General features: G+C 59.6%; 46 protein-coding genes, 8 pseudogenes and 1 riboswitch (1 of these 55 running past the window's edge). Of the genes and pseudogenes, 22 read left to right on the top strand and 32 right to left on the bottom strand.

Annotation, left to right across the window (positions count from 1 at the left end):
• On the top strand, positions 1-18 hold the final stretch of the coding sequence (locus NKH30_RS33245) for a hypothetical protein (RefSeq protein WP_502911519.1). Its footprint begins 168 nt before the window's first position; the window shows 18 of its 186 coding nt (coding positions 169-186); the start codon falls outside the window, past its left edge; the stop codon is at positions 16-18.
• Positions 19-296: 278 nt separating this feature from the next.
• Here the strand turns inward: NKH30_RS33245 and NKH30_RS25625 are convergent, their stop codons facing one another.
• Positions 297-977: an OmpW/AlkL family protein gene (locus NKH30_RS25625; RefSeq protein ID WP_352997477.1), complete on the bottom strand. Its 681-nt coding sequence runs from the start codon at positions 975-977 to the stop codon at positions 297-299.
• A 64-nt stretch (positions 978-1,041) separates the two neighbouring features.
• On the opposite strand from NKH30_RS25625, the gene NKH30_RS25620 reads away from it, so the two are divergent.
• The 6 genes from NKH30_RS25620 to NKH30_RS25595 all read left to right on the top strand — a co-directional run bounded on the left by NKH30_RS25620 (position 1,042) and on the right by NKH30_RS25595 (position 7,509).
• Positions 1,042-1,293, top strand: a complete 252-nt coding sequence (locus NKH30_RS25620; RefSeq protein WP_352997462.1) for a hypothetical protein — start codon at positions 1,042-1,044, stop codon at positions 1,291-1,293.
• An 887-nt stretch (positions 1,294-2,180) separates the two neighbouring features.
• Positions 2,181-2,393 carry an iron-sulfur cluster assembly accessory protein gene (locus tag NKH30_RS25615; RefSeq protein ID WP_352997461.1) on the top strand — a complete coding sequence of 71 codons (213 nt, stop codon included), beginning with the start codon at positions 2,181-2,183 and terminating at the stop codon, positions 2,391-2,393.
• A 123-nt stretch (positions 2,394-2,516) separates the two neighbouring features.
• A complete protein-coding gene (locus NKH30_RS25610; RefSeq protein WP_352997460.1) occupies positions 2,517-3,881 on the top strand; it encodes a lysine N(6)-hydroxylase/L-ornithine N(5)-oxygenase family protein in 1,365 nt (454 codons plus the stop codon).
• Positions 3,788-4,342: an FAD-binding protein gene (locus tag NKH30_RS25605; protein WP_352997459.1), complete on the top strand. Its 555-nt coding sequence runs from the start codon at positions 3,788-3,790 to the stop codon at positions 4,340-4,342. The genes NKH30_RS25610 and NKH30_RS25605 overlap by 94 nt, the downstream gene beginning before the upstream one ends.
• Before the next feature lie 45 nt (positions 4,343-4,387).
• Positions 4,388-5,167 carry a phytanoyl-CoA dioxygenase family protein gene (locus tag NKH30_RS25600; RefSeq protein ID WP_352997458.1) on the top strand — a complete coding sequence of 260 codons (780 nt, stop codon included), beginning with the start codon at positions 4,388-4,390 and terminating at the stop codon, positions 5,165-5,167.
• Positions 5,168-5,454: 287 nt separating this feature from the next.
• Entirely contained in the window at positions 5,455-7,509 is a 2,055-nt protein-coding gene (locus tag NKH30_RS25595) for a class I tRNA ligase family protein (protein ID WP_352997457.1), read from the top strand.
• 831 nt (positions 7,510-8,340) lie between these two features.
• On the opposite strand, the gene NKH30_RS25590 is transcribed toward NKH30_RS25595, so the two are convergent.
• The 3 genes from NKH30_RS25590 to NKH30_RS25580 all read right to left on the bottom strand — a co-directional run bounded on the left by NKH30_RS25590 (position 8,341) and on the right by NKH30_RS25580 (position 12,947).
• Positions 8,341-9,798, bottom strand: a complete 1,458-nt coding sequence (locus tag NKH30_RS25590; protein ID WP_352997476.1) for an NAD-dependent succinate-semialdehyde dehydrogenase — start codon at positions 9,796-9,798, stop codon at positions 8,341-8,343.
• Positions 9,799-10,307: 509 nt separating this feature from the next.
• Positions 10,308-11,651, bottom strand: coding sequence for a M16 family metallopeptidase (locus NKH30_RS25585; RefSeq protein WP_502911521.1), 1,344 nt, complete (start codon positions 11,649-11,651; stop codon positions 10,308-10,310).
• A 1,041-nt stretch (positions 11,652-12,692) separates the two neighbouring features.
• On the bottom strand, positions 12,693-12,947 hold the full coding sequence (locus NKH30_RS25580) for a hypothetical protein (protein ID WP_352997456.1): 255 nt from the start codon (positions 12,945-12,947) through the stop codon (positions 12,693-12,695).
• Between the two features lie 344 nt (positions 12,948-13,291).
• On the opposite strand from NKH30_RS25580, the gene NKH30_RS25575 reads away from it, so the two are divergent.
• Complete coding sequence (locus NKH30_RS25575; protein WP_023679670.1) at positions 13,292-13,504, top strand: cold-shock protein; 213 nt, start codon at positions 13,292-13,294, stop codon at positions 13,502-13,504.
• Between the two features lie 227 nt (positions 13,505-13,731).
• Here the strand turns inward: NKH30_RS25575 and NKH30_RS25570 are convergent, their stop codons facing one another.
• Positions 13,732-14,202: a Ros/MucR family transcriptional regulator gene (locus NKH30_RS25570; RefSeq protein WP_352997455.1), complete on the bottom strand. Its 471-nt coding sequence runs from the start codon at positions 14,200-14,202 to the stop codon at positions 13,732-13,734.
• A 552-nt stretch (positions 14,203-14,754) separates the two neighbouring features.
• On the opposite strand from NKH30_RS25570, the gene NKH30_RS25565 reads away from it, so the two are divergent.
• Positions 14,755-15,057 carry a DUF982 domain-containing protein gene (locus NKH30_RS25565; protein WP_352997454.1) on the top strand — a complete coding sequence of 101 codons (303 nt, stop codon included), beginning with the start codon at positions 14,755-14,757 and terminating at the stop codon, positions 15,055-15,057.
• Positions 15,058-15,850: 793 nt separating this feature from the next.
• On the top strand, positions 15,851-16,906 hold the full coding sequence (locus NKH30_RS25560) for a cytochrome-c peroxidase (RefSeq protein ID WP_352997474.1): 1,056 nt from the start codon (positions 15,851-15,853) through the stop codon (positions 16,904-16,906).
• A 277-nt stretch (positions 16,907-17,183) separates the two neighbouring features.
• On the opposite strand, the gene NKH30_RS25555 is transcribed toward NKH30_RS25560, so the two are convergent.
• From NKH30_RS25555 to pdxR, 4 genes and pseudogenes are all read right to left on the bottom strand, one after another.
• Entirely contained in the window at positions 17,184-17,705 is a 522-nt protein-coding gene (locus NKH30_RS25555) for a helix-turn-helix domain-containing protein (protein ID WP_352468280.1), read from the bottom strand.
• A 564-nt stretch (positions 17,706-18,269) separates the two neighbouring features.
• Entirely contained in the window at positions 18,270-18,761 is a 492-nt protein-coding gene (locus tag NKH30_RS25550; RefSeq protein ID WP_352997453.1) for a B3/B4 domain-containing protein, read from the bottom strand.
• A 117-nt stretch (positions 18,762-18,878) separates the two neighbouring features.
• Positions 18,879-18,956: pseudogene (locus tag NKH30_RS25545) on the bottom strand (MOSC domain-containing protein); the annotation flags it as partial.
• Positions 18,957-19,114: 158 nt separating this feature from the next.
• Positions 19,115-20,611, bottom strand: coding sequence for a MocR-like pyridoxine biosynthesis transcription factor PdxR (pdxR, locus tag NKH30_RS25540; RefSeq protein WP_502911518.1), 1,497 nt, complete (start codon positions 20,609-20,611; stop codon positions 19,115-19,117).
• Between the two features lie 83 nt (positions 20,612-20,694).
• On the opposite strand from pdxR, the gene NKH30_RS25535 reads away from it, so the two are divergent.
• Genes NKH30_RS25535 through NKH30_RS25525 form a run of 3 tightly spaced genes read left to right on the top strand, consistent with a single transcriptional unit; the run spans position 20,695 to position 23,135 of the window.
• Positions 20,695-21,927, top strand: a complete 1,233-nt coding sequence (locus tag NKH30_RS25535; protein WP_352997452.1) for a trans-sulfuration enzyme family protein — start codon at positions 20,695-20,697, stop codon at positions 21,925-21,927.
• A gap of 52 nt (positions 21,928-21,979) precedes the next feature.
• Complete coding sequence (locus NKH30_RS25530) at positions 21,980-22,882, top strand: dihydrodipicolinate synthase family protein (protein WP_352997451.1); 903 nt, start codon at positions 21,980-21,982, stop codon at positions 22,880-22,882.
• Positions 22,883-22,916: 34 nt separating this feature from the next.
• On the top strand, positions 22,917-23,135 hold the full coding sequence (locus NKH30_RS25525; protein WP_352784046.1) for an FMN-binding negative transcriptional regulator: 219 nt from the start codon (positions 22,917-22,919) through the stop codon (positions 23,133-23,135).
• 107 nt (positions 23,136-23,242) lie between these two features.
• Here NKH30_RS25525 and metE read toward each other — a convergent pair whose 3' ends face one another.
• Positions 23,243-25,579, bottom strand: a complete 2,337-nt coding sequence (metE, locus tag NKH30_RS25520) for a 5-methyltetrahydropteroyltriglutamate--homocysteine S-methyltransferase (protein WP_352997450.1) — start codon at positions 25,577-25,579, stop codon at positions 23,243-23,245.
• A 95-nt stretch (positions 25,580-25,674) separates the two neighbouring features.
• A riboswitch (cobalamin riboswitch) is annotated at positions 25,675-25,875 on the bottom strand.
• A 554-nt stretch (positions 25,876-26,429) separates the two neighbouring features.
• Between metE and NKH30_RS25515 the strand changes: the two genes are divergently transcribed.
• On the top strand, positions 26,430-26,684 hold the full coding sequence (locus NKH30_RS25515; RefSeq protein ID WP_352468275.1) for a hypothetical protein: 255 nt from the start codon (positions 26,430-26,432) through the stop codon (positions 26,682-26,684).
• A gap of 317 nt (positions 26,685-27,001) precedes the next feature.
• Here NKH30_RS25515 and NKH30_RS25510 read toward each other — a convergent pair whose 3' ends face one another.
• The 3 genes and pseudogenes from NKH30_RS25510 to tyrS all read right to left on the bottom strand — a co-directional run bounded on the left by NKH30_RS25510 (position 27,002) and on the right by tyrS (position 30,857).
• Complete coding sequence (locus tag NKH30_RS25510) at positions 27,002-27,835, bottom strand: helix-turn-helix transcriptional regulator (protein WP_352566750.1); 834 nt, start codon at positions 27,833-27,835, stop codon at positions 27,002-27,004.
• A 212-nt stretch (positions 27,836-28,047) separates the two neighbouring features.
• Positions 28,048-29,368 (bottom strand): annotated as a pseudogene (locus NKH30_RS25505) (MFS transporter); the annotation flags it as partial.
• 229 nt (positions 29,369-29,597) lie between these two features.
• Positions 29,598-30,857 (bottom strand): tyrosine--tRNA ligase, encoded by a 1,260-nt coding sequence (gene tyrS / locus NKH30_RS25500; RefSeq protein ID WP_352997449.1) that lies wholly within the window; start codon positions 30,855-30,857, stop codon positions 29,598-29,600.
• Positions 30,858-30,933: 76 nt separating this feature from the next.
• Between tyrS and NKH30_RS25495 the strand changes: the two genes are divergently transcribed.
• Positions 30,934-31,326, top strand: coding sequence for a hypothetical protein (locus NKH30_RS25495; RefSeq protein ID WP_352997448.1), 393 nt, complete (start codon positions 30,934-30,936; stop codon positions 31,324-31,326).
• On the opposite strand, the gene NKH30_RS25490 is transcribed toward NKH30_RS25495, so the two are convergent.
• Positions 31,305-31,541, bottom strand: a complete 237-nt coding sequence (locus tag NKH30_RS25490) for a hypothetical protein (RefSeq protein ID WP_352997447.1) — start codon at positions 31,539-31,541, stop codon at positions 31,305-31,307. The two genes, NKH30_RS25495 and NKH30_RS25490, sit on opposite strands and share 22 nt — an antisense overlap.
• A gap of 247 nt (positions 31,542-31,788) precedes the next feature.
• Here NKH30_RS25490 and NKH30_RS25485 point away from each other — a divergent pair.
• Positions 31,789-32,596 (top strand): annotated as a pseudogene (locus NKH30_RS25485) (IS5 family transposase); the annotation flags it as partial.
• Between the two features lie 204 nt (positions 32,597-32,800).
• A complete protein-coding gene (locus NKH30_RS25480) occupies positions 32,801-33,478 on the top strand; it encodes a transposase (protein WP_245274818.1) in 678 nt (225 codons plus the stop codon).
• Between the two features lie 31 nt (positions 33,479-33,509).
• On the opposite strand, the gene NKH30_RS25475 is transcribed toward NKH30_RS25480, so the two are convergent.
• The 10 genes and pseudogenes from NKH30_RS25475 to NKH30_RS25430 all read right to left on the bottom strand — a co-directional run bounded on the left by NKH30_RS25475 (position 33,510) and on the right by NKH30_RS25430 (position 43,887).
• Positions 33,510-34,502 (bottom strand): adenosine kinase, encoded by a 993-nt coding sequence (locus tag NKH30_RS25475; RefSeq protein WP_352997446.1) that lies wholly within the window; start codon positions 34,500-34,502, stop codon positions 33,510-33,512.
• A 109-nt stretch (positions 34,503-34,611) separates the two neighbouring features.
• Positions 34,612-35,787: a methionine adenosyltransferase gene (gene metK, locus NKH30_RS25470; RefSeq protein ID WP_023679684.1), complete on the bottom strand. Its 1,176-nt coding sequence runs from the start codon at positions 35,785-35,787 to the stop codon at positions 34,612-34,614.
• Between the two features lie 54 nt (positions 35,788-35,841).
• Complete coding sequence (glyA, locus tag NKH30_RS25465) at positions 35,842-37,179, bottom strand: serine hydroxymethyltransferase (RefSeq protein WP_352997445.1); 1,338 nt, start codon at positions 37,177-37,179, stop codon at positions 35,842-35,844.
• Between the two features lie 915 nt (positions 37,180-38,094).
• Positions 38,095-38,475, bottom strand: coding sequence for a hypothetical protein (locus NKH30_RS25460; RefSeq protein WP_352997444.1), 381 nt, complete (start codon positions 38,473-38,475; stop codon positions 38,095-38,097).
• Between the two features lie 245 nt (positions 38,476-38,720).
• Positions 38,721-38,894 carry a hypothetical protein gene (locus NKH30_RS25455; RefSeq protein WP_352997443.1) on the bottom strand — a complete coding sequence of 58 codons (174 nt, stop codon included), beginning with the start codon at positions 38,892-38,894 and terminating at the stop codon, positions 38,721-38,723.
• Between the two features lie 229 nt (positions 38,895-39,123).
• A complete protein-coding gene (locus tag NKH30_RS25450; protein ID WP_352997442.1) occupies positions 39,124-39,870 on the bottom strand; it encodes a hypothetical protein in 747 nt (248 codons plus the stop codon).
• Positions 39,871-40,042: 172 nt separating this feature from the next.
• Positions 40,043-41,575 (bottom strand): Fic family protein, encoded by a 1,533-nt coding sequence (locus tag NKH30_RS25445; RefSeq protein ID WP_352997441.1) that lies wholly within the window; start codon positions 41,573-41,575, stop codon positions 40,043-40,045.
• A gap of 403 nt (positions 41,576-41,978) precedes the next feature.
• Positions 41,979-42,188 (bottom strand): annotated as a pseudogene (locus tag NKH30_RS25440) (bifunctional hydroxymethylpyrimidine kinase/phosphomethylpyrimidine kinase); the annotation flags it as partial.
• 14 nt (positions 42,189-42,202) lie between these two features.
• Positions 42,203-43,360: a porin gene (locus NKH30_RS25435; RefSeq protein ID WP_352997440.1), complete on the bottom strand. Its 1,158-nt coding sequence runs from the start codon at positions 43,358-43,360 to the stop codon at positions 42,203-42,205.
• 161 nt (positions 43,361-43,521) lie between these two features.
• Entirely contained in the window at positions 43,522-43,887 is a 366-nt protein-coding gene (locus NKH30_RS25430; RefSeq protein ID WP_352997439.1) for a hypothetical protein, read from the bottom strand.
• Positions 43,888-44,396: 509 nt separating this feature from the next.
• Here NKH30_RS25430 and hemN point away from each other — a divergent pair.
• Together hemN and NKH30_RS25420 are read left to right on the top strand one after the other, a co-directional pair.
• Positions 44,397-45,737, top strand: coding sequence for an oxygen-independent coproporphyrinogen III oxidase (hemN, locus tag NKH30_RS25425; RefSeq protein ID WP_352997438.1), 1,341 nt, complete (start codon positions 44,397-44,399; stop codon positions 45,735-45,737).
• Between the two features lie 841 nt (positions 45,738-46,578).
• The gene (locus NKH30_RS25420) at positions 46,579-47,265 is read left to right on the top strand and encodes an isopentenyl transferase family protein (protein WP_352474847.1); all 687 of its coding nucleotides are present in this window, start codon (positions 46,579-46,581) and stop codon (positions 47,263-47,265) included.
• 166 nt (positions 47,266-47,431) lie between these two features.
• Here the strand turns inward: NKH30_RS25420 and NKH30_RS25415 are convergent, their stop codons facing one another.
• Positions 47,432-47,716, bottom strand: a complete 285-nt coding sequence (locus NKH30_RS25415; RefSeq protein WP_352973285.1) for a hypothetical protein — start codon at positions 47,714-47,716, stop codon at positions 47,432-47,434.
• Positions 47,717-47,835: 119 nt separating this feature from the next.
• Between NKH30_RS25415 and NKH30_RS25410 the strand changes: the two are divergent.
• A pseudogene (locus NKH30_RS25410) lies at positions 47,836-48,204 on the top strand (transposase); the annotation flags it as partial.
• Positions 48,205-48,208: 4 nt separating this feature from the next.
• Here NKH30_RS25410 and NKH30_RS25405 read toward each other — a convergent pair.
• Positions 48,209-49,171, bottom strand: a complete 963-nt coding sequence (locus NKH30_RS25405; protein WP_352469024.1) for an NUDIX hydrolase — start codon at positions 49,169-49,171, stop codon at positions 48,209-48,211.
• Between the two features lie 147 nt (positions 49,172-49,318).
• Here NKH30_RS25405 and NKH30_RS25400 point away from each other — a divergent pair.
• Positions 49,319-49,535: pseudogene (locus NKH30_RS25400) on the top strand (3-methyl-2-oxobutanoate hydroxymethyltransferase); the annotation flags it as partial.
• Between the two features lie 261 nt (positions 49,536-49,796).
• The gene (locus tag NKH30_RS25395) at positions 49,797-50,414 is read left to right on the top strand and encodes a cold-shock protein (protein ID WP_352458545.1); all 618 of its coding nucleotides are present in this window, start codon (positions 49,797-49,799) and stop codon (positions 50,412-50,414) included.
• Here NKH30_RS25395 and NKH30_RS25390 read toward each other — a convergent pair.
• The 6 genes and pseudogenes from NKH30_RS25390 to groEL form a co-directional block, all read right to left on the bottom strand.
• A pseudogene (locus NKH30_RS25390) lies at positions 50,389-50,932 on the bottom strand (ABC transporter transmembrane domain-containing protein); the annotation flags it as partial. The gene NKH30_RS25395 and the pseudogene NKH30_RS25390 sit on opposite strands and share 26 nt — an antisense overlap.
• A 32-nt stretch (positions 50,933-50,964) precedes the next feature.
• Entirely contained in the window at positions 50,965-52,620 is a 1,656-nt protein-coding gene (locus tag NKH30_RS25385) for an MFS transporter (protein WP_352942977.1), read from the bottom strand.
• 1,581 nt (positions 52,621-54,201) lie between these two features.
• A complete protein-coding gene (locus NKH30_RS25380; RefSeq protein WP_352997437.1) occupies positions 54,202-55,284 on the bottom strand; it encodes an HPP family protein in 1,083 nt (360 codons plus the stop codon).
• Between the two features lie 672 nt (positions 55,285-55,956).
• Positions 55,957-56,250 (bottom strand): ABC transporter permease family protein, encoded by a 294-nt coding sequence (locus tag NKH30_RS25375; RefSeq protein WP_352921682.1) that lies wholly within the window; start codon positions 56,248-56,250, stop codon positions 55,957-55,959.
• Positions 56,251-56,256: 6 nt separating this feature from the next.
• Positions 56,257-56,553, bottom strand: a pseudogene (locus NKH30_RS25370) (ABC transporter permease); the annotation flags it as partial.
• Positions 56,554-56,715: 162 nt separating this feature from the next.
• A partial coding sequence (gene groEL / locus NKH30_RS25365; protein WP_352997436.1) for a chaperonin GroEL occupies positions 56,716-57,671 on the bottom strand: 956 nt, incomplete at its 5' end.

Genomic DNA, 57,671 nt, shown 5'->3' with positions numbered 1-57,671 from the left:
CGCATAGCTCTGACATGACGTCCGGGAGACTGATGCTGGGCAAAGACCCTAACTTTGGCATTCCATCAACAATACCCAATAGCCATCCTGGTCCGAAGCGCATCTAAGCACCTCCATTTCAGGCGTTCGTCGAGCCCGCATTGACCACGAGGTACCCTTCTTGGTTCGCTGGAGGAGGGCGGCCGCCCCTCGACAACCGCTTCTTCAGTTGTCGCCCGTTCAGGGCCGACGGAAAAAGGGCGCACAAGGCGCCCTTCATTTCGATCGGCTATCAGCAGGTGCCTTCGCTTTCGTTATCAGAAGCGGTAGGTGACACCTGCGCCTATCAACCAGGGATCGAGCTCCGCCTTCCCCGTCAGCTTCGCGCCGTCGACCGTGACGTCGAAGTCTGGCTTGAGGAAAACCTTCTTCACGTCGAGGTTGACGCCCCAGTGCTGATCCACCATGTAGTCGAACCCGACCTGCAGCGCGGTGCCGAACGTGTTCTTAACATGGAGAGCATCTGCACTGCCGACGTCCTGGTTATAAAAGATCGTGTAGTTCACGCCGGCGCCGACATACGGCTTGAATGCGCCGAAATCGGTAAAATGATACTGCAACGTGAGCGTGGGTGGCAGCAGCCAAACCTTGCCGACATTGCCCAGCGCGCCGATCGCTCCTTGGCCCTCGATATTCGCGTAGGTGGTGCCGAGTATGAGCTCGGCGGCGATGTTGTCCGTGAAGAAATAGGAGATATCGAGTTCCGGCGTCACGGTGTTCGAATACGAAAGATCGGAGCCGGGCACTGCATTGACGTAGCCCGAATCCTCAGTGACGACCCCCAACGCACGCAGGCGGATCTGCCAAGGGCTTGGCGCTTCCGTGACCGAGGCTCCCGCCTGCGGGACGCTCCCCGCTTGCGCAAGGTCCGCCGCGACGGCCTGCTGTCCTATCACAATGAGGACAACGGCCGCTATTACTCCCCGCGCCGCGCGCATTTGGTTTCTCGCCATGATATTCTCTCCTTGCTCTTCAGAAATGTGGACTGAATTACGAAAAATCTTGCTCGAATTGCTTGATATTGGCGGAGCGCTCATGCCCAGTTTGCTTCGCGGCTGCGACCGCAGGTTCGGCGCGCATGATCATGGGATGATTTCTCCTCTTTCCGTGCCGCAGCGCGTTTTGCGGACTGCGCTGCAGGTGTCGTGCCAAATGAGAAAATCATTCCAGAACAATGCGATCACCCTGATGGCGCTGTGTCTCATGTCCGACATCGTCGAAGATCCGACAACGAATGCAGCCGTGACCGCCTGATAGAACCTCCTGTGCGAGCTCGGTGGGCACTGCGGAATAAGCAGTGAAGCTCACCGCGAAACTGGCCGAGCTTCGGACCGATATCGGCGACGGGGCGATCGACGACCATTACGTCGCCGGTGTCGGGCGCGGCACAGCCTGAGGACTCCGCGGCGGCGATTATCGAATAACTGCTCTTCATCCTGGCCCACCGGTGGGCGCGCAAAAAGACTGCTTTGCGGCCTCATCCCTCCGCCTGGATTGAGTCGCAGGGACCGAATGGCGCACCTGCTTTTGGAACCGGCAGAGTGGTCATAACGCAGTTGTCTTCCGGCCATCTTTACAGAGATTCGACAATCCAGTTGGTGAAGGTCCCATATCGCGCAATCATTGATGCGCTTAGGTCTGGGCATGCGCCCATTCGCAACCATCTGATCAAGAGCATCGATCCGACACCAACATAGAGAATTGCTTCCCCATGAGAGAGGCCTCGCGGCGGACATGAGATTGCGTCACCCTTCATGATCGCGGCCTCCGAGGATGTCGGGATCGAGCCAGTGCAACGGCACTATAGGGCGAAGGGTCTGGTAGCTCTTGCAACTGCCGACCTCGATGGACAAGGCATATCGCGATCTGTCCGGCAGAGACACACGGTTCTGCACTGTCCGTTCATGAAGACTTCGTGCTGGTCTCCATAAGAGAAGTATTTTTGGTGCAGAAGGTGCCCGATTAGCTATTCGGAACAAGGCGGCATCGACGTGCAAATCGAGCGCCGCCGTGAGGCGTCCCCCCTCAATGTCGGATTTCGGACAGGATCGCAAATCCGCCAACCCATTGTTTAATAAAATTTCCTTCTCTGGCACGGCCCATGCATGGGGTTCTGCGAACGCATCAGCGAGACGTCCTCCATGATCATGCGCACCGACAATGCCGTCGCCGCAGTGAAAACCGCGCTCTCGCCTGCCATCAAGCCGCCGAAAGGCCGGCGCGCCATGGTTGAGGCGGGCGATTGCGCCGGCTTCAAACACCTGAATGGGCTTGGAAGCGTCTCGCGTGATGGCGACGCGGGCATCGAGACGGGCGGAAAGGACATACGTCGTTGCCCCACGTCGCCGGCATGACCCGTCGATTGTCACCGCGCTGGAATGCTCGGGTCTACATTCGACTACCCGAACGCGCTGGACAAATTCTCGCAAATCTTCGGCACCGGGGCTCGAAAACGCTCGCGAGGGAGCCCAATCGCTGTGGCCGATATTCGCCGCGAGCAACCCGCCTGGTGGGAAGACTCTATAGGAGGAAAGCAAGTGGAGTTATCTTGCGTTGGGGTCGGTGCTGGGCCGTCCAATTTGAGCCTTGCGTGTCAGATACACGAGCAAGTTGGGCAAGGGGCAGTGTTCCTGGATCGGCAAGTCGACTTCCGCTGGCATCCAGGCATCGCTTTCGATTCCTCGGAGCTCCAGGTCAGCCACTTCAAGGATCTGGTCACGCTAGTGAATCCCCGATCAGCCTACACTTTCGTAAACTTCCTGCACGAGAACGGGCGTCTGTATCACTTCCTGAACGCACAGTTCGAAGCCGTGCTCAGAGTTGAGTTCGAGCAATACCTGAACTGGGTGTTCCATAGGAACCCACTTGTGCGTGGCGGCGAGACGGTGCGCGAAATCCGCTTTGACGGCGAGTTTCGGGTCCGGACGGATAAGGCGGTTCTCGGCGCCAGAGACGTCGTGGTCAGCATTGGCAAGCAGGCGCAAATTCCGCCTCAGTTTCAGGGCTGGACCGGACGCAACCTGTTCCACTCATCTGTTTTACTGCACATCCACCCTGAGGTGCGGAGAAAGCATGTCTGCGTGGTCGGCGGAGGCCAGTCGGGAGCCGAGGTGATGTTGCATCTTGTCGGCCTGCCGAAAGAACGGCGGCCTGCCTCGATCACTTGGGTCTCGCAGCGCGAGAACTATCTGCCTCTGGACAACAGCCCGTTCACAAACGAGTTGTTCATGCCCTGCTTTTCGGATCGTTTCGCGGCGATGAGCGAGTCGCAGCGTAAGCTGCTCCTGCGGCGTTTCGTGCTTGCCTCGGACGGCATTTCGGAAAGCACGTTGCGCGCGATCTATCAGGCGCTGTACCGCCACGCATTTTTCGAGCCAAACCGATGCGACATCACACTGCGGCCGGGCTGCACCGTCTCGCACTGCATCAACGCCGGCGCGGGTCACAGGCTGACCCTGCAGCACGGCATGGACGAGGTCGAAGAAGTCATGGCTGACATCGTCATCCTGGCCACCGGTTACGAGAACGCGGTGCCAGACTTCTTGGAACCCATCGCGCACCGGCTGGAGCATATCGACAATGAATTAGCTATTCGCGAGGATTTTTCGGTGAGCTGGGACGGACCGCGTGACAGACGCATCTTCGTACAAAACGCGAGCCTCGGGCAGCGCGGCCTGGCCGATCCGAACCTAAGCCTGCTGGCCTGGCGCGCGCGCCGCATCCTCGATAGCCTTCTTGGGCGCGCGCCATGCGCGAACCCCGAGCATCCTGGCTTCATCAGCCATACCTCGATCGAGAGCTGGCCCGCCCCCGCAGCCGAAGAAATGGGCAGCGGGATATGACTCATAGACTTTTGGTCATCGGCGGTGGCATCCTAGGAATGATGTCCGCCTCCGCTGCGGCGAAGGCCGGAGGCTTCTCCGAAATCATCGTGACCGAACAAGCCTTTGGACCAAGCGGCGCATCGCATTATTCTGGGGGCGTGCATTTCCCCTACGGTCGTCAAGACCGTACCAGGTCGCTCACTCGAAAGAGCGCCGTGGTCTTGGCGGCCATGGCTGGGTCGGCGGTCAGCGGATGGTGCCGGCCTTTAGCGATGCGTGTCGTGGCTGGACCGGGTGAAGCGATTGATCCGGCCCAGTTTACGGAACCCCTGGACCCGGCTGAGCCTGACATAGGCAGTCTCGCGCCGAGCTTCTGCGGACAATATCCGCCGGAGCGGAACGCACTTAGCATCGCCGTCCCACATGACGTGAGTCCGTCTCCGTGGACCCGCAACTTGACTAGCGCCCGACTGCCCTAATTGGGATGTCCGACCAACCAGTCTTTCCAACAGGAGGCTTTTCGCATGTTGACTGATGCACAAAGAGAAAAGTGGCAGAAAGACGGATACGTCAGGCTCGAAAGGTTCTTCTCTCCAGCGGCTCAGGAAGATATCTCTACTTTTGTCGAAGATATGTCACGCTGGGATGTCAGCGATGATAAATGGCTCATGTGGTTCGAGAAGACGACGGACAATCGAAAGATCATCTCCAAGATCGAGAATTTTCTCGACTTCCATGATCCATTGCGTCGTTTGCTCTTAGAAGATCAGCGCATAAAGTCAGCGGTCGAGGATTTGCTTGGCGAAGATTCGCGCAGGCTCAAGGAGTTGCTGATTTTCCACTACCCCGACAGCGGCGGCTATCTCCCGCATCAGGACATTTATCACATTCCACACAAACTCCCCGACCGGATGGTCCATGCGGTGGTTGCCATAGGCATCGACGACTCCGACCCGGAAAACGGCGGGCTTTTCTTCAGCCCCGGCAACCACAAGAAGGGGGCGTTTCCCATGGATGCCGGTGGGGTGATCGATCCTCACGTCGCCGAAATGTTCTCCTGGGAACCCATAGTATGGAAGGCTGGCGACATCTTCATCTTCGACGATTACGCACCGCACTACTCACGACCGAACAAAAGCAATCGTTCGCGGCGGACACTCTACTTGGTGTTCCAGCGTGCTTCAACCGGTGGACCGACCCGCGCTGAATATAACGTGCTTAAGCGCGGCCTTAACCCGCCCGAGGGCAAAGTGGCCGATCTCGACAAACTCAAGCCCCCAAATGGCATTTTCTATCGCGATTGAGCTCACGCAGCCAGGCGGAGGCATGCACACGAAACTGATCGACCGCTCAAAAATGCGCGGAGAGTATGGCGTTCTGATTTGCGGGCTCGCGGAGCATCGACCGCAGCCCGTTACGACGCTTCGGCACGTGGATTGTGGAGGTGGTCGCAGGGCGGTCTTCTATGACGCCTACAGCCCGACTGGCGCCCCCCTCGTCGCCCGCCAGGCGGCCCAGAGCCGCATTATTCTGGCCGAGGCCGCCAACGGGTTGGGCTGCCGCTTCTCTGCGCAACTTGCACAAGAGGCTGTTGCGTTGGCAGCCGAAGATCCCACGGCTTCAACAGCTTAGGTTCGTTGTCATGCGCAAATACACGTTTTCTCGAACGGAGCTGTCGCGGGCGTTCGGTATCGACATGGCCACGCTTGGAACGGGAAGCGTCGGTACGGGTTTTTCGTTCGGTAGGGTGGTACCGGGCGCTACATCCGAGCCCCATCGGCACGACGAAATCGAGGCCTTCGTGATCCTGTCAGGATCGGGCAAGGTCAGGACCGACCTTGGGGAAATCTCGGTCGAGGCGGGCGATGTCGTTCTGTTCCACCCTTTTGAAGCGCATGTGCTGCGCAACGATGGGGACGAAGACCTAAATTTCGTCGATGTCTACTGGCGAGACGGCGAGGCCGCCCTTGATGCTGCTGCAAAGACCACGGCTCCACGCGGGCCGATCTTCGTCTTCTCCACGCCGCCAACGCCAAATGGCGATCTGCATCTGGGACATCTTTCTGGCCCCTATTTCGGCGCCGACGTCTATACTCGTTTCCTGCGCATGAAAGGAGTCGACGCATATCACCTCACTGGAAGCGACGATTACCAGAGCTACGTCACGATACGCGCCGATGCCGATCAATCGACGCCTGCAAACGTGGCGCGCTACTACGCCGACGAGATTTGCGCCACGCTTGCACTTCTCGATTGTGACGTCGACAGCTTCCAACCCACAATGGACGATGACGGTTACGGCGAGTTTCAAGCCGCGTGTTTCCGCAGTCTTCTGAGCAGCACGGCGGTAGATCTGCGCCAGAGCCCTGCGCTTTTCGATGCTGTGACAGGCCACTATCTTTACGAACCGGATGTTAGCGGCCTCTGCCCCGATTGCGGCGGCTCCGCCGGTGGCAACATTTGCGAGGAATGCGGCGCCCCAAACCTTTGCCACGACTTGGGTGCAGCCCGGTCACGGCAGTCTGCCGAGGCGCCGCTGGTCGGCTCCGTCCGCCGCCCGGAACTTGCCTTGGACCGATGCTACGACAATATCGACCGGCATCTAAGGGCGTCGGGCGTCCCGCTACGGATCTTAGATCTCTTCGCGCGCCTACGCCGACGCGGCAACTTTTCAGTGCCCATTACCCACCCCTCGGACTGGGGCCTGCCGGCCGAAGGGTTCCCGGGGCAGGTGATCTGGGTCTGGCCGGAAATGGCCTTCGGTTTTCTTTACAACATCCAGGCGCTCGGCCGCTTGCTGGGTCGCGACTGGAAGGCGGAGATTCCCGGCAACGACTGGCAGATTGTCCATTTCTTCGGCTTCGACAATTCGTTCTACCACGCGCTACTCTACCCCGCTCTTTACGCCGAGGTCTTCTCCCACTGGACGCCACGCATCCACTATCACGTCAACGAGTTCTACCTGCTCGACGGCAAGAAGTTCTCAACCAGCTGCCGCCATGCGGTCTGGGGCAAGGAGGTTCTGAGCCCAAAGACAGTCGACGTCGTGCGCCTCCATTTGGGCCTGACACGCCCGGAAGGTGAGCGCACGGATTTCACGCTGGACGCGCTGCGCCGCACCGAGAACGAGGTGTTCCAAGGGATCTGGCTGAACTGGCTCGATGCGTTGAACCAGGAAATCAAGCAGGATTTTGGCGGCCGTGTACCCGATGCAGGCGACTGGAGCCCGGCCGACCGCGCCTTCTTTGCTCGGATAGATATCTATCGCGCGGCGATGGAACGCGCCTATTCGGACGAAGGCTTCTCGGTCCGGCGCGCGGCCGCTCAGGTCTGCGATTTCGTGCGCGATTGCGTGATCTACCGTCGGGCGCAAGACTATGCGGCGGCGCGACGTTTCTATCCCGCCCGCAATCGGACTTCGCTAGCCCTTCAGACGACGGCCGCTGCGATCCTGGCACCGACACTCGCTCCGCTGATGCCCCGATTCGCCAGAACGCTGGCGCGAGGCATCGATGGCGTCTCAACCGAAACATGGCCCCGGTCCGTCCAGCGCCTTGCGCCCGGGACGCGCTTTGATCTCGGACCCGTGTTGGTGTTCTACGCCAAATCCGGCAATCCTCATCTCGATGACGAGGAAGCACTATGAGCCCAAAGGTGCACCAGTGAGCTATCCCAATCTCGACCAGACCTGCGCGGCAATCAAAGCCGATGATGCCAAATATCTTTACTCGCTGTCACTGGCGACCGAAGCCGCTATCAGACGGTAGAGGCCAGATTGGCGGACCTGAACCAACGCATCGTCGACACCCTGGCCCGCCTTCGAGGACCGCTCGGCCGATCGCTTCCCAGCCCTTGCTGTTTCGTGCCGCAAATGCCATGTGGGGTCGACTGCGCTGACCAACCTCTTCGGCATCGCGGGATTTTCCGTCCTCCAGCCGGTCAAGACTGTCATGCGGTTCGAGGCGCTTGGTCAACCTGGCGCGCCCTGGATCGTGCGCCGATCACCGGAAATGTCGAATGCGAATGCCTGCCTGATGGTATCTTCGATTCTGTCCGAGCCTGTACTGGCGCGGCAGTCGGCCGAAGAACAACTGAGCTACTGACAATCGAAAGGTAGCAGGTTCAAAATTCTGCCCCAGAAACCGAATATTGCGCACAACCAGCGTTCACGATCGCGATGGTGCACAAGCTTCCAACCAGACCCGCGCAAAGACAGCCCGTCGCCTGAAGATAGTCGGCGAGGGCCGCCAAATCCCTCGCAAGCGTATCCTCCGTCACATGCACGCCGTCTTCGCCGACAATGCAGACGCTTGTCTCGTCGAGAGATAAGTCCAGCCAGGGGTGCTCCTTCAGGATTGCGTGTTTGCTCGGGTACGGAGCCGCCCCTCAGTTCCCAATCGAGGAGCGATCCTACAATTCACATATTTGGAGATCGCTCGCTAGGTTACCCGGTCTGTGAACCCTGCAAGCCGAAAATTCAGATGCCGCCCATGCAGAGATATTTCATTTCCAGGTAGTCCTCGAGGCCATGGCGGGATCCCTCCCGCCCGATGCCGGACTGTTTTATCCCACCGAACGGCGCCGCTTCTGAAGACATCCGGCCGGTATTTACCCCGACCATTCCATATTCCAAGGCCTCGGCCACACGCCAGACACGCTTCAGGTTGGAGGCATAAAAGTAGGCCGCGAGGCCGTAGATCGTGTCGTTGGCCTCACGCACGACCTGATCCGCATCTTTGAAGCGAATGATCGGTGCCAGCGGCCCGAATGTCTCCTCTTGCGCGACGGTCATCTCGCTGGAGACACCGGTCAGGACTGTCGGTTGGAAAAACGTGCCATTCGTGCCGATGCGTTTGCCCCCGCATCGAATTGCGCCGCCTTTGGCGACGGCATCGGCAATATGGGATTCGATCTTGGCCAAAGCGTGCTTGTCGATGAGCGGTCCGATGTCCACTCCGGGAGCGAAGCCGTCACCAACTTGAAGTTGGCGAGCCCGTTGCACGAATTTCTCGACGAACTCGTCGTGAACGCCCGACTGGACGTAAAGGCGGTTCGCCGAAACGCAGGTCTGGCCGGCATTGCGGAACTTCGCCTGGATCGCACCGTCAACCGCGGCATCGATATCGGCATCATCGAAGACGATGAAAGGTGCATTGCCGCCGAGCTCAAGGCTGACTTTTTTGATCTGGTCCGAGCACTGGCGCATGAGAAGGCGCCCGATCTCAGTCGACCCGGTGAAGCTGATCTTGCGGACCTTGGGATTGGTACAAAGTTCGCGGCCGACCGCGTCACCTTCGGACGCATAGATTAGGTTGACGACGCCTTCGGGAAAGCCAGCCTGATGGGCGAGGGCGAACATTGCTCCCGCCACGAGCGGCGTCTGTTCAGCGGGCTTGAGGACGATCGTGCAGCCCGCCGCCAAGGCTGGCGAGATTTTGCGCGCCACCATCGAGGCCGGGAAATTCCATGGCGTTATCGTGCCAACAACTCCGATGGGCTGCTTGATTACCAGCATTCGGCGGTCCATCGATGGTGCGGAGATCGTCTCGCCATAGACGCGATTGGCCTCCTCGGCGTACCATTGCAGATACGCCGCAGCATGCGATATCTCCGACTTGGCTTCGGCAAGCGGCTTGCCCATCTCCGCGGTGAGAATCTCGGCGAGATCGTCGGCGTGGTCGATGATCAACTGATGCCATCGCCATAGAACGTCGCTGCGCTCACGTGCGGTCAACCCTGCCCATCCAGGCTGAGCGACATAGGCCTTGTCGATCGCAGCGCATGTCTCCTCGACACCCATGTCGGGTAGTTCTGCCAGCACTTCGCCAGTCGACGGGTTGAGGACCTCGAATGTCCGCTCGCTAGTCCGCGTGCCAAGTGCCGGCAGGCGATCAATGGGTCCAAACAGGTCAGGGGATCTCAGGTGAGGGATCATCGGCAGGCACAAGGGCAATACCGGATTCCTCCTCAACGCAGCAGGTATATATAGCAGGTGCGGTGTGTACTCCGCGAGGTCCGGGTTCCTTATAGGGCCTCGGCCAGAGAGCTGGTAGACCACGGTACCCAACTGGAAAGGGAGAATACCTGAATACGCTAGAAGATGCCTCGCGGTTCTACTAGTCGAACGATTGAACAACGGACATCGGCTTCGCCAGCCGCGCGGAGTGGATGCTGGTGGCCTGCGCCTACAATCTGCGGACCACGAATCGGCGACTCTATCGACTCGAAGAGAGGCTGGCCTGAGGAGGAGCGCACCCCAATAATGACGCCTGAACCGGCAAATGCCTGGCAAGGCCCGCGAAAACCGATCCTCGCGGCTTTAAACAGATCCCGTTTAGCGGGCGAGCGCCCGCAAGATGAGAAAGAGGATGGAGAGGAACAGGGTGGCGAAGGCGCGCCGAGGGAAGACCGGCCGGCGCATTTGCATGGGGATGGAGCTCATGATCAATTCCCCGCCTGTTGCTGCGGCAAAAGATAGCCTGTGGTCGAATGGTCGAGCACCAGATAACGCGCGGCGACGGCCTTGACCTCGTCGATGGTGACCTTGCGGACGCGGTCCGGCCTCTCGAGCACGTCCTTCACATTGCCACCGGTGGTGAGCGTCTTGCCATAAATGTTGGCGATGTGGTCCAGCTCGTCATGCGCAAAAATCACCGAGCGGATATAGCGGTCTTTGGCCTTGTCCAGCTCGTCGCTGGTGACGCCATCCTTGGCGATCCGGGCGACTTCGGCAACGGCCGCCGCTTCGAGATCGACGAGCTTTGCATCGCCGCGCGGCGAGCCGGAGATAGTGAAATTGGTGTCGTCTAGCATGGTGCCTTGGAAGGAGGCGCCGGCCGCCGAGGCTATGCCTTGCTTGACGACAAGCTCCTGATATAGCCGGCTGCGGTTACCGCCGCCGAGGATCTCGGCCAGCAGGTCGAGCGCCTCGGCCTCGCCGGGCTCTGCCGTATGATAGGACGGCACCACCCATTGAGTGGAAAAGCTCGGCACCGAAACGCGCGCATCGGTCATCGTCACTGTGCGCCTGGTGTTCTGCTCCGGCTCGACCGGGCGGTTGCGCGGGGGCAGGTCCGGCCCGCGCACAACCTTGCCATAGGTCTTCTCGGCCAGCGCCTTCACCGTCTCAGGCTCTACGTCGCCGGCTACCACCAGGACGGCGTTGTTCGGTCGGTAGTATTTGTTGTAGATGGTGAATGCGTCGGTGCCGTTCAGCTTCTCCATCTCGTGCATCCAGCCGATGACCGGAATGCGGTAGGGCTGGTTCTGCCGCAACGTCGCGTTGACCTCTTCGTCCAGCAGAGCATGCGGGTTCGTCTCTCTGCGCCAACGGCGCTCCTCCAGGATCACGTCGCGCTCGGTCTTGATATCATCCTCGTTGAGGATGAGGTTGAACATGCGATCGGCCTCGAAGCCCATCATCTCACCCAACGCCGAGGGCGCCACCGTCTCGAGGAAGGTGGTGTAGTCATAGGCGGTGAAGGCGTTATTGTAGCCGCCGATGGCTGAGACGGCTCGGTCGAACTCGCCGGCGGCATGGTTGGTCGTCGCCTTGAACATCAGATGCTTGAGGAAATGGGCAAGGCCTGATTTGCCGGGGGGCTCGTCGGCGCTGCCGATCTTGTACCAGACCATATGAGTGACGATCGGCGCGCGGTGATCGGGGATGACGACCACTTCCATGCCGTTGTCGAGCAGAAAATCCGTCACCTTGCCGCCGGCGGTGGCGGCCAGAGCCGGAGCGGTCGTCACCAGGGCCAGCGCGGTGGCAATGAACGCGTTGCGCAGCCAGGCGGACGATCGATGGCTCCGGTTGTGGTGGCTGGTCGACACGCAAGGTTCGAGGCAAAGTGATTTGTTCCTAATTTTGATGAAGGCGCTGCGTCCCCGTCTCCCCGCGTGGGAGGATCGGCGGGCAGCGCCGAGCCAGATAAATAAGCTCTTCATGGGGCCAAGCCTTACCCGAGCCTCATCTTTGGATGGACCCAGGAGACCTGCGGCAGTATTTCTTGGTGAGGTGATCATGGGACGGATTCTCCTTAGTCCGCGACGCCTTGCGCATGACCAAGCATGCAACGTGCCAGATCAGAAAACCGTTCGAGGCATGTGGACAAATCGGGCTCTGCCATGTTGCGCATCCGACATTGTCGGACGTCGGACAGGGCCGAACGCGACGCGCGCGCGGCTGAGAATATCTTCTTCGTTCGGAAGACGATTGGGCGCGCTGCCGGGGGAGGGGTATAGGATGCGCTCCGAATGGCCGCTGCACTGACGGTGAGAATGGAGATGTTGGTCGCCCCAGCGGAACCCTGTTCTCGACAGCCAGACGGGGTCGATGCTGAAGGGCAGAGGCGCGAGCAGCGTAGCCAACTCGAGCGCGGAGCCTGCTCGCGCGCGAAGACGGATCTGATCAAAAATCGGCGAGTTGGGGGATATCCGCGAGGCGCTGGAAAACGAAGATCATAGGACTCGGGCGGGAAAAAACGATGCGGTTGCGCGCTTCTGGCGTAATGCGCCTGCCGCCAGGCCGTTGAGCTTGATGAGTTGCTGCGGGAAAGGGGAGTGTTTGCGCGGGACGTTGGTCAAACGTAAGAAACAACCGTCGAGCTCACCGTGGATGGGGGGCATGCAGGCACGTTTGTCGCTGGAGGACAGCAGCACGGAAGCTGTCCGCGCTTGCCGTCGTCGCCGGGTACCAAACAGGAGAATTTGGCGGTCGCGATCGAATTCATCTGCGTAAATACCGCCTGGCTGTGCTCGGTTTGCCGGCGAACAGATTTTGCCTTCTTTGCGGCTGCAAACGCATCGCTGGCGGCGTGGTCCCTTAGGTCAAGAGCATCGGGTGAGTAACAGCCTGATCCTGCTCAATCTGATACGCGCCAACCGCCTCGCCGGATTGTGAAACCGCTCGCGCGTAGCTTCTACCACAAACAGCAAGGTCATGAAATCAAGTAGGAAGTCGTCGATCGCTTGGGCGATTGTTTCTGACTTGCCCTTGAACTGGTCCAGCAAAACGCGCGCGTTATCGATCGCTTCCACGCTGGTGGCATCGATTAACCCATCGACCCTCTTGAAACAATCCAATTCGAAACTCCTTCAAGCGCTTGCCAAGCCGTTATGCACGAAGGTAGCTCCGTGAACTACCCGCCTTTGACTTGGCGGCACGAGCAGCGGTCGGCCTTACGTCCCGTGCCTCCAAGCACCAGCCATAGACGTGGCGCTGAGGAGCGTTGGAAGGATCGGGCCCTTCCGGCCATGCTCGAGCGGTAGTGTAGGACACTGCTTGCTGGCGACTACGGCCAAAATGGAGTGCGCCAGCTGATCGGGGCTTAACAATTTTTCGCTTTTTGCTGCGCCCAAGTCTCGGCTATGAGTCGGGCAGGCCTAATGGCCTGCCCACGTTGCAATTGTTAAGGAGGAACACGTATATGCCTACTGGAACGGTAAAGTGGTTCAACAGCACCAAGGGGTTTGGATTTATCCAGCCCGACAATGGCGGTCCGGATGTTTTCGTCCACATTTCCGCTGTCGAACGCGCGGGCCTCTCGACCCTCGCTGACGGCCAGAAGATCAACTATGAGATCGAGCAGGATCGCCGCACCGGCAAATCCTCCGCTGGCAGCCTCAGCAAAGCTGGTTGAAATTTTCTCCTGCGTCCTGGCAAGAGTGGGCGCGTAGGTCCGGAGGTCCTCACGGCCGCTCGATAGGAGCGAGCAAAAACTGAGGGCAGCAGATTGCTGCTGGCGTCGCGAATTCCTCATGAAACAAAGTTGTTTGAAAGGAAGGCGGGGTTGGCCCCGCCTTTTTATATGACGCGCAGATTAAGCCGATGGCTGCAACGCTCCAGAACGAATCTCGATTGCCGAAATCAAGCCGCGACCTTCTTGCGGGTTCGCTTCGTCGGCGCCGGCTCCGGCGCTTCCAGCGCTTTCGGTTTGCGGCCGAGCCCCATTGTCTTGGCCAATGACGAGCGCGCCGCGGCGTAGTTCGGCGCGACCATGGGATAATCCGCCGGCAGGCCCCATTTGGCCCGATATCCATCCGGCGTCAGCCCATAGTGGGTCGACAGATGGCGCTTTAGCGATTTGAATTTCTTCCCGTCCTCAAGGGAGATGATGTAGTCCGGTGTCACCGACTTCCTGATCGGGACTGCAGGCGTAAAGGCAACCGGCTCTTCTGCAGAGACACCTTCCGCCGTCCCTTTCAGAGCCGCGTGCACTTGGCCGATGAGGGCAGGGAGATCCCCCACCGGGATCGGATTGTTGGAGACATAGGCTGAGACGACATCGGCCGTGAGCTCGATGAGGGTGTTGATGTTTTTTTCGGCTTCTTCTGTCATGAAACTCTCCAGGCGGCGTGAAACACAGTCGGCGAAGCGTCGCTTCATAGTGGCGGTCGCCGCTTAAAGCAACAAATGTCTCGACACGATTATTGCGATGCTCGTCCAGCGAGATCTATGGCGCGGTTTCCCGCCGTCGTGACCGTTGATCCGTCCGTTGTTGGCGACCTGCCGCGGTCCTTGCGCATTTTCAGGCGTCTCGACCGTAAGCTTTGCGCCGAAATGACCAGTAATCTCGAAACGAAGCGGGCTATTTCTGTTTCGCCATCCTCTCTTTGGCTGTGAAATCGGTGGCAGAGCAGTGGCCGCTTCCTGGTGGCGCGTGGAGGAACTATCAAGCGTGGATTCGCAATGGTCGAAACGATGTAGATTCATCCGGTGAGCCGCTCTCGCAGCAGGATGTTAGGGATTGGACCGCTGGTAAACCGAGGACATCACGCCGCTGCTTTGCTATTGAACCGCTATCGCTGTGACAACACATTCCGCAATGGTGGGCGGGTGTAGAGGAGGCGCCTTACGCAAACTAGCGGTTCAGCAGGTCGGGAGGAACGCATGAGCTCAGGGACTTTCAGCAGCCCACTTTTCGTAAGGCGTGCAGCGCACATCGTGCAAGAGATTGCCAGTCCTGCGGATGCTATCGATTTTCTCAATGAATGGCCAGAAGATCGCAGAGACCGGATCTACCAAGCCGCCCTCAGGGCGTGCTTTGATGCATACAACGGACGAAAACCTGCGAGCGCAGCGCGCAAGACTTTTTTCCGCTTTGCGAAACAGGTCGTCATATTGGAAGATGCAACCTCCGCGATGCAATGGCTCGCTGCCTGCATGTCGGACAGTGGAAAAGCGCAAGTATAGGCGTCGTCAGTCGGTGTGATGCTGGAGCGGGTACGCCGATGGGGTTATTGTATCGAGATTTCGCCGGCATCTGGAGCGTACTATAGCCTTGCGCGCTATGACGATGTTAATCATCTTGTTGTTATTGTAAATCAGCTTCTCGCGACAGGACTGCAACGCTTCCGGTGTGAAAATCACTGCGTGGGACTTGGTTCTCTCAAATTCATGACGGTAAATTGCCCTGCAATTATCGCAAAGCAGTTGTCCCATGAAGCTGATAAACGAGGCCAAAATTGTGCTCCGTCGTCTGCCAATATTCGCTCGATGGAGGCTATAGGCCTCACAAGCCAATCAAATCAGCTACTTGGGCGCCCTTTGAAATTCGTTAATTTCGCTCAGCCCAAACGGCCCTCCACGTCGAAAGTAAGATTGTCCCGCAAAGCGTGCTACAAGACGCGATCCCGGATCGATTTGGGCCAACGTCGATCTGGCGAAGGCACGCCGGAAATCGAGCCGGACCTGCAGCGGAACAGATAACCCGAACCGAAATCTGAGACAGCTGGCGGACCCGATTTCTTCATGGTAGAAGGCGCAGAGAGAACCGGAGCACGGCTCCGGCGCCGCCGCTTGCCGAGCAGCGATCCTCCGGCTCCCTGAAATCCAATCGAGAAGAGCGTTCACTTCCGAGACGGTCCCATCTCTGCCGCGAAAACAGGTGTCAGACCCCGGTCCTCTCCCGCAGCTGATCTAGCGCAGGGCGTTCATGAGCCGCATATCCCAGAGTGGCTGCGTGCACGATGCAGCGAGATCATTTATGAAAATCCTATTTAGTACGATGGCTGTCCCCTTGCTGGCAGCCACCGCTTTTGCTGCGGATTCGATCCCCGCAGACCTCAGAGAAACGGCACTGGCCACCTTCAGGGCTTTGCCATCCACCACGCCGGCAGTCGCCAACAACCCGATCACCCCGGAAAAGATCGCTCTCGGCAAGGCACTGTTCTTCGATCCACGCGTTTCTGCGTCAGGCGTCTTGTCGTGCAACTCGTGCCACAACCTGGCCACCGGCGGCGACGACAATCACGAAACCTCGATCGGCCATGGTTGGCAGAAGGGACAGCGCAACGCGCCGACTGTACTGAACGCTGTCTTCAACATCGCCCAGTTCTGGGATGGTCGTGCCGAAGACCTGAAGGCTCAGGCGAAGGGACCGGTCCAAGCCGGGATCGAAATGGCCAATACACCGGGCCAAGTCATCACCACGCTCAAGTCCATGCCGCAATATGTCGAGTGGTTCGATGCAGCTTTTCCGGCTGAAGCCGATCGGGTCACCTTCGACAACCTCGCCAAGGCAATCGAAGCCTTCGAGGCGACACTGGTCACGCCGGCCCCCTTCGACAGCTTCCTGAAGGGCGATGACGCCGCCATGACTTCCGAACAGAAACAGGGCCTGGCGCTTTTCATGGACAAAGGCTGCTCGTCCTGCCATGGCGGTATCAACGTTGGTGGGCAAGCCTATTACCCATTCGGCCTCGTGGAACAGCCCAGCGCCGAGGTCCTGCCGGAAAAAGACAAGGGCCGATTTGCGGTCACCAATGCAGCCGACGATTCCTATGTTTTCCGCGTGGCGCCGCTGCGCAACGTTGCACTCACCGCGCCATACTTTCATTCGGGCAAGGTTTGGGATCTGAAACAGGCCGTTGCCATCATGGGAACCACCCAGCTTGGCGTGGTACTGGCGGACGAAGAAGTCGACCTGCTTGTTGCCTTCCTCAACTCGCTGACCGGAAAGGCACCCGAGGTCGCCTATCCCATCTTACCCGCCGAAACGGCGACAACACCCCGGCCTATAACGCAGATCTTAGGAAAATAAACGGCCAGCTGACTGCGGAACATCGCAATTGACAATGATTGCGACTTTTACTGGACGAGACGAGTCGCGACGTCCATGAGAACGCAAATGGCTCGTTTCCAAAGTGCAGACACTGCTTCCGTCACCAGCTCGTTGCGATGGAATCATGTTTGGGATCTGGCGTGCGACATGCCAAGGAAGGCGTCTGACGCATGAGGCTCGCGCGCTGTCGATACCGCGCGGCGGCCGGCCATCGCGCTGGCGGCCGAATTGCCGCGCGCCGAAGTGATCGGCCCCCTTAGGGCGAAGGGGCAGCCACTCCGTCCTCCATGTCCAGCGATTCTTCGACTGCTTCCGGATTCCGGGCGATGGTCCAAAGGAGAGTATTCGCCGCTGCATCCGGTTTCGAGCGACCTTGCTCCCAGTTTCGAAGCGTTGCCAGATCGAGGCCATACCTCACGGAGAATGCCTCCTGAGAGAGCTTCGTGCGATCCCGGACTTCGCGAACACTTATCGGCCGCGGCGCATGAACCTTCGCGATCACGCCTGCGGACGACAGTTCATTCTTCAGTGCCAATAGGTCGTCGACGCAAGGAACCGTCACGAACGCCTTGCCGTGATCGACCATCTCCGTGAGTATCGCGTGGGCCGTCCTGAGCGGCAGCTGTCTCTTAACGAGAATCCGGGCGGCCTCAGGAGTATTCGCGCCGTGAAGAAAACTGAGACTCAGTCGGACGGGAGAGCCTGACGACACCGGGACGACGTCCCGGGTTCGCACCCGTTGTCCGTACCGCTCCATGAATTTCGATTTAGTCGACATTAAGCTTCTCCGCGATCACTCGACCGAGCTTGCGCAATTTGGACCATCCCCACTGGAAGCATCGCGATAAAAGTACGCCAAACAACGCTAAGGGAGAACAAGCAGTGATCTGATTTCGTTCGACGCTCGTTTTCGAGAGCCGTTCTGGGTCGTTCGCAATCAACTGTGTAGGCCAGCGGAGCGAGCAAGGAGCGCCAGATCCGGACAGGGCTGAGTGGGGTGTTTCTCCGAAAGGTGGGCCATGCCCTAAGGGACACGAGATGTAGTGGACTCGTCGATCCGCGCGGTTTCGATTCGCGCACCCGGGCACAACGCTTGGATAAGTCCCATCAAATGCTCTCCGGTGGCCGTCATCTGTATAGCTGACATTGGGCCGAGGGCTTCCAGCACGAGCCACATGGCGCGGGTATCGACCGTGACCCATGGTGCGCCGCCCCTGCCGCCAGTTCCAGCGGCGGCACGTGAGACCGGAATCGTCGCACCAGATGACTTCGCCCGGTTCGGGATGCTCGGTTACCATTTCACCTTGCTGGATCGTGTCGAATGGCTCCGCTCCCTTCGCAATTAAAAGTCTCGGGACCCCTGGTAGAGATCGAGATCTTCCCCGCCAATCGGAACGCCGTACAACACGCTGACGGCATTGTAGGCATCAACCAGTGGGGAAATCCGCGGGAGAGAGCCATCTTTCCGCACCCGCTTGAGAAGCGCGGCGGCCGAGCACGGCGTTCGATTGGCTTTTGTGCCGAAAGCCTGGTAGGCAACGGCCCACGCCGCAAGATGCGCGTCCCTTTGGGCGTCATCGCGAAGCGCCGCCTGTTCCGCCGCCGCAATCGTATCGTTCAACGCCTGTGCATCCGGCACGTCGATTTCAGCGTTCCGCACCACAATGCTGATCAGATGAAAATCCCGGTAGCGGGCCTTGATCTCGCGGCAATCAATGGCGTGAAAGACATGGGATGCTCTTTTCTCATGGGGAGGCTTTGCGCTGCGCGGGTGGTTCGGGAAATGTTTCAAGAAAGGTGCTTGAAGAGCGTCCAGATCTTCTGGCGTCGCCATGGTGCATGCCGCACCATGCGCTGGATAATTCCATCATTCGGCGGTGGACAAGGCCTGATAGAGATCGTCGATTATGTCTTGCGGGTGCTCGAGCCCACCTCGGCCGGCAACAAGCTACGCCTCCTCCAGATCCTCCATTTCATAGGAGGCAGCGGGCGCGATATGGATGTGAAGCAGCTTTCCTTGCCGGGTCATGCATCGCTTTCGGAATTCGTCTCGCACGAAAAATCTGCCGCCAAACTGGCCTGATCAACAGCATGGTACGGCGTTTTCCCAGTCCAGTTGGCTTTGCAACGAAACGCGGTTCAGCCCAAGGGTCGGTTTCCTCGCCAGCACGCCACGTCCCCGCCGTTTTAGCCACCGTGTCCCGGCAACGCGTCTTGTACCTGCCTGACAACCGCTCGCAGGACCTCAACGCCCTTCTCGATCTGCCGAATGCTCAAAGCGGCATAGCCCATGACAAGCCCCACGCGATCGATGTGGCCTTCGTCCGACTGCCGCTCGTAAAGGGGCGAGATCAGGTGTAGCCCCAAACCCGCACGTCGGGCGGCTTCGACCAGTGCCGTTTCCTGCGATCGTGGCAGGTCGTTGAACCAGACGGCGACGTGCAGTCCGGCCTCTGCTCCCTGGACAGCGATGCGACCTCCGAAGCTGCGCCGCAAGGCGCCCAACAACGTCTCCCGACGCTCGCCGTTCAGCCTGCGCACGCGCCGCACATGGCTTTCGTAGCCGCCACTTTCGATCAAACAAGCCAGAGCCTCCTGTTCAGCCACCGGCGAATGCCGGTCTGCGAATTGTTTGGCGGTTGCGAAGACCTCCTGCAATTCCGGCGGGACGACGAGGTAGCCGATACGCAGCATCGGCGAGAGCGTCTTGGAGATCGTGCCGAGGTAGATGACAGCCCCGTGGTCCTCGAGACTGTGCAGCGGAGGGACCGGATTGATGTCGTAGCGATATTCGCTGTCGTAGTCGTCCTCGATCACATATGCGTTGTCGTGCCGCGCCCATTCCAGAAGCTGATGGCGGCGCGCGATCGGCATGACGCCGCCCAGCGGAAACTGATGCGATGGCGTGACATAGGCCAGTCGCGCCCCGATCCCCGCCAGCAACTCCGTCTTCATCCCGTCCTCGTCGACGGTGACCGGGATGGGCGAGGCACCCGTACTGGCAAAGACCTGACGCGCCATCCTGTAGCACGGGTCCTCGATGACGAAGCGGTCGGCGGGATCGAGAAGCAGGCGCGCGCACAGATCGAGGCCCTGCTGCGAACCGTTGACGATGATGATCTGCTCGAGGTCGCAGCTCAGGGTTCGGGCGCGCCAGAGATAGCCCTGGAGCGCCTGGCGCAGCCGGCGCGAGCCGCGCGGATCGTCATAGGCAAGACGCAACGGGCGCTGCCCCATCGCCTCGTTCATCGCACGTTTCCAGACCAATGCGGGGAAGTCTGACGACGCCAGGTCGCCATAGCGGAAATCGACCTTCAGCCCAGTCGGCAGATAATCCGGCCAGGGCGGCGTGACGCGCAGTCGGCCGCCATAGGCGGACAGAAGAACCGAGCCGACCCGTTTCGCAGGCGTGCGGCTTGTCTCAGGACCGATCAACGAAGATGCAACGCGGGGTCGTGCGCCTTGACGGACGTCGATGAAACCTTCCGCGGCCAGTTGCTCATAGGCGACTGTCACCGTCGTTCGCGAAACCCCAAGGTCATTTGCGAGGCCTCGGGAGGAAGGCAGCTGACTGCCGGTTTCGTAGACACTTCCGAGGATCTGCTCGCGAAGAGCCTCGTAGATCTGGCGTGCACCCATCGCGTGCGTGCGACCTGCAGAACCGGCACTTGAAGACTGGACCATTTCATTCATCGCCAACTGGATATTTCACATTGGCCAGTTTGCCGTCAATCTTTCGGAAACCCAAGAAAGATCTCAGAGGCCGAATGACCCGCTCCTATCAATCCGAAACCGATGCTCTCACGCGGTCACTCAACGACACCGGTCCCGGATTCGCCACTCGGGCGATCCATCATGGCTACGATCCGGCCGGCTTTTCCAATGCCGTTCAGCCGCCAGTCTTCTTGACCTCGACCTATGGATTCGAAAGCGTGGCAGCTAACGAGGCCGCCGCCGCGCTTGGCGGAAGGCTCTATGCGCGCGAATACAATCCGACGACGGAGATCCTCGAACAACGGCTTGCCAATCTGGAAGGAGCCGAGGCAGGTCTGGTCGTTGCCTCGGGGATGGCGGCTTTCGGGACGCTGATCCTGTCGCTCCTGTCCCAAGGGGATGAACTCATCGTCCACAGGACGCTTTATGCGAACACGCTTGCCATGGTCGAACAGGCGGTCCCCCGCTTCGGCATCAAGGTCGTCGCGGTCGACCTGTCCGATCCTCAAAATCTCGATGCCGCGATCACCGAGCGGACCCGGCTTGTTTTCTTCGAGACGCCGGTGAATCCGCTGAGCCGCATCCTCGACATCGCTGCCATTGCCGAGCGCGCCCACGCGCGCGGTGTAAAGGTTGCAGTCGACAGCACCTTCGCCTCGCCCGCGCTCCAGCGGCCGCTCGAACATGGGGCCGACCTCGTGCTCCAGTCCCTGACCAAATACATCAATGGGCACGGCGATGCCCTTGGCGGGGCCATTCTCGGCGACGCGCAAACGCTCCGCACGCTGCACGAAACGGGCCTGCGCTACATCACCGGCGCAGCGCTCTCGCCCATGTCAGCCTTCCTGATCCTGCGCGGTCTGAAGACGCTCACGCTGCGCATGGAACGGCACAGCGCCACTGCCCTTGCGGTGGCTCAGGCGCTCGAGGCGCACCCGGCGGTGGCATGGGTGAGTTATCCCTTCCTCGACTCGCACCCTGATCAGGTGACGGCGCGAAAGCAGATGTCCCAAGGGTCGGGCATGTTGGCCTTTGGCCTCCACGCTGGGTTCGAGGGCGCGCGGCGGATGATGGACCGGCTCAACCTGATCACCCGGGCTGTCAGCCTCGGCGATGCCGACAGCCTCATCTATCATCCGGCAAGCCTGACCCGTGCTCGTCAGCCGATCCGCAAGGATGCGCATCTGGCCGATGGAGTCGGCGAGGACCTCATGCGTCTCTCGGTGGGTCTTGAAGACGTCGATGACCTAATCGCCGACCTGCGGCGGGCTCTGGACGCCTTGTGATGACCTGTCGTCCGGCCAGTCCTGCGCTCACGCACAAACCTGGAGCCTTGCCATGGCATTCCTGAGCGGTCTTTCCGCGTTTCCCATCACGCCCGCCGATCGTGACGGCCGCGTCGATACCGTTGCTCTGCGCAAGCTGATTGCCAGGCTTTGCGCCGCTCAGGTCGATTCCATCGGTCTTCTCGGCAGCACCGGCACATACATGTATCTGACGCGCGAGGAACGGCGACGGGCGCTCGCCGAGACCTTGGACGAAACCGGGGGACAAATGCCGGTCGTGGTGGGTGTGGGCGCGCTGCGCACCGACGAAGCAGTGAGGCTCGCGCAGGACGCCAAGGCCCTTGGGGCTGCCGCGGGGTTGCTTGCCGCCGCCTCTTACACCCCGCTCACTGATGACGAGGTGTTCGAACATTTCTCGACGGTGGCGTGCGAGAGCGGCCTGCCGATCGTCGTCTACGACAATCCAGGAACGACGCATTTCCATTTCACCCCAGCACTCGTCAGCCGCCTGGCAAAGGTGCGGGGGATCGTCGCTATCAAGAATCCGACAGACAAGGGCGATGCGATCAAGAGCCATCTGGCCGACCAGAGGCGCACTGTGCCGGAAGGGTTCTCGATCGGCTACAGCGGCGACTGGAACGCCGCAGAGGCCATGATCGCCGGCGCTGACACATGGTACAGCGTCCTCGCCGGCATCCTGCCCGAGGTCTGCGTGAAGATCGTCACGGCGGCGCAGCAGGGCGATGCGGCCGAAGCGCGACGGATCGATGCCACGCTTGCGCCGCTCTGGAGCCTCTTCAAGGAGTTCTCGAGCGTTCGCGTCGTCTATGCACTTGCCGAATTGCTCGACATTTGCCGTGCCGACCCCCCGCGTCCCATCCTGCCTCTGCCCTCAGCAGCGAAGCGCCAGATCGCCGCCGCGTTGGAACGCTTACCATCGGATGTCAACCGGTGAATAGCGAACCCGGCGGCCAGTGAAAGGAACTGTCATGTATTTACCCGCGCATTTCGATGAACCGAGCCGAGAAGTCCTCTACAAACTGATCGAGAACAGTGCACTTGGCATGCTGATAACCCATGGCCGGAGCGGTCTCGACGCCAATCACATCCCCTTCGAACTCGACACGTCACAGGGAGAAAACGGTACCCTTTACTCCTGCGCGATTAATACACGTGCCGAAGGAAAGTGCACATTCTCGCTCGAGTGACTTATTTCAAAGGATGTGATCGCGTTTTGGCACATTCACGGCCGACATGCGGCAGCCGGTCACTCACCACATGGTGAGCAACCAGGAAACCCTCCGGCCTACACTTTCTACCGGAGCGCACGTGCTGCATCGACCATGTTCATCAGGGCAGGGCGGACCTCCTCCCATTTGCGTGTTTTGAGGCCACAGTCCGGGTTTACCCACAGTTGGGAATCCGACAGTCGCTCGCGGGCAAGCATGACGAGATCCGAAATCTCGCCGACTTCCGGGACGCGTGGTGAGTGAATGTCGTAGACTCCGGGACCGATTTCGTTCGGATATTTGGAGCTCGTGAAGGCGTCCAGCAGTTCCATCTTCGAGCGCGACGTCTCAATCGAAATGACATCCGCATCCATTTCAGCGATCGCGTCGATGATCTCGTTGAACTCCGAGTAGCACATGTGGGTATGGATTTGAGTCGCGTCCTTTACACCCGTTGAAGCGATCCGGAAGCATTCGACAGCCCAGTCGAGATAGTCGTTCCAATCAGACTGGCGCAGTGGCAATCCTTCGCGAAACGCGGCCTCATCAATCTGGATCATCCTTGCGCCGGACCATTCGAGATCCGTCACCTCGTCGCGGATGGCGAGCGCGATCTGGCGGCATGCTTCGGAGCGGGGTACGTCGTCGCGAACAAAAGACCAGTTGAGAATGGTCACCGGGCCTGTGAGCATTCCCTTCACAGGGTTTTCCGTAAGCGACTGGGCGAATTGCCACCAGCGCAGCGTCATCGGCTTGGGTCTCGATACGTCGCCGAAGATGATGGGGGGGCGCACGTAACGCGACCCATAGCTCTGCACCCAGGCATGCTGGGTGAAGGCGAAGCCGGACAGCTGCTCGCCGAAATGCTGTACCATGTCGTTTCGTTCGAACTCACCGTGCACCAGCACGTCCAGCCCGATCTCTTCCTGCCAGCGAATTGCAGCCTCGATCTCCTTCTTCAGGAAGGTCTCGTAGTCGACATAGCTCAGCTGGCCCTTCGCATGAGCGGCCCGCGCCCTGCGTACCTGCGGCGTCTGCGGGAAGGACCCGATGGTCGTCGTCGGGAACGGCGGCAGCCCGAGCGTGCCGGCCTGGACTCTGGAGCGCTCGGCAAAAGCGCTCTCTCGTCGCTTCATGCTGTCGTCAATGGTGGCGATCCGCCCCTCAACCAGCGGGTCATGGATCTTCGTGGATGTCACGCGAGTGGCGGCAGCCTCGGCAGACGCTTTCAACGCGCCTGCCACCGCATCCCTGCCTTGGGACAGGGCCCGGGCAAGCAACACCAACTCGTCGGTCTTCTGGGCCGCGAAGGCGAGCCACGACCTGATGTCCGCGTCGAGTTCCGTCTCCATGCGGAGGTCGATCGGCACATGCAGCATCGAGCAAGAAGGCGCGATCTCGACGCGGTCCAAGGGCCAGCCGGCGACGATCGGTTTGATGCGGTCGAGAATGGCGGGCAGGTTCGCACGCCAGACGTTGCGGCCATCGATCAAGCCAAGCGAGAGCACCAGATCCTTCGGTGCGAGCCGACCCACCGTTTCCAGCTGCTCGGGAGCGCGCACGAGATCAATATGCAGCCCGGCCAGGGGCAGAGAAACCGCGGTTTCGAGATTGTCTCCCAGCGGCCCGAAATAGGTAGCCAGCATGATCTTCAGCTCGGGCGCGGCTTTCGACAGCTGGCCATAGGCGAATTCGAACGCAGCTCGTTCGTTCGGGTTCAGATCGAGGACAAGCGCTGGCTCATCGATCTGCACCCAGTCGGCTCCAGACAGCTTCAGCCTCTGCAGGAGTTGCTCGTAGACGGGCAGCAGCCGCGGCAGGAGCGCGATGGGATCGAATCCTTCGGCAGGCGATTTCGCCAGCTTGAGGAAGGTGATCGGTCCAAGGATGACTGGGCGTGTGTGAACGCCGAGAGCTTTAGCCTCGATGAAGTAATCGACCGGTTTCGTCGACGAGAGGGCGAACGTCTGATCATCGTTGAGTTCCGGCACAATGTAGTGATAGTTGGTGTCAAACCACTTGGTCATTTCCATCGCGGTTACATCAGACCGATGAGCCGCCTGCTGGTGACCAGCGTGTCGACAATCCTCCGTCTGACCCTGGTTGCCCCGCGCCATTGCGAAGTAGATGTCAAGTGGAACCTCGCCGCTATTCCAGCCGTAACGGGATGGAACGGCGCCGACCATGGCTGCGGTGTCGAGCACATGGTCGTAGAGCGAGAAGTCGTTCGACGGGATTTTCGACACGCCGCGATCGTGCTGCTCCTCCCAGCTAGCGGCACGGAGCGCCTTCGCGGTCGTGAGAAGGTCGGCAGCGGACGACTTTCCGGACCAGTAGCTTTCAAGCGCGAATTTCAGTTCTCGCCGACGACCGAAGCGGGGCACGCCGAGCGTTGCTACAGGAATTTGCTGAGAGACAGTCATGCCAGACCCCGATGGTTGGGGCGTCGGTGACAAGGAAGGCGCTAGCAGGCCGGCACGAACGCCAGGCTGCAGCGGCCACCGAGACACCCCGCCCGTGGACGTAATTCGCCGTGGCAGGTCTCCTGGCTCGCGGGGTCATAGCCTCTACCCGTCTTCCCAAGGCTATTCGCCTCAGTGACATGAGTGGGGTTGGCTCGCCGCTAACAGTTGCGGGGGCAGCGCCGGCATCGCATCGGCTTCCCTCTTAGCTCCGCTGCGGCAGCGCCGTACGGAGAACCACGACGCGGGAGACAATTACAGCAGTTCGCTTCTTTGTCAACGCCGCATAAAGAAATGTTTATGTCGTTATGTTAAATTTCCGTTGGCATGTTCCAAAGGTCGCCTCGAAAGCGAAAACTGTGGAAGCCTTGAGCGGCCGGTAAATCAAAGCAATGACGCACGGCGCCCTTGTCCAGGAGGATAGGAGTTCGTCGGCTGCCGGCAGCAAACATACCGGCAAGCGCCGTGGTGCTGCTTAGCGCATCATGCGAACCACCTCGGCGTCGAACTTCGGCTCCGAGGTTCCGACCGCTTCGTTGGTGATCTGCTCGCGACCATATTCGGCTCAATGGCGAGGCTGTTGCCCATGTGGAAGCTGTTGGCCGTGAGCCCTCGGTGATATGACACAACGATTTCGGGGGGAGCACACCGAGGCCAGGCGCAGCGGCGTGTTGCGAAGTGATCGAGGCCAATGTCTCGAACTGCTTGTTCGCAGCCCACCGGCTCAAGGTAACCCGGCTCAAACCACCGGGCCAGCTCAAGTCCTGTCCAAATGAGGCCTGAGCGGCAAATCGTCGTGCACGCGCACGGTTTGGCGTTCGATCTTGTGATGCGTCTTGGGCGGACAATCGCCACGGTGCAGCGCGCAGAAGCGGTCCCCAATTGGGAAGCCGAGGGCGGTGAGGGCAAGCCAGCGCCACAGGCGGAAGGGGACTTGGACCTGTTTGCCCTGCTGGACCACAAGTTCGCGACACAGGGCCTCAAGGAGAAGACCAAGAGTGATTATGCGCGGGACCTCGCCAAATTCATCAAAAGCAGCGGGCAGTCAAAGTTCGGCGCCGATTGACATGGAGATAGCCATCGCGGCGGACCGCCCAGGCGGACCGCAAGCCGGAATACAACCGGGTGCAGGCGGCCAAGCTCGTCCACAAGATGGCGTCGGGCACACACCGGCGATGGGAGAGCGGACCGTGGAGTGCAGGAACTTTACGCCTATCCACGCTCCCGTGGACGTGTCCTGCGGCACATCGGCAGCGATATTGAGGAGGCAGTTGAGCTTCTGGTCGAGCACTCTTACCTGCCGCTACCTACGCTTAACGTCATCTCGTACTGAAAACGCACCACGCAAGGTCGAGATGTAACATGCGCCCTTCGTGGATGGTTCTAAGCTTCCTCGGGCGCGGTCAATCTGTGATAACGGTCGCTTGGAACCTCCATCACCGCGACGCGATCAAGGTTGGCGTATCGCGCTCGGTAGTAACCTTCTTCCTCCACTTCGGCGAAACTACACTGGGGAACGTCAAAGGTCGCAGCTTCCAATCCGAAGAAAGTCGTAGCGGTTTCTTCATCCAAGAAGTTCCACTCATCTTCTCCGTCGTCATATGTGACGCGAACATAGGAGGCCATGCGCACGGCTTCCTGATCACCCATCTCTGCGATGATGGCATCGCATTCTTTCTTCAGCTTTCCTGAAACCTCACCCTTATCCCAGTCATCCAAAGCCCGATAGATTTCTGGATGATAATACTCTGGCATCTCCTCTACATCTTCACCGATAAGCTCAATGGTGCGGACATATTGCGGATTTATCAAGAGTATTTTGTTGTCAAGGCTCCAACAATACAGCCATGGCCTGCTTGTGTTATTTCTACGAAGATTATGAAGTTCCTTCAACTGACGTAAAATCGATTCACGCGCCTTTTCATCGATAGGATATTGGCGGCTGCCAACAGTCGTCTTGATTCTGAGCGTGCCGTATCGCGTTTCGGCATCGGCAATTGCAAACGGGCTCGTGCGCCACTCCTCGACATCAATCTTCCAGCCCAGCAGCTCCTCGACCGTGCATTTCAACGTGAGACAAAGGTCCTTGATCTGCTCGACGTTCAACTGCGTTTTGCCTGTTTCCCAACGGGCCACAGTCTGTTGCGTCGTTGCCATCTGCTCTGCCAAATCTTTTTGAGTCATGCCCAGTCGAACCCTAAGCTCTTTCATGTTCATAACTCACCTCGCGTGTTCAACACACGCATTGTGGATGAATTAATCTAATCGTCAAGCGTGTTCAAAAATCGCAGCATGTGTTTTTAGGGCGTCTTCGAGGCTCCGGCAGCCGTTCGTGACCACTTGCGCCAGACACAGGGCTGGTACACAGCACGAATGGGGCGATCAAAAATTACTGCTGAAATTCAGATAATTATTGTGGGCGAGTCTGGATCTCTCTGATCGACACGATAGTCGACCATCACCATGATCGGACCGCTTCGTGGCCGCAGGTCAAGTTGCAGCGTCGGTTCGCTGAACTTGTTGGTCGGATCCAGATTGAGCGTTTCAAAATCCGGCTGACGCAGAAGGATGCCCATCAGTCCCCCAATGACAAGAACCAGCTGGCGGACGAGCAAGGCTCCCGAAACACCTTGGACATCCGCCAGTTCGCCCCAAAGCCAGCTTCCCGCCGCCATGCCGCCGTACGTGGCCGTCTGATAGAGAGAGGGCGCGTCCAACCACCCACCGCGGCGCCGAAAGCTGCACTGTGACGTTAAACAGCGAGAATGATTGAATCCAGGCCGCACCGGCTGGCATGAGGTTGAGACAGCTCAGCCCAACGTGCTCGCTCCATGCCCGAAAGAAGCAGCTGATCGCCAATACAAAGAACGCACCGCGAATGACCCATTCGTTGGAGAGAACTTCTCGGACCCGCCCGCTGAGGAGCGCGCCGCAAATCGCTCCCAGGCCGAAGAAGCCGAGCATCACGCCGTAGGTGACTGCGGTCCCTTTGATCTGTTCGGGAGCGACCAACGGCAGGAGAGCCAAAATGACAACGGCGGTGAGGCCGAAAATGAAACTCCGGCACATCACCTTGAGAAGGTTCGGCGACAAGAGCACGTAACGGAAGCCCGCCGCCATCGCACTGCCGAAAGCCTCCCGCGACAGCGCTTGTCGTGCCCGTTCGGCTTTCCATCGCAACAGCGCAGCGATCAGAGCGAAGTAGCAAAGGACGTTGAAGAGGAACGCGAAGGCCGCACCGGCTGTGGCCACGATTAGGCCGCCAATCGCCGGCCCGATGCTGCGCATGAGATTGTAGCTCATGCCGTTGAGCGCAACCCCGCTTGGCAGGTGTTCGCGAGGCAGGATATCTCCCATGGAGGCTTGCCAAGAGGGATCGTGCAATGCCCAACCACAGCCGATCAGGAAGGTGAGAGCCAGAAGGGTCCAGGGTGTCATTTCCCCCGCATAGGTCAGGAACGCCAGGAAGGCGGATACGCAGACCATCAGCTGTTGCGCAGTCAACATGATCCGGCGACGGTCAAAGTTGTCCGCGAGCGCTCCCGCCGCGAGCGAGAAGATCATATAGGGGAGGGTGGTCGATGACTGGACGAGCGCCACCATTCCATGGGAGGTGGCGATGCTCGTCATCAGCCAAGCCGCCGCCACACCTTCCACTAGGGTGCCAAGGTTCGAAACGAGTGCAGCCGACCATAGCGAACGGAAGGTCTTGTGCTGAAAAGGAACCAGTGAAGATGTTCTCTTCGCCATTGTGGGAAGCTTCGGGACGACCGCGGGGCTGGATTTGGTTCGCCTCACTCAACCATGGCCTCGCCATACAAGCCAAGCTGCCACAGTGGCGCGCCTGCTAACCCAGAAAACTTGGCGGCCTTAACTACCCCCTGAGGAGTGTCTCTCGACATTCCTCAGGGAACTCGACGCGAATGTCTGCAATATCCGCTAAGCGGGCAGAATTTCTGCGACAGCATTTGCTGAAACCCTACTTTACAACAGTGTGGCGCTTCCGGCCGAGCGAAAGCCGGATCGGGAGGTCTTGGGAAGATATCATTGTATCAACGTCGACAACGTTGCCGTTGATCCGCACACCTCGTCCCGAGATCGCCCTTCGCGCTTCCCCTTTGGAGGAGGTCAATCCGGCGCGTACCAGCAAATCCACAAGGGCTACTCCGGCCAACCCCTCGGCGTCATTTAGATGAAGCGTCGGTAGCCCCTCTGCGGCTTCGCCCTGCCCAAATGCTTGGCTAGCCGTGGCCTCCGCCTGTTTGGCGGCGTTAGTTCCATGTGCCAGGGCCGTAGCTTCGTTGGCGAGACGTTCTTTGACGGCGTTTAGCTCGGTTCCTTCAGCCTGTCCAAATCGCTCGATCTCGTTCATCGGCAGATCGGTGAAAAGCTTCAGAAACCGAACGACATCAGCGTCTTCCGTGTTACGCCAGAATTGCCAGTAATCGTATGGCGAAAGGCGATCTTCGTTGAGCCACACAGCTCCGGCAGCCGTCTTACCCATCTTGACACCTGAAGGAGTCTTCAGAAGCGGCGTAGTCACTCCGAAGACTTCCTTTCCATCCGTCCGCCGTATCAAGTCGATGCCATTGATGATGTTCCCCCACTGGTCGGCTCCACCCATCTGCAAACGGCAACCGGTCCGGCGGGTTAGCTCAAGGAAGTCGAACGCTTGGAGGATCATGTAGTTGAATTCTAAGAAGCTCAGATTCTCCTGCTTTTCCAGCCGCGACTTCACACTGTCGAAAGAGAGCATCCGATTGACGGAGAAATGCCTGCCGACGTCTCTCAGCATGTCGATCCAACGAATGCTGTCCAGCCAGTCGGCATTGTTCACCATCACGGCATCCGTCGGGCCGTCTCCGAAGACAAGGAGACGGCCAAAGACCTTTCTGATCCCTTCAATGTTGGCGGCGATCCGCTCGTCCGTCAGCATCGGCCGCGCGTCCGAACGGAAGCTGGGATCGCCGATGCGGGTGGTCCCACCCCCAATGAGAACGATGGGTTTATGGCCAGTCTGCTGAAGATGACGAAGCGCCATGATCAGAAGAAGATGGCCGACATGAAGACTGTCAGCCGTCGCATCGAAACCAGCGTAAGCGGGTACGATGCCTGCTTCAAAGGCGGCATCGACACCCGGCAGGTCGGTCCCTTGATTTACATAGCCGCGCTCAATGAGCGTCTTCAAAGCCGCCGAATATGGTTTGGAATGACCGGTTGATAAATCGGGAAGTGCCATAGGGAATCCTCCTGGTATTGCCGCCAGGGGGTCCTCTCAATGAACAAAGCCGCCTGACGGCGGATTGTTTCAAGGCATGATCGAAACGCGCCGCTCCTTATGGAAGCGTCGCATAATAGATTGCAGCGATGAGCGCGGACTTGATCATGTGCCGATGCATAAAGGACTTTATCCGCACCTGCAAGGCAATCTGAAATGGCTACTTCGGGGAGCTGCCGAGCCTTTGTCGCGACGATTTGCAACTGACTTTTGCACCTCGCAGAACTCAACTTTTGCGACAACATTTCCTGCTTCCCGCTTTCCTTCTGATGTCGAGCCCAGCGCGCTTCACCTGCGCTTCGCTGCAGCCGGTCAGCTTTGCCGTCCTGCTGATACTGTTGCCGCCAGACCGGAAGACAATAATGCGTTCGTGTGTCACCAAGTCAGCTTGGCCTCCGGCGGGGCGGCTTATCCGGATGACTGCACGTGATCAGTTGCTGGTTCAAGACAGAGAAGAAGGCCTGCATCGCCTTTGCCGATGTTCAAGGTCAGTTCAATGTGGGTAATTTTCCGACGCCGTATTGCGCCACCGGCAAAAACGGCGTGAATCCTGAAACCTACGCCTGCAATTGGTGTGAAGCAGGCGAAAAGGGCTGCAGTGGCGGCGATTTCATCGAGGAAGGTTTGCGGCGGCGGCAGCGACACCGTTTTCTCGCGTCAGCAAATCCCGCCAAACCATTACCACCCCTATTGCGACCACGATATTCAGGGGCCGTACCGGAACCACGAGGGTCCTTACCAGGCGTGTCTCGCCACGCAAACCACCACCCACAATGGCATGGTGTTTGCCCTTAGAGCCTGACCCGAAACTCGGTTTTGGGGATGGAAGCGGTTGAGTGGCCCCGTCCGTTGTGATTCGCTTGAGTTGTCTAGACTTGAACGGGATAACGACATGGGTTGGACGGAGACCACCCGCCGGCGATATTGCCGCGCGGGGCAGCGAGATGCAAACGCGTTGACGGACAGGGAATGGGCGTTGCTCGAGCCGTTCCTGCCGGGAACGAAGACAACGGGACGACCGCGGACGACAGAACTTCGGGCGGTCGTGGACGTGCTCCTCTACATCGCCTGGACCGGCTGCCAATGGCGGGCATTGCCGGATCGGTTCCCGCCGGTCTCGACGGTTCAACGCTATTTCTATGCCTGGCGGGACAACGGGCTGTGGAAGACCATCAACTTCCACTTGGTGGCTGCGGCACGCCTGGCGCTTGGTCGCGAGGCGAGCCCGAGCGCCGGTGTCATCGACAGCCAATCGGCAAAGACCACGGACGTTGCCGGTTTGCGTGGTTACGACGTCGGCAAGAAGGTCAAAGGCCGCAAGCGCCATATCATTACTGCCACAGAGGGACACTTGGTCGGGCTGACGGTGCACACGGCCGACATCCAGGAAGGCAGTCGGCGTCATCGCCTCCATTCGACGGCTTTCTCCCTGGTTGCGGCATCTGTTCGCCGACGGCGGCTATGCCGGAGAAAAACTGTCGCAGGCACTGGCCAATCTCGGCACATGGACCATCGAAATCATCAAGCGCTCCGACGCGGCCAAGGGCTTTGAGGTGCTGCCACGACGATGGGTCCTCGAGCGAACTTTCGCCTGGCTGGGACGTTGTCGCCGGCTCGCCAAAGACTTCGAGGCGACCATCGCCAGCGCCGAGGCATGGATCTTCATCGCCTCGATCCGCCTCATGCTTCGCCGCATGGCAGCTCCACGTCGTGCGTCGAGTTTCGAGTCAGGCTCTTACAGGCATGCGCAGGACGCGCGAAGCCGCTCAAATCTCCCCAGATGGGTCAGCCATCGAAGACCGGCATCACTTGCCCGTTGAGCGGCTATACGATAATGCTCCGCGCTAAGCAGGAAGCGCCAAAAATTCGAGCGGCGACTTCATTCTCCTATTCAGGAAGGAACTATGAGGCGGCAGACGCGACCATTCACCGTGGAAGTCAAACAAAAGCGCAATTATCAAAAATCCGCACGTTCCATCTGGGGCAATTTCGACATCGCCGCGGCGATGGCCGAGACAACAAAGGAAGTCGAGCCGTTAAATCGTCAGCTTGTTGACTCTACTGTAGTGGCCCTTGATGCTGAACCTTTGCAAAAACCGCGAGTGGAGCATTTCATGGCCAATCCCCTGGAAACCGAGTCAGCAGTAGTTCCTAGCGCACCGGCAGACAAAGCGGAAACGCCAAAACCGAAGACGAGAGCGCGGCGGTCCAGGAAGCCAGAAGCTGAGGCGAGCGCGCCTGCCCGCAAGGAGGGCGCCAAGCCGATATCCGCGACCACTGAAGCACCGCCGTCAGCGCGAACAGGCCGAAAGAGCTACTCCGCGAAGGATCGTGCCCAGAAGCTGGCGCAGATCGAGACCTCGATCGGCGGCGGCGCTACTCTCAAGAGCGCGGTGAAGCAAGCCGGCATCTCGGAACAGACATATTATCTTTGGAAGAAGGCGGCGGCGCCGGCGGCGGACAGTGACGGGCTGAAGGATCTCGTCGCGCTCGAGGAAGAAAACAAGCGGCTAAAGAGCCTGCTTGCCGATCGTCTCCGCAAGGAGAATGCGGAACTGAAGAAAAGGCTCGGGCTGGATTAAGGAGGGTGGGCAGCTGGTCTTGGCTCGCCACCTACAGTAATCCCGCCTGCTCCGCCTCTCGGCGCAGATTCTGCCGTGGCCTTGGGCCGATCTGCTGGATGACCAGCCCGGCCGCCAGCGAGCCGAGATCGCCGCACTGCTTCAGGCTGCGGCCTTGCGTGTAGCCGTAGAGGAAGCCGGCGGCGTAGAGGTCGCCGGCGCCGGTGGTGTCGACCAGCTCGCGGATCCTGGTCGCATTGATGGTCACGGTCTCGTCGCCGCGCACGATCACCGAGCCCTTTTCCGAGCGGGTGACGGCGGCGATCTTGCAATCCTTGCGGATCTGGGCCAGCGCCTCGTCAAAGGATGCGGTCTGGTAGAGCGACTTGATCTCGTGGCTGTTGGCAAAGACGATATCGACGGTGCCGGAGCGCATCAGATCGAGGAATTCGTCGCGGTAGCGATCGACGCAGAACGAGTCCGACAATGTCATCGACACTTCGCGCCCGGCGGCGTGGGCGAGCTTAGCCGTCTGCCTGATCGCCTCCTTGGCGCGCGGCGGGTCCCACAGATAGCCCTCGAAATAGGTGACCGCGGCGCCCGACGCCTTGTCGGCCTCGACGTCCTCCGGGCCGAGCTCGACGCAGGCGCCGAGATAGGTGTTCATCGAGCGCTCGCCGTCCGGCGTGACGAAGATCATCGAGCGCGCTGTCGGCGGTTCGCCGTTAAGCGGCCTGGTGTCGAAGGCGACACCCTGGGCATGGATGTCATGCGCGTAGATTTCGCCGAGTGCGTCGTTGGAGACCTTGCCGAAGAAGGCGGCGCGGCCGCCGAAGCTGGCCACGCCCGCCGCCGTGTTGCCGGCGCTGCCGCCCGAGGCTTCGATGGCCGGGCCCATGCGGCTGTAGAGCAGTTCGGCGCGCCTCGTGTCGATCAAATTCATTGCGCCTTTGATGATGCCGTTGGTCTCCAGGAACGCCTCGTCACACTTGGCGATGATGTCGACGATGGCATTTCCGATACAAAGCACGTCATAGTCCGGCATCAATTCATGTCTCCGCCAAAAACCCACCGGCTTTCTGCCACGCCGGGCGCGCGCGGGTCTGGCCAGTGGGAATGGGCTTTGCGCTTGCCAATCCGTTCGGCGCCAGCCCTCACGGGGCGGCAAGTCCTGCCTCGCGACGCAATTCGTCGGCCCTGTCTGTCTTCTCCCAGGTGAAATCAGGCTCTTCACGGCCGAAATGGCCATAGGTCGCGGTCTTGCGGTATATAGGGCGTAAGAGATCAAGCATCTTGATAATGCCCTTCGGTCTGAGATCGAACAACTCAAGAATGAGGCGCTCGATCCTTCTTTCCTCAACCCTCGCTGTTCCGAACGTGTTGACCATGACAGAAACCGGACTGGCCACGCCGATTGCGTAAGCAAGCTGCACCTCGCAGACGTCCGCAAGTCCGCTAGCGACGATGTTCTTTGCGACATACCGGGCCGCATAGGCAGCTGAGCGGTCAACCTTGGACGGGTCCTTGCCCGAAAAGGCGCCGCCGCCGTGACGACCCATCCCACCATAGGAATCGACGATGATCTTGCGTCCAGTGAGACCGCAGTCGCCGCGCGGCCCGCCGACTACGAACCTCCCCGTCGGGTTGACCAGAATTCTGATGCCTTCCGTCTCCAGGTGGGTCGGCAGGACAGGCTTTATGATTTCCTCAATGACGCCCTCGCGGACCGTCTCTTGCGAGACCTGCTCGTCATGTTGGGTCGATACGACGATGGTATCAAGGGCGACCGGGCGCAACCCCTCATAGCGCACTGAGACTTGGGATTTCATATCAGGACGCAACCAGCCAAGCTGTCGTGCTTTCCGGACATCTGCCTGTCGTTTCGTCAAGCGATGCGCGAGCTGGATCGGCAAAGGCATCAGGGTATCGGTTTCGCGGCATGCGTAGCCGAACATGAGGCCCTGATCTCCCGCTCCCTGCTGGAGGTCCTGCCCTCGTCCCTCGTCAACGCCCTGGCTAATGTCGGGAGATTGCTCGGTGAGTGCATGAACGACGGAGCAACGCCGGCCGTCAAAGCCGACAGCCTCATCGTCGTATCCAATATCGAGAATCGTATCGCGCGCAACTTGGCTATAATCCACCCGCGCATCGCTAGTAATCTCGCCAGCCACAACGACTATCCCTGATTTTACCAACGCTTCACAGGCGACGCGTGCCTTGGGATCGGTGCGGAGGATGGCGTCGAGGATGGCATCCGAGATGTTGTCGGCCAACTTATCCGGGTGTCCCGCGCCAACCGATTCGGAAGAGAACACGAACTGCCTAGCCATGAAATGCCTCGTTTCGGGTGTTAGAGTTGTATGGTGCATTTTGCTTAGCCCACCTTACCTGTTGGTGATGCCCGGGACCTCGAACGCAGCGCACAAATCGGCAACGTCTCTTCGCACGCAGGCATGGAGATTTTCGTCATCAGGCCGCCGGAGGACGCAGTCAATGAAGCCAGCAATTTGCACCATTTCCACATCGCGCATGCCCATTGACGTCACTGCTGGCGACCCCAGGCGAATTCCGCTTGTGACCGCCGGATCCCGCGGGTCGCCAGGCACCATATTAAAGTTTGTGATGATGCCTGCCTTTGCTAGCCGCTCGGCATAGGCCTTGCCCGATAGTGGTCGATCGCGCAGATCAAGGACCAGCATGTGATTGTCCGTCCCCCCGGTAACCAGGTCATACCCTCGCTCGATCAGTGCCTGTGCAAGAGCCTTGGCATTCTTGACGGTCTGTTGGCCGTAGCTTCGGAAGGACGGGTTCGCGGCTTCGTGCAAGGCAACTGCTAGCGCAGCGATGGCATTCATATGAGGCCCGCCTTGCAGGTGAGGAAAGACCGCCCGGTCTATTCGTCTGGCGAGATTGTATTTGCTCTTTGTATGATACAGGGCCTGATAGCGATCTTCGTTCCTGGACAAAATGAAACCACCGCGGGGACCGCGGATCGATTTGTGGGAGGTGCTGCTGACCACGTCGCAATGGCGCACGGGATTCGGGTGCGCTCCCGCGGCAATCAGTCCGCTGATGTGCGCAATGTCGGCTACGAGATAGGAGTTCGCTTCCAGGGCGATTTCTGCCATTGCCGCGTAGTCAAAGACACGCGGGTAAGCAGTTCCGCCGACCCAAATGAGCCGCGGCCGTTCCCGCTTGGCTGTCTCGCGCAAGCGGTCATAGTCAATCTGCTGTGTCTTTTCATCTAGTCCATAGGGGACGCGTTGATAGTCAGTTCCGGAAAAGTTGATGGCCCAACCATGAGTCAGATGGCCCCCTTCCGGGAGGGGCAGGCCCATGACTTTGTCACCGGGGCTCAAAAGCGCACGATAGACAGCCTGGTTGGCCGGCGAGCCGGAATAAGGCTGGACGTTGGCATGCTCGCTGCCAAATAGTGTTTTCAAGCGCTCAATGGCTAGATTCTCAAGCTCATCAACGATCTCATTTCCAGCGTAGTAGCGCGCACCGGGGTACCCCTCGGCGTACTTGTTCGTGAAAATCGAGCCGTTCGCTTCCAGCACGGCCGAGGACGCAAAGTTCTCTGAGGCGATGAGCTTAAGGGTCGTCCGCTCCTGCCGCTCCTGTCTCAGAAGCAGTTCGTGAACGCGGCAATCAACCGCGGCCAATCGAGACCGTCCGTAAGTGTCGCGCGGCGCGATGGCGCCGTCGGCGGAGTTGTCCATGGTGGTTTCGCGCTCCAATTGGACTGATCTATTTCACGGTCAAGCATGCGATCCCCTTCGACGGCGCGTCTTGTGTGGCTTCGAGCCGTTGAAGGTCTCGTTTGTGATAGCCATCGCCGTGGGGCAGGAGATCAACCAACAGTTGAACCAGCCCGCCGTCCTTACCTCCTGCTTTGAGATGGTACGAGCACCACGGACGTTGTTCGTTGCAGTAAAGAAAGTCGGCTCTGGCCAGCAGCCGGACGTGTCGTACAACGTGCTCACGACGCAGACCCAGAATCTCCGCTAGCTGGCAGACAGTTAGGTCCGCATGCGCGCAAAGGCCTAGGATTCGAAGGCGATCTAGATGCGCTGCCGTCCGAAGGCGACTGACCAGTGTCAGCATTGGTCAGGACCAAGCCACTTGGAAAGCCTGGGCACTCGTCCTACTGAATTTGTCATTTCGCGTTCTCCACAGATGTTGCAGCTTTCGAACCAAATAATATGGTTGCTTGTCCACCGACCGGACAATCTCGGTGGCCGTGAAGATACTGTTTTGAGCCGATATGGCTGTGTCGAACAAACAAGATGGGCGCTCTTCTTGCCATTGCCTTTAGCCGAAATTGCACGCAGTTCGGCGGGTCGGAGAATAAGCCACGGTTCGGACCCCACTGACTCAAACGTTGCAATAAGCCTACCATTCACAGCGAACCGGAGTTGCTAAGAGTCTATGAATTTCCTTGAAGGATCTGTTGCAACGTTTGCGCAGCCCGGTCTTGCTCCCGGCTTGCAGCGGTCAATCTCGTCAGACTGACCGTGATGCAAAGATGACAAGGAAGTTCGCTTTCAATCCGATCTTCTTCCTGGCCAAGTAGTTCGTAGTCTCATAACTGTGGCCTAGACAAAAGCTGGGCTAATCAGCGAGGTATGATGTCGTTAGCGTGGTTGGGCCACCAGCAGGTCGACGCCAAGATCGACACGCGCAATTTCCCGCGCTCCGAGAATGTCGGTGACTGCGCGCTCTTCCTCGGGCGGTCTGGCTGCGCCGTCTAGAATCTGAATGCGTCTCGCGCCGACCCGTTCAGCAATGAGCTGTTCGGCTTGCCGCATTGACGGCGAAGCAAGCTCAAGTACGTTTTCGCGCATCTCACGCGCCGCCTCGCCGACTTCCGCAAAACGCTTCTCGGCGAACTGCTCCTTAAAGAGCGCAGCGAGATCATCAAATGTTTGAACTTTGGTGGGCTTGGGTTTCGAGCAAAAATATCGAGTTGCCAGTCCAGGTTTATAGGCAAGGCTGTACGCTTTGTCGTCTGGCAAGGGCCCAATATCCCCTGGTGAGACGAAAATGGACTGCCGTGCTACGGTTGCTCCATGTTTGCAATACAAGGAGCCGCATAGAAGACGTTTGACGGATAGCGCGCCTCAAGCCGAAGAAGCAGTTCATGCTGACGCGACACATCCCTGCGCATCATCGCAATCCGAAAAAATGGTATCGACAAACCGGGACAATGTCCGCTCGCAATCTCAAACGCAGTTCCTCGCTTCATCAGCTCCGGAAGCTTCTACTGGAAAAACAGCGGAACCCCTGGGAAATTGATGCGGATGTCGAAGCCAGAATGCCCCTCCTGTATGAGGTTTGGAAAGACCGGCGCGGATACAGGTGCGGCTGACGATGACCGGATGAGGCTTTCGGTGAAGGCATACCCAAATGAGAACTCCGTGTAGCCCACCTTCATTCAATTCTGCTTTCGTGCTGAAGTTTATCCGGGGCTCTTTGCCTGCAGCCGAGCAGACCATATAACAGAAAAAACTATGCATACTTGCGATAGTCTGAGCTTATCGATTCCTCGGATAGATATTTAAAGAGCTCACCCACTCTTCTGGCTGCTAGAATGGGAATGGGAAGCTTCTGATTGATCTGGGTCGAGTTCCAGTTGATTTTGGTAAGCGACAAAACCTCCTGCGCTATCTCAGCGATTCCCGGCGCAGATCGCCGATGAGTTTCGGGCTTCGCGAACAGCGCCAGAGTGCGTAGCCGATATCTTCAACCGGGGCGGCGGCTTCTCCCTCGCCAGTGCCGAGCGCGATCATATGCGTTGCGCATTCGGCCAGCGCGCCGTCAAGGCGCCCCGCTTCCGTCGCGCTGCCGTAAAGGTCCAGGAACCACGCCAGCGAATAAGACCAGTCGGCAGGCAAGTCCTGCCCATTGTGATCCCTTGCGACGACGGCCACGACGGCGTTGCGGCCTTCGGGCGTGCGGGGCTCTATCCCAAGGATCGGGTATAATTCGGGTGTCGGCTGCTGAAGGATACGCGCCGGCACGAGCGACAGTGCTTTCTCCAGCGAGGGAGGAAAATCCTCCAGTTCTTCGGCCAGTTCGGCAGCTTCTCTCCTTCGTCCCTCGCGGCGCGCTTCTGCATATTCTGCCGCAACCACGGCAACGGTGCGCTGCGCCCGTTCAGCGGTGCTGGTGGCAATCAGCTCGGCCGGAATGTCACCATCCTTGATCGCCCAGTGCGTACGGTGCTGTTCGACCTGTTGAATGCCCAGCCGGTCCGCAATTCTCAACACCGCTGACCGGTCGAGAAAGGCATGTTTCGGATCGGGCTCGAAGGTGAAGGCCAGTTCGTGTCCGCGCCGAACGATATTGCGTATGCGGCTGTGCCGGACCACGCGCGCGTGCGGGCCTCCCGCCCCGACTTCGTACATCAAAAGCGCCGGGATTTCCTCCAGCCGGCGCAATGTTTCAGGGCGCGAGGTCGATAGCCTCGGCCTCGGCGCCGCTAGATTCCTTGAACCGGTCAATGGTTGACGTGAACGGCGGCGTTTCCCACCACTCGCCGTGGCCCGAGACAAGCAAGTTAAACATGGCACACCACCGACCTCACGCCGCCTTCTCCATAGACCACTTCACCCGTTCGGCGAGAAAGGCGGCGAACGTTTTCACATTCATATTGCCGCTCGCCTCCTCCAGCCCTGCGAGGTAGGCCTTCCGGTCATCGACTCTGACGACTATCCAGGGATAACCGCCTGAAGCCAGCATCGCGTTCATGAGGAACCGCGCCATTCGTCCGTTGCCGTCCGGATAGGGGTGCACATAGCCCACAAGCCAATGCCCCAGCACGGCACGCACGGAGGCCTCCTTCTCCGCCTCCAGCAGGTCGAACAGCTCATTCATACCATCGGCCACCGCTTCGGTACGCGGCGGCACGTGCTGCGAGCCGCGCAGGTACACAGGGTGATTGCGATATCCCGCAAGCGCGCTGGCTTTGAGGATGCCGGCGGTCACTGACGGCGCGAACAGCTCCCGGTACCATTCCCGGTGAGTGTCCCGCGTCAACGCGCCGGCTGGCTTGCCGTTGATGATCGCGGCAACAGAGTCTTTGACCTTCTGGAATGCGAGGTAGTAGCCACGCGCGGCAAGCGCATCTCGGTTCTTGCGGTCCTCTTCATCAATCTCCGGATTCCAGCTCCCCTCGCGCACCCGGTCGATGAGTTCCGGGGTGACGCTGTACCCTTCTATCGACAGCGAATGGTAGGCGTCGCTTTCGTAGATATCCTCGACGAACTTCATATAGGCGTCTTTGTCGGACGGCAGTCCGGGTGCCTTCGGGAATATTTCGATGATGGCTTCGCGCTGCGATTGCCAGATCGCGCGCAGGCGGGCGACCAACGGCGGTACGCCCGCCGCAATAGTTGTCACTCCAATTTGTCCCGCGAACGGATCGGATTCGCGCACGTCATAGCCGGCGGCTTTGAAGGCGGCCACGATTTCATCGGCAAAGGAGTCGCGTCCTACGCGACGGAAGGCCCCCGCAAGCCGTCCCGCCACGGCGGAATGGCCGCCATCAAGCAGTAGGGCCAGAACGGTTGATACGTCGCGCACCGACGCCATGGCGATCTGCATCTCGATAGGGGCGCGCTGGAAGAACGCTTCCGGCACCCGGGTAAGGGCGGCCTCGACAGTGAACACGCGCTGGCCGTTTTTCTCTGTCAGTTCGGCCGGCATCTCCTTGACCTTGAGGTCATAGAGCGAAGTGCCGAACAGCAGGTCGATTTTGTTATTCGTGCCTTTGGGGGCGTTCACCACCACCTGAGGCGGAATAGTGGGCGCTTCCGCGTGCAGAAGCAGCGACTGCTCCGGTGAGAGGAACCAGTCCTTGCCGAACCGGTCATTGCAGTAAAGGGAGCAGAACTCCCAGAAGCTCGCGTACCAAGAGGTGGTGTCTTGCTGCCGTGCCTGCGGGCCGGTCGACATGAGCCAGCCTTTGATAACATCGCGCAGGAACCCGTTCTGCAGCAGCCGCTCCCGGTGGACGCGGGTCAGCTCATCTGATTTGAATATGCGCCGCCCACCCTCCTGCAGCTCTTTGAGGGCGGCCAGTGATACAGCGAGTTTTTCATGGGGCTTGGCCATGGCCGTGCCTTTGCAACTTTTTTAGAGCTGTGCGATTACAAGTATATAGTGCTGATAGGCGACAAGTCAATGATGCTGTGGAGTTGCAAGTTTTTTAGGTCGTGCGATAACAAGTTTTTTTTGCGATAATCGGCAAATGCGATCGTTTCCATAGCCGCGCGAAGGATCGTTACCCGGATGGGCCGAGACCCAGCTCCCCCGCAGGCTACGCAGGGGCTCGGGGCGAGCCTAGAGCCTGGCCCTCCGAAGCGCTTCGAAGGAGGACGCGCCTCTTTGAAAAACTCGCCCGTTGTGCATCGTGGGTACCCGTAAACGCGAATTCTCAAAGGAAAGACGCTCCTTACCTCTCCCTCCCGCCACGATCATCACGGCCGCGCCCGCGCTCACTACGCCGCGACGCCCGCGAGATCGCTGCACGCATCTGATCGGCCACCAGACCGGGTTGCAGATGAAGGATGTCCGTGACGCTGTCGTGTGTTTGCACCGTCACCGCAGTGACGGCAAGGCAGCTGCGCACGCCCATGGAGGAGAGCGTCTCGATATCGCGCGCGATTCCGGCACCCCCACTGGAGTCCGATCCGCCGACGACAAGTACATGCGATGCCTGCCTCAGCGCCCTTTCATCCGTTAGAATGAGCGTTCGAAACGCAGGATTCCGCCGACACTGCTCTTCTTGTTGGCGTTGGTCCAGTTCACGTTGGAAGCGTCCACCTTGCCGACGGCGAAGTTGCCGTAGCGGCCATAGTCGAGTTCCGCCGTAACTGTGAAATCTGGAAGAAACGCATAGGCGACGTTTGCAGCGACACCATGGTTCTTGAGCTGATCACCGGAGAGCTGAAGGTTGAACGAAGTTGTCTCGTTGAGCTTGTAAGTGGCGCCAGCCCAGAAAGCCCAGTTCCCGCCCCAACTCTTATAGAAGCCGCGACCATGAGCGTCGATGGCGTTCGTGGAGTCGTCGTTGAGCTTGCCGTTGGAACCGTAGCCGAGCATTCCGAACAGCGACAGTTCGTTGGTGACATTGATGTCGACACGGACCTTGGCGGCCACCGATTCGTAGTTGCTATCATAAGCGGCAACGCCGGTGATCGCGCCCCAGCCATGTGTGTATTTCAAGCCGCCGACTACGTGCGGTGCGTAGCTGTCGATTGTGCCGACCACGCCCGCGCCTTCTTCGAGCGAAACCACGGCCGAAAAGCCGTTCCCGGCGTCGAAGTAGTACTGAACCACATTGGTATCGAAAGCGCCGTACGGAACCGGCGTCTGGTTGAGTACGTCACCCGCGCCGCCAATAAACATGTCGAAGGCCGACCAGTCCTTACCAACTCGGAGGCCACCAAGCTGAATCCAGGCGAAAGTCAAGGTGCTGTCTCCGTTGAAGGCATAGGACCGAGAACTGTCCGAAACCGAAGTGTGGCGGTTGCCGAAGTTCATGCGGGTTTCGGTGTAGGTTTTCAACGTGCCGAGTTCGGTCTCCTGGCCGGTCCAAGTTTTCAATGTGAAGCGCGTGTTGTTTTGCCATGTGCCCTGATGCTCACCAGTCCTCACATCCGAGGTTCTTGCGTGATCAACCAATCCGACATGGCCCAAGCCGACGTCGTAACGGACATAGCCGCCGATGCGCACGCAGGTCTCAGTGCCTGAAATGTAGACGTAGCCCGAGCCGTAGACGTCGCAGACTTTAACGTACTCAGTCGGGTCAGGCTCGGCAACGGCGGTCACGGCGCGAGCGTCGGAAACGGCAATCAGTGCCGCAGTTGAGCCGAGGAGGAGGCTCCTAATGTTCATTGTTGATCTCCGTTCAAAGAGTAAAAGGAATGGACGTCAGTGATGAACTCTTGCTAAGGAAACAGTCGATAACGATGCGCATTGAGTTGAATTTGAGCAGTTTGATGCGCTCGTCACGTCAGATATTCATCAGAAATTGAGAATATGATTGGGCGTTATTGTTACAAATATGCGATTGTTATTACAAATATAATAATCGCCGAAACGACGCCATCCAACATTTCTGTACAAATCATCCCCGTCATCTCCGCTAGTTGTGGGCGGGCCGTCACAAAGGCTTCTACTGCAAATGACGTGCCATCCTGACGACGCAGCTGCGGCTTGAAGCTCAAGTGTGCCGGCGGACCTTGGTTCGCTCTTCCTTCCTTTTTGCCTTGCGGATCAACCCAAGCACGAACGGCAAACGTTTCGGCTATGGTTCGTCTGTTCGCTTCGCGACAGTTTCGTTCAAAGGCGACAGCTTTGTTTGCTGTGAGCCCCGACGTTGAGACATCATGCGGCGGCACCGCTCGGTACGACGCCGTCATTTTGGCGAGCGCGATGATCGGTAATCACGCGCAGCCTTGCCTCCACCACGGAGTCAGTAGGCGCGCCGGCCTTGGCATTGCGGCCGACCTGACGGTCGCGTCGAGCAGCCTCTCGTCCTGATAGACGGCGCGCCACAGCTAATGCTTCTTGCCAGCAATTCACACAACGAGCTCATCGAGATGCCAGAGATCACTATTGGGCTGCGCTAGCTGGCGAGCAAAGTCTGGTCCCAACGCCGTGTTATCTCGTTGGATGCGGCAGCCGCGCTCAGCAGAATCTACTCGACCAGGCGCAGGCTGAAGGGAAGGGATGGTGGAACCAAACGGTGCGCGTGAGGGTCGCGGCGGGAACAGCCATGGCCAGTCGCTGACCGTCCAGCCAAGACTGAACGGCCGCTATTGCTGAGAAATACAAGTTTCGAGCCCAAAGCGGAACGGACTGACATAGCGCAAAGACACAGGCGAGCGCAGCGGTAAGGTTGGCGGTTATCAGCATGGGACGGTAACTGTTGCAGACCACAAAATATCGCGAGGCCGGCCTGCCTTGGTACACTATCTATCCGACTGTGTCAGAGTTCTCTGGGGCGGTCGGCGCCGAGGCTTATGAGGAATGGCTCAGGAACCTGCCGGCTGACGATCCGGTGTCGCTCTATTTCCACGTTCCGTTCTGCCGATCAGCTTGCTGGTATTGTGGCTTCCCCACCACCATCACCCGCCATGATGCGCCGATCCTCAACTATCTGGCGGCCCTGCGTGACGAGATCCGTTTGGTCTCGGAGCGAGCGCCGCAGACGCTGCCCGTGAGCGACATGCATTTCGGCGGCGGAACGCCGTCTCTCATAGGACCAGCCGAGTTCCTGGCTCTGGTGGAGTTCCTGCGACGCCGCTTCGCTCTCACGAAAACAGCTACGGTTGCCGTCGAGATTGATCCGCGCACGTTCACGGCCGAGATGGCCGAGGCCTTAGGAGCAGCCGGCGTGAACCGTGTGAGTCTCGGCGTGCAGAGCTTCGATCCCATTGTTCAAAAAGCAATCAACCGGGTTCAGAGTGAGGCGCAGACGTCGGCTGCCGTGGAAATGCTGCGCCGGCATGGAGTAAGCCGCATCAACTTCGACCTCATCTTCGGTCTCCCGCATCAAACGGTGCAGTCCTGCGTCGAGACCGCGAGGGCGGCGGTCGCAATGCGCCCCGACCGGCTTGCGGTGTTCGGCTATGCGCACATCCCGTCGCTTATAAAGAATCAGCGCCTCATCGAGGAGGCAGTTCTTCCGGGCAGCGCTGCCCGCGCCGAACAGTATGCGGCCGTGGCCGCGACGCTGATTGCCGCCGGCTACCGCGAGATCGGGCTCGACCATTTCGCCTTGCCGGACGACGAGCTCGCGCTGGCACAGAAAACGGGTCGCCTGCGGCGTAACTCGCTGGGCTACTCGGCCACCACCTGCAGAACCCTGATCGGTTTCGGCGCGTCGGCTATCGGCCGCGTCGGCGAGGGGTACGTCCAAAACGAAGTTACACGGGATTCCTACATCCAGCACATCGTAGCTGGCCGTCTGGCGACGTCAAAGGGCTATCGCCTCACCGACGACGACCGCGTGCGAGCCGCAATTATCGAGCGACTAATGTGCGATCTCGAGGCCGATGTGCAGGCAATCTGTGCCGCCCACGGATCTGATCCGATCCGTCTTCTCGATTCAGCTGAACGCTTGGCGATGCTGGCCGAGGACGGGATAGTGGACTTCGAAAACGGTTTTGTCCGCGTACGGCGGGAGCATCGCTTTGTAATTCGCGCTGTCGCTGCCGCGTTCGATGCTTTTCTCGATCGGGATGGCCGTAAGCATAGCCACAGGTGAGGGCAAGCATCCAACCGGAAGCTAAACTCGACGCCCTCGGCCGAGGCCTGTCATGAAGCGCGCGTCAAGGATGCGAAAAGCAGAGCTGATCCGCCTATTTCATCTCATCTTCAATGACATCGACCTGGTGGCTGCCACCGAGGCGTTTCCATATTGATCGTGGTAGCGGCGATGCGCAGCGAGTGCCCAAAAAACAGCAGTCAGCTCCCCTTCCGGAAGATCGGAGCGGACGCCACGCAAAAAGCACCAAATCCTTGGCGCCGGCGGTCTGTGTGTTTGCGCGCTGGCGGCTTTGGTGTACTCCTGTGCCGTTTCGACGAGGCTTCCAGCCGGACCGGCAGGGGAGGAGGCTTTGGCGGCGCGGCCGGCACACGGCCCACCTCGAGGACGAGATCGACGATGTCGGGCAGATCCTCGGTCGCCTCACAAATCGGTGAGGTCGTCGGGACACCGTCTTCCACTTTTGTTGATCAGCCGCCTTCCTGGCCATGTTCCGAGACAATAAGGCGCCCGTGCGCCGCCGCCTCGATTAACCCAAGACGCGCAAGGATCTTTTGCCGGAGACAACGAGGTCACCATCCTGCGGTGCCGCGTTGCGTCACAGTCGGCATGAGATGTGCAAAGTGGACCGTCGTCAAACGTCAAACAGAGGCGTTGGTGACTGGACTGAACGACCAGAACCGGCTGCTTGCGCCCTTTCGGACTTCACAAAGTTCGAAAATGGCGTCGTTTCAGGGCATAATCGCCGCTTGTCAAAATGTTTGCGACAAGTCCGGTGAAAGCCTACCGAGTATCTTGTGCTTGGGGGGCGGTTAGTTCCGATAAACTAAGCGGCATACACATGCTAATCTATTTGATTTACGGGCCGACCTGCAGCGGCAAAACAGACGCGGCAATCCAAATTGCACGAGAGACCGGATGGCCGGTCATTGCGCTGGATCGTGTACAATGCTGTCCTCAAATCGCCACCGGCAGCGGGCGTCCCTCGGATTCCGAACTGCAATCTACCCAGCGGATCTACTTGGATTCGCGCCCGCTAACCGCGGGCATCATTGACGCCGAGACCGCCCATCGTAAGCTGATAATGCAAGTGGATGAGCGTAGTTCCCAGCCGGGGCTCATCCTCGAAGGCGGTTCGATCTCTCTTCTCAATTTAATGGCGCGAAGTCAGCATTGGGATGGCGCTTTTCGGTGGCATGTAAGGCGGTTGCGGCTCGGCAACTCGGACGCCTTTCTGGAGAGAGCCAAGCGTCGGGTCACAGACATGTTTGTCACAAGAGAAGGACAACCTTCATTGCTGCAGGAACTTGCGGATCAGTGGAAGGAAGATGCAGTCCGTCCCACTTTGGAAGACGTTGACGGATATCGTTGCGCCATTCATTTTGCGAGAGAGCACAGCTTGGCAATCAGCGAAATGCCGTGCCTTCGCAAAGAGCTCCAACAAGATCTTGTAGAGGCGATTGCGAGAGAATATCTCGAATATGCGCGTTGGCAAGAACGCGACTTTCCAGAATGGCAAACTGAGTGAGCAAGCCTCCCCGGACCTCGCCTGCGGTGCGGGCACGGTAGCTCCTGAGAATTGCGCTAAGTGGTTTGCTGAAGCAAGCTAGTGCCAGGCGACATTAGGTCCGTGTGGCAGCGGAAGGATTGCTTTCGCCACGGTGACTGCGGAGGAGGCGACATGGCTGCACTGCTCATTTCAGGCATGGGACGGAATGTACTGATGACAAAGTGCTGCGCGGTTCGTAGCGACCGCTACCGTGGCTGACTCGCGAACTACTATCCGCCAGCCCAGTCTGTGGCGTCGTCTCGGCTTTCATCGCCACCGCCTTCGCCCAGGAAACGCCCGAGGCCGCAAGCGTCGCCTTGGCAGTGCGGCACCCGGCAAGATGGGCGGTCATCGGCCCTATCTGATCGACGGGGAGCACCGTGCTTTCGTCCTGGGCGAGGTTGAGCGAGATGCCAACATGACGCTTCATCAATTGACGGCGGCACTGGCTGAACGTGGTCTCCTGCGAGCGTCGGTCGCTTCCTGCACCGCGAGGGCAAGAGCTTCAAGAAAACCGTTCTGCCGGCCGAGCAGCTCAAGCCAAAGCTGATGCGCCGGCGTGCGCAATGGATGCGCTATCAGACCCGCATTGACCCTACGCGCCTGGTCTCCCTGGATGAAACATGGGTCAAGACCAACATGGCGCCGTTGCGCGGCTGGGGTGTGCGCGGCAAGCGGCTGATGGCCCACGCACCATATGGCCATTGGAAGACGATGACCTTCATCACCGCGCTGCGGCATGATCGGGTGGAGGCGCCTTGGGTCATTGACGGACCCATCAATACGCAGGCCTTTCGCGTCTATGTCGAAACCGAACTCAACAAAACACTGAAGCCGGGCGACATCGTCATTCTCGACAATCCCGGTTCTCACGAGGGCCAAGCCGTCCGCGACATCGTCAGGGCTGCTGGCGCAAGGCGGGTCAAGCCCGCGAGAGCGGCAATTTTGTTCCGGCTATCACCCTCTCGTCGAGAACGGCGTGACGGAAGCGATAAAGTTGCGCCGGCCGGCCGCCGGTTTCCGCGGTTGTCTCACCGGTCTCCTCGACCAGCTCCTGCTGCTCGATCAGCCGGCGAAAGTTCGGCTTACGCACGAGCCTGCCGGCAAGCGCCTCCACGGTGCGCTGCAGCTGCAAAAGCGTGAAGACCGGCGGCATCAGTTCGAATACGACCGGCCGGTATTTGATCTTGGAGCGCAGCCGCGCAATGCCGGTCGCCAGGATGCGACGATGATCGGCGATCATCGATCTGCCCGACACCGAGGTGGGCGCAGCGGAATGTCCGGCGCGTATTGCTTCCTCCACCAGGGCGGCTTCGTAAAGCAGCTCATAACGTTGAAGCGCGAGTTCCTCGTTCCAATGGCGGTCGTCAAAGCCGAAGGCGATCGCCGCCCGCCGTCGTCGGTCGAGGCGTGTCGTACCGTCGTCAGTGCCATCCGCCCATTCCATCAGGCGCGGCCGCAATTCGTCCAACACGACCGCCGGTGTGCCGGAGCGGTGATCCTCCCACGGGAAATAGTCGTACCAGCTTCCCCAGTGTCGCCCGGCCGGGTCGCCAGCTTCGTCTTGGTGGGTGAGCGCCAGATAGCTGATAGAGACCACGCGGTCGTCAGCGCCAACCCTGTCGCGATCGGCGAAGGTGTAGAGCTGTTCGATATAGCCGAGCGGCTGGCCGGTCTGTTGTTCCACCCATCCCCTAAGGCCCGACTGCAGCGAACGGTGAGCAAGCTCGAACGGGCCGGAGGGCAGGGCGTTTGCCTGCGGGATGGTCAGAACGCAGGGGGCGCTGCTGTCCATGGCGACCACAACGGCGATCAAGTCCGCATTGACGTCGTTGGCCTTGCCTCCAGCTCCGCCTTTCCTAATCCCTTTTGCGCGATCGTCCATGGTCCCCGACGTCGTTGAGCAGAGCCCTGCCGCCTAGGCGGCTGAACCGATTGAATTCCGTTTTTGTCTGATAATTGTCGGCGCGTCAACACCACCCGTCGTGGCGATTTTAGCTCTTCGCAGGTGCACAAAAAGTGCCAACGCGACATCCGTGCTTGGGGAAGGAGGCCCCTTGAGTGCGCCGATTCAAAGCTCGTCGATCGACATTGCGACGTTGTTCTCGTCGGCGACAGCGCGGCATGGTTCTCCACGGCTTGGCGTCGACGCTGGGCGTGACGCTGGAGATGATGATCATGCACGGTCAGGCCTGCCCCGTGGCCTGGAGCCGGCGCAAATGGTCGTCGACCCGCCGTTCGGTTCCTTTTGAAGAAACCCGGAGCAGGCTTTCCGCAATGCCTGATAAAGCCCTTCCAGTGCGCCCGCGCCAGCATCATCGCACTCTCGCTCCAACACAACCTATGCGAGTCAGTAAATCGACTCGCCGGCACTATTGTTTCAGGGGAAATGAATCTAGTTTCAAAGGGTTCGGCCGATAGGCCGGGCACAGCTGCGGTCTTCACGGCCTTTTTGACATAAACGCGTCGCCCGATTGAAATTATCTTGACGGTAGCGCAGTGCGCCATCCATGCCAGTCGAGATGATCATGGGCAAATATCGAGACCATCGCGAGCCACGCCGGCATCGCTATGACGATGACCCCGTTTCCTTTTCGGAACGGACTTCCGAGCCAAGCTATTTTCAGCGCCCGCCGACCGTGACGGCAGATCCTGTCGATGCGGAGGTATTGTGGTTCACAGTCAGCAAGGGTTTTGGCTTCGTCAAACTGTCGGACGGCACGGAGGCCTATCTGCACGTGCGAGTGTTAGAGGCGGCCGGAAGCCGGGATGTTGCCGCGGGAACGCCTCTCAAGATCACGGTCGAAAAAAGTCCAAAAGGTCATCAGGTCGCGCAGGTGCTGGAGATCGGCGATCACCGCGCGAAAACTCCGTCACATACGCGCGTCGCTGGAGGGACCTTCGTTGAAACCGGTGCGCAGCTGGAGAGCGGGGGCACGGTCAAGTGGTACAAACCCGAAAAGGGCTTCGGCTTCATTGCTCCTGACAACGGTGAGAAGGACGTCTTCGTTCATGCCAGCGCCCTGACGCGCTCAGGGCTCAGCGTGCTGGTAGCGGGACAGAAGGTGTTTGTCGAATGCGGGCAAGGCAAGAAAGGCTGGGAAGTCCGGAGCATTCGCCTTGCCTAGACGGCGAGGCATTGCTCGCCTCGAAGGAGATGCCGGAGAGCGTCGGGCGGCCGCCCGAGCCCGCGTAGCAGAAACCGACATTGTCGAAGCGCAGCACGCCGTCGGTGACGACGAGATCCCTGGCGCCCGCCGCGTCCTCGATGTCAAGTTCGGCGTCGAGCAACTCGAACAGCCGCGTGCCGCAGGTCGAGGCGCGCGCGAACGAGTTGAATCCGAGCTGGCGCACCGGCATCTGCAGAATGGTCATGAAGGTGAGCAACAGGGCCAGCGTGCCGACGCTGATTTGACCTGCGATCACTTTCTGGCCACCGAACCAGAGCACCAGGCCCATGGCGGTCAGGAACGAGAAATTCATGGCGCTGGTGTTGCCGACACGGATGTCGACGCGCTCATTGGCGAGATCAAGGCGCGTCCTGCTCGGCGCGGTCGAACTTTTCCAGCTCGTGCGGCTGCGCGGCGAAGGCACGCACGACACGGATGCCGCCGAGATTCTCATCCATCACCCGGATCTTTAACGATCGCTGATGCCCAGATATGGGAAGGTCAGGCTTCAATGACGGGGAAGGTGAAGGATTGACTGGTCGGGTTTCCGGGCCGAGCTTGTCGGCCGCTCAATCGAAAGCGTCATTTGAGGCGCTTCTTCTCCCGCGTGTAACTGGAAGACACGCTCGTCCAGTTCCTTGTCTACTTCCGTGAGACGATGATTGAGCCGAAGGTAGTCGGTCCAGGTCGGCGTGCGGAACGTTTCTGTCCACTGCATAGGCTTCTGAAGGTTGCGCTGGAGCGTCCAGTTCCGAGCACCGACGCGGCTGTGTACATGACGCCGCTGCCGCATGAGGTCGAGGAAGGCCTCGACATTTCTCTCGGCTATCAGATATTCGATCTTGACCACGATCGGGCCGCTTCTCGGCTTCAAACTGAGAGCGACAGCTGGGGCGTCGAATTCCTCCAAAGGATCGGGCTCGGACTCACGGCGCTCGCGAAGAGGAAACAGAACGCCGGCTGCAGCGACGATCAGAAGGGCTACAGCGGAACCCTCGAGCGCCCAGGTCAGCGAATGGTTCTGGGAAACCGTGCCCCATACCCAGCTGCCGACCGCGATGCCGCCGTCTATCAATGCGTAGTAGATCGAGATTGTGCGACCCACGACCCAGCGCGGGCTCGCCAGCTGCACGCTCACGCCAACCCCCGACCAGGCGGTGACCCAACCGGCGCCGCCCAGGGCGAGTGCAATTGCCGCCACAGCGATCGAAGAGGTCAGAGCCAGGGAGAGGGAGCACGCCGCGCAGGCGAGGCAGGAGAGCCTCATCAGCCTTTCTTGCGACAAGCTCCGTCTGAACAGGCTGTTGGAGAGGCCGGCGAAGACGGCACCGGTCCCGAAGCCAGCCATGAGCGCGCCATAGGCGAGCGGACCTCCTCCCAGCTGGTCGCGGACAACCACCGGCAGCAGCGCGAGTATGGCGATGCTCGCCAAGCCAAAGAGGGTTCCGCGCGCGATCGCTGCCTTGATTTCCGATGACATCGCCGTGAAGCGCAGTCCGTCGTAGATCGCCGTCCTCATCGACTCGCGTGGAAGAGGGGACGAGCGAACCTTCCACTTGCAGCGCCAAATAGTGACCAAGGGTACGAAATAGGTGAGCGTGGTCACGGCGAATGCCGCCATGAGGCCGAATGAGGCAACCACAATGCCGCCGAGCGCCGGGCCCACAGTCCTGACAGTGTTGAAGCCAACAGAAAGCAGGGTGACGGCAGCGGGAACATCTCGTCGGTCCACGATATCGCCGACCGACGCTTGCCAGGCCGGATCATTGAGAGCACCGCCGCTTGCGATCAAAAAGCTGAAGCCAAGGATCATCCACGGACTAACAAAGCCCAGCGTCACGGACGCGGTCAGCATCGCGGACGCAATCACCATAAGGCACCGACCGGCGAACATGACCCGGCGCCGGCTGAAATTGTCGGCGAGAGCCCCGGCGAAGACGGACAAGACGAAAGCGGGCAGGTTCGATGATGCCTGCACCAGCGCAACCATCAGATCCGAAGTCGAGATCGTTGCCATCAGCCAGCTGATGGCGACGGTCTGCATCAGCCAGCCGAGACTCGAAACCTGCGTGGCGAGCCAGATCGAACGAAAGGTGGGCTGCAAAAGTGGCCCAAAGGTCGTTGGTGCAGCCAAATCTTCGTTTAATCCAGCCACCCTACTCATTTTGCGACCCTTTGCTTCCCGTTATTGTCGTTTCCCATGTAATCTAGGCTGAACCGTGGCGGCTAGAAGAATAGAGAGAAACTGTTTGCCTTGCGGCACAGTTCCTCGTGATTAAGGGTTGCGGCCGAGACGCATGCCCGAGCCGGCTCACCCCGCCTTCGAAGGCATCACTGGGTGGAGCCCGGATCTTGCTTGTCGTTTGACGCAGCATGCTTCATCAACGGGCACTTTGCCGAGCGATGCCTTTTCGCGAAACGCGACGATGTTCTTTCGTCGGAAACTCTCTCCAACGGCGTTCGATGCGCTGAGTCTGGCTTGGGGCGAGGTGAGGGCTTGCAGATCTTAGACAGGATTGATTCCTGATAAACGCAGACGGTTGCCGGGCCGCGATCGAAGAGGCGCGCGCCTTGCTGCTTCAGCTTGAACAAAAGTCTGACGCGCTCACACATGCCATCGACGACTTTCTGCTCGATCTGATGAGGCTGGCTTTCATTGTTGAATGTTATGGACACGGCTTTGAACTTTTGGCGCGAACGCTTGCCCGTAGAAGACTGGCAAAGGTCAGGCTTTTGTCGGGGCGGTGGACTCCGCCAGGGGAGAAATGACACCCAAAGCCGGATGGCTGACGCGACGGTCGCCCCGCGTTCCGCACAGTGACGAAGGTAACGGTACGGCTCTTCGGCAGATGGCGCATCCTCATGGTAGCGTCTGGCCGTTCCCTCTGATGCCTCGGCCTCCCACACCTATCCGAACAGGCCCGATCCTGGAGGGTCCTCGAAGTGGGCATGAGGGCAATAGGCCGCGTGGTTGGGGTACCAAGCGTAGGCGCGGTATTGGGCTGGAAATTGGCGACGCGCGACGAAGAAGTCCGAGATCAACTCGTGCAATGGCAATTCCTAACACCGTGGACGTGTTGGAGTAGCCTCATCCTCCTAGTCAGGAACGTCATCAAGGTTATAGGATTGATGCGCGGCGAACCCTCGGAACTCAGGATCATGTTGACATCGCTGTTCGACAGAGCCGACTTCGCGCAAGGAAGCCACATCGTTTCGGAATTGCTTATCGCATGGTCTATCGTCGGCCTAGTCAAACCCTTGGCGCGGCGAGGAAGCGGCGGTCGTCGGCGTGATGCATGACGGGAGTCGGCGGCGTCTCACCATAGGCGAAATGCAGGAACCAAAGGAAAGGACCACCTGCATGGAATTGCGAACCGCGTCCTCGGCGTCTGAGCCGCGACCCTTGCCAACGATCACTCAACCCTCGACGTAGTCAACCCAGCCTTGGACACGCGAACCGCGCTACCATCGTTGCAGAGGAGCCGTCCACCAGATGGTTGCCCTTGTAGTCCGCACGCCTTTGGTCGACATAGCGGACTGGCTCTGGCCACCGGCAAGGTTGAAGAGTGTTCCGTTGTTGCAGTCGAACTTGGCCTACGTGAACCAGATGCCTGAGCACGCGGTCGCGTTTCAGGGTTGATCTACTCGTAAAAAGGAATTGTCTTAGGCGGAAGGCCGCACTTAATACCGCTATCCTATTGGCGCCCCATCGGGTTCCCGGATTGAGCAAGTCCGGATCACTATTTTATGCCGCTGCCAGCGTTGTGTCGGCCATGTGCACGCGCGCTGCCGCTGCCAGCAGGTCGGTCTGGGTGATCAGCCCAATAATGCGTCGCTCGGTATCGACGATGACCACGGCATGGCTGCGGCCGTCGGTGAGCACCGGCAGCAGACTCATCGCCGGTGTATCGGGAGAGGCGGTGCTAGCCTTCGACATCACAGCCCTCACCGTGTCGGTCGCCTTCGTCAGCTCGCGCAGGCCAACTACACCGACCAGCCCGCCCTCGGCGTCGGTCACCGGCAGCGTCCGGATGTTGTGATCGAGCAGCAAATGCCGCGCCTGGTCGGCAGGCGCATGTTCATCGACCGAAATCACATCGCGCGACATGATGTCCTCGCACAGCAGGGTCCGGTGGGAGCGCACCATCGCCTGCAACTCGACCTGCCGTAGCAGCCGCTCAAGATCGTTGCGGTCGATATCGAAGGTTTCCTCCAGCGCGCCGAGCGCGGCATCGATATCCTCGGGCTGGAAGCCGACCCGCTCCCGCGCCGGCGGATCGATGGTTCCATGCGCGCTTTTAAGGGCGGGAGCCGCCACATGCGGATAGTTGCGCCGCGACAGTGTATGGATGCCGTAGCCGAGTGCGACCAGCACGATCGAGTTCAGCGCTACCGGAACGAAGGGAAACAGCAAGCCCGAGCTGAAGACGGCCGGTCCGCCGAACACCGCAGTTAAGGCGGCGGCGCCACCCGGCGGATGCAGGCAGCGCGTGAACGACATGGCGGCGATCGCCAGCGCCACCGCAATGCCGGTACCAAGGACGGGTTCATGCACGAAATGCGCCACGATCACCCCGACCAACGCCGAAATCGTATTGCCACCGATAATCGACCAAGGTTGCGCCAGCGGGCTTGAAGGCACGGCAAAGAGCAGCACGGCCGATGCTCCCATTGGAGCAACCAGCAGTGCGACATGTGGGCCAGACCCGTTCGCCAGCGCACTGATCACGCCAGTCAATGCGATGCCGATCATGGCCCCGATGCAGGCGAGCAGCCGCTCGCGCAGCGTTGCACCGGCAAGGATCGGAACAAAGAGACGAAACGCCATGGCATACCCTTGGGCGAGTGGTCGGAACTCCGCGCTCCGCAATGCAGGCAAAGCCACAGATTTGGAAGTTAAGCCAATTCGGAAAGTCGGCTCACGGGGGAAAACTTTTGCGCGAAGCGGCCATTGCCAAATGGGTGCAGACATTTTGATCAGCCAGAGGAGGCGGACGGCACGCTGATCCGCTCGAGCGCAGCTAGAGGCCAAGGGCTGCCGTGCCGCGGGCAGCCGGAAATGGGGATGGTCGGAGGTCGAGCTGGGATGGACACTAAGGAATTCAGAGGCTTCGAAAAGCGTGCTGACAATGTCGGCATGGCAAGACAAATCAGGCCCTTGTCGCTCCACTTCCGAGGCGAACTCCAGCGGAGTACGGCTTCTACGCGGTGCTTGGTCTGCCTGTCCTTGCCACCATCGGATTCGTTGGCTGCTGAAACGTCCACCTGTAGCCGCTGAGAAGACGACTGCCGCCAGTGCCGTCGTGGAAGCGCCATATGACGGCGGCTCGGTTACAGAGCCGGCTCGTGTCGATCGGGCGGGGGAGCCTGATGTGACGTACATGGTCCAGAAAGTGGCCAATGAAGGTGCTGGCATCGTCAACGTGATCAGGTCACGTATAGCGGTAATACAACCGCGACCACGAGCCTCTCAGGCGTTCGATGAGGCGAGAAAATCCGATCACCAGACCAAGCGCGATTCCGCCACACTGCCACACACGAAACCGATCAGGTCACGTTCCAGGCTCACCAGAAGATTGGAGCCGAGGCCACCTCGGCTGAACTCTGCCATGCCGCGGGCCGCCACCTCTTCCAGCCGCGGTAGAAAACGTGGGTCAGCAGCGCCGGCATGGGCGAGCAACTCCCAAATCGCGAGCAGCGCCATCAGCACCGCAAGCGGCCGCAGATGTCGGCCGATGAAGCGGAAGGCCGGCGGTGCGATGGAAGCGCCGCGACAGCCTATCCCGACCTGCAATCGTGATCAGGCTGATCGTGGGGTCTCCGGACGCCAGCGTTGCAGATAGTTTTCGGCAAGCGTGAGCAGGCCGTGGATCACCAATCCGCTCAGGCCGACCACGATCATGGCCGAAAAGACGAGTTCCAATTGAAAGAGCTGACGACCATAGGCCATCAGGTATCGGAGCCCTTCGAACGATGCGATGAGTTCTACCGCAACCAGGGTTTGCCAGCCGTTAGCAAGGCCTTCTCGCAGCCCTGTAAAGATCGACGGCACGGCGGAAGGCAGCACGATCATCGTGAGTTTCGACCAGCGGCTGAACGAAAGGACACGGCCAGACCCGTCTCACGACGACGCCATTGCGCTTCGCCGCCATCAGGCTGGGTAGAGGACTTGCACGTCTAAAGCTGTCGATCATGCTCGGCACACACAAAAGGGCGGCATCGCTGCCGCCCTTTTCGTAAGCTTGCGAGATTGGCTGGATTAGAAATCCATACCGCCCATGCCGCCCATGCCACCGCCGGGTATACCAGCCGGCATGCCGCCGCCAGCGGACTCCTTCTTCGGAGCCTCCGCGATCATGGCTTCGGTGGTGACCAGCAGGCCGGCGACCGAAGCCGCGTCCTGCAGAGCCGTACGCACAACTTTGACCGGATCGACGATACCCATGGCGATCATGTCGCCATATTCGCCGGTCTGGGCGTTGTAGCCGAAGGTCGCCCCCTTGTTCTCGAGGATCTTGCCGGCAACGATCGATGCTTCCGCACCGGCGTTGGCCGCGATCTGACGGGCCGGAGCCTGCAGCGCGCGACGCACGATGGCGATGCCGGCGGTCTGGTCGGAGTTGGCGCCAGTGACGGTGATGGCCAGCGAAGCGCGCAGCAGGGCGACGCCGCCGCCGGGAACGATGCCTTCTTCGACGGCCGCGCGGGTCGCGTTGAGGGCGTCATCGACGCGGTCCTTCTTTTCCTTGACTTCGATCTCGGTCGCACCGCCGACGCGGATGACGGCAACGCCGCCCGCCAGCTTGGCGAGACGTTCCTGCAGCTTCTCCTTATCGTAGTCCGAGGTGGTCTCCTCGATCTGCTGCTTGATCTGGGCGACGCGGCCCTGGATTTCTTCCTTCTTGCCGGCGCCGTCGACGATGGTGGTGTTCTCCTTCGAGATCGACACCTTCTTGGCGCGGCCGAGCATGTTCAGGCCGACATTCTCGAGCTTGATGCCGAGGTCTTCGGAAATGACCTGGCCACCGGTGAGGATGGCGATGTCTTCCAGCATGGCCTTGCGGCGATCACCAAAGCCCGGCGCCTTGACGGCGGCGATTTTCAGGCCACCGCGCAGCTTGTTGACGACCAGCGTGGCCAGGGCCTCGCCTTCGACGTCCTCGGAGATGATGACCAGCGGCTTCGAAGTCTGCACGACAGCCTCGAGGATCGGCA

This window comes from Mesorhizobium sp. M1273, assembly GCF_040318195.1.
In the GTDB taxonomy this organism is placed as follows: domain Bacteria; phylum Pseudomonadota; class Alphaproteobacteria; order Rhizobiales; family Rhizobiaceae; genus Mesorhizobium.
The sequence above is the reverse complement of the archived record's forward strand: the minus strand, read 5'-3'. Positions and strand labels throughout refer to the sequence as shown.

Coding starts and splice junctions, on each gene's coding strand:
- NKH30_RS25625 (WP_352997477.1), bottom strand. CDS start 977: ATGCGCGCGGCGCGGGGAGTAATAGCGGCCGTTGTCCTCATTGTGATA.
- NKH30_RS25615 (WP_352997461.1), top strand. CDS start 2,181: ATGATCATGCGCACCGACAATGCCGTCGCCGCAGTGAAAACCGCGCTC.
- NKH30_RS25605 (WP_352997459.1), top strand. CDS start 3,788: ATGCGCGAACCCCGAGCATCCTGGCTTCATCAGCCATACCTCGATCGA.
- NKH30_RS25600 (WP_352997458.1), top strand. CDS start 4,388: ATGTTGACTGATGCACAAAGAGAAAAGTGGCAGAAAGACGGATACGTC.
- NKH30_RS25590 (WP_352997476.1), bottom strand. CDS start 9,798: ATGATCCCTCACCTGAGATCCCCTGACCTGTTTGGACCCATTGATCGC.
- NKH30_RS25575 (WP_023679670.1), top strand. CDS start 13,292: ATGCCTACTGGAACGGTAAAGTGGTTCAACAGCACCAAGGGGTTTGGA.
- NKH30_RS25570 (WP_352997455.1), bottom strand. CDS start 14,202: ATGACAGAAGAAGCCGAAAAAAACATCAACACCCTCATCGAGCTCACG.
- NKH30_RS25565 (WP_352997454.1), top strand. CDS start 14,755: ATGAGCTCAGGGACTTTCAGCAGCCCACTTTTCGTAAGGCGTGCAGCG.
- NKH30_RS25560 (WP_352997474.1), top strand. CDS start 15,851: ATGAAAATCCTATTTAGTACGATGGCTGTCCCCTTGCTGGCAGCCACC.
- NKH30_RS25555 (WP_352468280.1), bottom strand. CDS start 17,705: ATGTCGACTAAATCGAAATTCATGGAGCGGTACGGACAACGGGTGCGA.
- NKH30_RS25550 (WP_352997453.1), bottom strand. CDS start 18,761: ATGGCGACGCCAGAAGATCTGGACGCTCTTCAAGCACCTTTCTTGAAA.
- pdxR (WP_502911518.1), bottom strand. CDS start 20,611: ATGGTCCAGTCTTCAAGTGCCGGTTCTGCAGGTCGCACGCACGCGATG.
- NKH30_RS25535 (WP_352997452.1), top strand. CDS start 20,695: ATGACCCGCTCCTATCAATCCGAAACCGATGCTCTCACGCGGTCACTC.
- NKH30_RS25530 (WP_352997451.1), top strand. CDS start 21,980: ATGGCATTCCTGAGCGGTCTTTCCGCGTTTCCCATCACGCCCGCCGAT.
- NKH30_RS25525 (WP_352784046.1), top strand. CDS start 22,917: ATGTATTTACCCGCGCATTTCGATGAACCGAGCCGAGAAGTCCTCTAC.
- metE (WP_352997450.1), bottom strand. CDS start 25,579: ATGACTGTCTCTCAGCAAATTCCTGTAGCAACGCTCGGCGTGCCCCGC.
- NKH30_RS25510 (WP_352566750.1), bottom strand. CDS start 27,835: ATGAACATGAAAGAGCTTAGGGTTCGACTGGGCATGACTCAAAAAGAT.
- tyrS (WP_352997449.1), bottom strand. CDS start 30,857: ATGGCACTTCCCGATTTATCAACCGGTCATTCCAAACCATATTCGGCG.
- NKH30_RS25495 (WP_352997448.1), top strand. CDS start 30,934: ATGATCGAAACGCGCCGCTCCTTATGGAAGCGTCGCATAATAGATTGC.
- NKH30_RS25480 (WP_245274818.1), top strand. CDS start 32,801: ATGAGGCGGCAGACGCGACCATTCACCGTGGAAGTCAAACAAAAGCGC.
- NKH30_RS25475 (WP_352997446.1), bottom strand. CDS start 34,502: ATGCCGGACTATGACGTGCTTTGTATCGGAAATGCCATCGTCGACATC.
- metK (WP_023679684.1), bottom strand. CDS start 35,787: ATGGCTAGGCAGTTCGTGTTCTCTTCCGAATCGGTTGGCGCGGGACAC.
- glyA (WP_352997445.1), bottom strand. CDS start 37,179: ATGGACAACTCCGCCGACGGCGCCATCGCGCCGCGCGACACTTACGGA.
- NKH30_RS25455 (WP_352997443.1), bottom strand. CDS start 38,894: ATGAAGGTGGGCTACACGGAGTTCTCATTTGGGTATGCCTTCACCGAA.
- NKH30_RS25445 (WP_352997441.1), bottom strand. CDS start 41,575: ATGGCCAAGCCCCATGAAAAACTCGCTGTATCACTGGCCGCCCTCAAA.
- NKH30_RS25435 (WP_352997440.1), bottom strand. CDS start 43,360: ATGAACATTAGGAGCCTCCTCCTCGGCTCAACTGCGGCACTGATTGCC.
- NKH30_RS25430 (WP_352997439.1), bottom strand. CDS start 43,887: ATGACGGCGTCGTACCGAGCGGTGCCGCCGCATGATGTCTCAACGTCG.
- NKH30_RS25420 (WP_352474847.1), top strand. CDS start 46,579: ATGCTAATCTATTTGATTTACGGGCCGACCTGCAGCGGCAAAACAGAC.
- NKH30_RS25415 (WP_352973285.1), bottom strand. CDS start 47,716: ATGAAGCGTCATGTTGGCATCTCGCTCAACCTCGCCCAGGACGAAAGC.
- NKH30_RS25405 (WP_352469024.1), bottom strand. CDS start 49,171: ATGGACGATCGCGCAAAAGGGATTAGGAAAGGCGGAGCTGGAGGCAAG.
- NKH30_RS25395 (WP_352458545.1), top strand. CDS start 49,797: ATGCCAGTCGAGATGATCATGGGCAAATATCGAGACCATCGCGAGCCA.
- NKH30_RS25385 (WP_352942977.1), bottom strand. CDS start 52,620: ATGAGTAGGGTGGCTGGATTAAACGAAGATTTGGCTGCACCAACGACC.
- NKH30_RS25380 (WP_352997437.1), bottom strand. CDS start 55,284: ATGGCGTTTCGTCTCTTTGTTCCGATCCTTGCCGGTGCAACGCTGCGC.